This window comes from Bacillus sp. ISL-41 (assembly GCF_018613235.1).
Classification (GTDB): domain Bacteria; phylum Bacillota; class Bacilli; order Bacillales; family Cytobacillaceae; genus Mesobacillus.
The window spans coordinates 115,344-169,224 of the sequence record NZ_JAGGQP010000019.1; the positions used below are offsets into that span (position 1 = coordinate 115,344).

Sequence of the window (53,881 nt, forward strand, 5' to 3'; positions counted from 1 at the left end):
GCTTGACCAATGGCGTTAGCAAACTTCTTTCTTTCAGGCTGAGGTGTTGGTTTTTTCATTTGCCAATATCCTCCCCACCCTGGTTACTGCTTCCTATTCGAAATAATTCAAGTCCTCTTAGTAAGGCATCACCCCCGAAACCAGCCATGATGGACATCAAAAAGACTCTTAGCAGTGAATCAGCTTCAGATGAGACCACTAGAAGTGCGGCGGCTAGTGATCCTGTGAGAATCTCTTCCAGGAAACCCAGGTAAATGAACTTTTTCGTCCTTCTAGGCATGATGACCTTGCCTCGTTTTCTTACATGAGCTGTCAGTCCAACAAATCCACCGATGACCATTGAGAAAAGAATGTTTTCTAACAAATTGATCACTCTCCTAAAGTCCAGATTTTTGTTGGGTCGACCATAGGTAACTCTAGGTGTAATACTATTATACAAGTAATAATAGTGGAAAAGCATGTGTAAATTTATCGAATTTTCAGTAAATTTAAATGGTAAAAACTATGTGTAACTTTTTGGAAGAATTTAAAATTCAGGACCTTTATAAAAAGTTACAGGCCTATAGTCATAAAGATTAAATGTTAATGGATGAATCCAAAAGCGGAAAATCAATTTGAAGGGAGCTCATAAATGTTTGTTTTAAATGTGGAAGGCGCTGTATTCAGAGAGGGAAAGTGGTTAATCATTGAAAGGAGCACTCAGGAGGAACACGCAGGAGGGCTGTTATCGCTTGTTGGAGGAACGGTAGAAAACGAAGGATTCTCAACAGGTTTGCTTGAGCGAACTCTGAAACGGGAGCTTTTTGAGGAAGTGGGCATTACAATAAAAGATGAAGTTAAGTATGTTCGGAATTCTTCTTTTGTGCTCCCGGATGGAAGGGAAGTGCTTGATCTGGTGTTCTATTGTGAGATTGCCGCTGGCGAACCATACCCAAAAAGCAAGAATGAAGTTGAAGCAGTTTACTGGATGACTGCAGCAGAAATTTTAGCTCACCCAAAGGCTCCTATTTGGCTAAGGGAAAGCATTGAAGAGGCCGAAAATCAAAATAATGAAATTCAACTCAAATGACGCCGCCTTTACAAGGTGGTTTTATTGTTGCACCTCAAAAAAGGGATATGTGTAAGTTTAGCGAATAAGTAAGTGTATTTTTAACTTTTAAATATGGGGTTGTATAATGAACGCTGAAGAAGAGTTATTGGCACAAGTATTTTCGAAGCTATGCACAAATAATCGCTTTATTTTAGGTATAGATGGTCTTAGCAGGGCAGGAAAAACAACTTACGTGAAGAGAATCGCTTCAATACTTACGGAAAAAGAAATTGAATGTACAGTCATTCACTTGGACGACCATATTGTAGGGCGGTCAAAAAGGTACAATACCGGCCGAGAGGAGTGGCAGGAATATTATTACTTACAGTGGGATGTAGAGTCACTAGTGAAAACCTTATTTATAAACTTGATTCACTCAGATGAAATTGAACTCCCATATTATGAAAATGAAACGGACCAACATGTTAATAGAACGCTGAATCTGGCTTTAAAAAGAGTAATAATTTTAGAAGGGATTTTCCTCCAGAGAGAGGAATGGAAACCATTTATTGATTATACCGTTTTTATAGACTGTCCACGAGACGTAAGGTTTGCGAGGGAAAGCAGTCAAACTCAATTGAACATTGAAAAATTCAGAAACAGATACTGGAAAGCAGAGGACTACTACATGGAAAAGCTTCGCCCCGTAGAAGAAGCTGACCTAGTTATCCCTTTTACTCAATTAATGAAGTATTAACAAAGAACTGGAGGTGAAGGGAAATGAATTGGAAAAAGCTATTAGGTTTTGGCAAAAGTAAGGAAAACGACATCAATATAGAAAAGTGCGGAATCTCAGAAAAGGCAATGACAATTGTCAAAAGAAATATGGATGGTAAATTGCATCCTTTTTACAAAGGAGATTTGTATACTGAGAAGCGTGTTGAAATAGTAGGGATTTGCGTAGAAGCCATACAGGCAGAAGCGGAACAACTGGTTTTAAAACTTAGGGAGGAGCTTAAGGCGATAAACTATTTGGCCTTTATATGCGAATCAGAACGTGAAAAAATCGCCATTATCCCTGGTTCAGATCAGTTTGAGATCCTGCGGCTCCAGCAGACGAATGGGGATAATTATGATATAAGCAACGATCGGGTTATATCTAAACTGAAGGAATGGCATAGAAGCTATCCATTCACGATAATTGGAGCGGATTACGATTGGGTGGAAGCGAAAATTGAAGTCTTACCTAAAGGCAAAGAGCTAAATGCGTTTGCCAGAGAAATCGCTCAATTCTGTCCTGACATCGTGGACCAGGGAACAGGAAGCATCAAGGGCTTGATTCAAGAGATCAATGAATCAAAAAAATTGTACTTTTGGTGGGACTGATATGCTAAAAAAAGTGCTGCGACATAGATTGGTATTGATATCCATTTTTATTGGCTGGACAGGGGTGACAGTTACTCCTTTCTTTGATTCTGTCATTGTAACCCCTGATTATGATCTGACAAAGCATAGACTTGGGCAACCGCTGCCGATTATTGAACAGAACACCTGGTTGACACCATTGGAGGATGCTTTTCCATTTGAATTGGGATTAGTGAGTCCGCAGGAGAATCCTACGAAGATATTAGCAGGGAACTATTTATTCCTTGTAGTGGCAGCTGTGTGTGCTGTTTATGTGGCTCTTTTTAGTATTGTGTCTTTATGTAAGAGAGTTCGGTGATGTTTGATGTTTAATGATCTCTCTAATAAATTCAGAAGATTTGCGATTCATGAATGCAGGGAATCAAGCCCGTTATATGAGTTTCTTTCTTTAAAGATTGCTGAAGACGGTGAGATGCTTGAACTTGCATCTTCGGCAAAGAAGGGGCAGCCTGTGCCCAATTTGTTCTTTGGAGCGGTACACTATTTAATATTGAGAGGTTATAACCATAGGCTCTCTGGTTTTTATCACAGCATAACAAATCATCCAGGAAAGGCAGAAGATGCATACCCTGCTTTCGTGGACTTTTGCCAGACATATTTTAATGAGATTGTTGGTTTGTTGAAAAATAAGATCGTCCAGACCAACGAAGTCAGACGGTGTTCGTATCTTTATCCAGTATTCAGTCATATATATCAAATGACTAAAAAACCAATGGCATTAATCGAAATCGGAACCAGTGCGGGTTTGCAACTATGCGTGGACCAATACAGTTATTCTTATGGAACTGGAGAGATATATGGGAACCCGAATTCTCAAGTTCATCTTTCCTCTGTAATTAAAGGGGAAAACACGCTGTTGCAACAAATGAATAAGCCCCAAGTGGCAACAAGGATCGGAGTCGACCTACATATAAATGATGTAAGAAATACAGATGATTACTTATGGCTAAAGGCATTGATCTGGCCAGAACACAGTGAAAGACTGGAGCTGTTTGAAAAAGCAGCAAGATATGTGAGCAATCAAACATTAAGTTTAGTAGAAGGGGATGGAGTTGAAATACTCAGATCCCTGGAAACCGAAATTTCAGAGGAACAAGTGATTTGTGTATTCCATACTCATGTAGCTAATCAAATGCCAGTCGAGACAAAGGTGAAGCTTCTGGAGCAAATAAAAGAAATTGGACAACGAAGGGCAATTTTTCATATATACAATAATATTTACGATGCAAAGCTCCATCTGGATTATTATCTCGATGGAAAAGAAAGCTTGAACACAATTGGGGAAACAGAAGGTCATGGCCGGTGGTTCAGCCTGGAGTTTTAACAATTTGGGCGGCGGTGATAAAAGACATCGGGAGCCTATGGCTGCTGGACTAATAACTATGATCAGGAGTGGGGATATGATTAGCGATGATAAGAGATTGCTAGCTGAAAGATGGTTCGGAGAATATTTTACTCAGGGGAATCTTGGAGTGATTGAGGAACTGACCACCGAGGACTTTGTTTACCACTCGCGAAACGGTGAAAACTCACGTGATTTGATGGTTAATTTCATGAAATGGTACCGGTCGGTTTTTCATGATGATGAATGGGTCCTGGAGGATTTGATTGAACAGGGCAATAAACTGGTGGTGCGTTATACCGGATGGATGACATACCATGGTGGCTGGTTTGATATTCCTTCAAAAAATCAGCGTGTTAAAGAGACAGGTATTATGATCTTCAGATTTGAAGGATGTAAAGTAAAAGAAATGTGGTGTGAAAATAGTGATGCAGCTATTCTCTATGATTTGGGTGCACTGAAGAAAAATACTCATGAAGTATTTTAGGAGGATGAGGCATGGCAGGAACAATATTTTGGCTGTTAGTCATAGCGTTTGGCTTCCTATTAGTTGGAGGCCTGATAACTAAATCCTGGAAGCTTCTCCTTATGAGCGGGCTTGCTGTTACTCTTCCATCCCTTTATTTTGGAGGAGCGGAGAATTGGTTCAGTATTCTAGCCCTTGTCCCATTGATCCCCTTTGGATTGAGTTACTTTATGGCGAGAAAGCGAAAGGTTAGCAGATAAAAAGGATTGTATTCAGAAAACTGGCAGCAAGTTGCTTTCCCGTGTAAATGCATGGGTTGAAGAAGAGAATTTCGAGTTCATCATTGTGTGGCCCATCGATACTAGCATCGAGTTTTATGGCAGAAACGGCTACACGCATTGTACAGAACCTATGGAACGGCAATTTTAAAGACGATTATTCAACGTGAATATTTAGATTGAATTTTCGCAATAGTTGAAACCTTCTTTCCTTATAAACGTATTACTGTATATATTGGGAAAAGGAGGAAAAAGTGATGCTGAATTTACGTTCCAATTATGAGGATTCTTCCAAAATAATCCTAGTGACAGCAATTATTCTAATCATCAGCAGTTTATTCATGCCTCTCGTTTTTGTTTATTATATCCAAGATTATTTATACCTGTCAGCCGATAAATGGTTTTATGATACACCTTCATCTGCTTATGTCATTTTCATGATTGGCATGCTTTGGATTGCAATAACCCTATTAGTTCATTTATTCCTTAAGTGGAAGTTCGATTGGAAAGGTGTCAAATGGTTTACACTTTTCATTATGTTAGGCAGCATACCATTCTTCATGTTCGGCGTGTCGAACTATTATTATCTTGATAACCAGGGAATACATTTTAATCATCATAAAACCTACAAAACGATTAATTCTTATTATTGGGAAGATTTGGAGGAAGCGAAAGAAATTTTCGTGAAAAGCAATGGGGTGACCGTGGTGGACCATTTAAACCTGGTAACAAAAGAGGGTGATGTTATCGAATTGCCTTACAGCAGTAAGGTGAAAAACAACAGGTTCAAAATCATGGAAAAACTGCAGGAATACAATGTTCCCCTGACCAATAATATGGGAGATTTATATGAATGATTCTAAATTGAAAAGAAAATATGGTGACCGGGCAGATTGGAACCGTGTCGTTCAAAGGGAATTTATCCAGGATTTCTTCGATGAAATGGATTTTAAGGGCTATGTCACTCTTTTAAAGGTTATCGAAATTACGGAACCATTAGACGTCCAGTATGGGGATAAAACGGTACGTATAGTTGACGAGGGTTATACTTGGCTGCAGCATTTTCCTGAGGGGGCGAGTCATTCACTTACCACTATGTTTAATTCTGAGGGAGAGATTGTCCAGTGGTATATCGATATATGTTATCGAATGGGCATTGAAAATAGCCGTCCATGGATAGATGATCTTTTTTTGGATATCATTATCCTTCCTTCCGGAGATGTGTTTCACAAAGATGCTGATGAGCTAGAGTTGGCCTTATCCTCTGGTTCTATTGATGAAGATCTATATAAAATTGCAACCTCTGAGGCTATCTCCATAAAAAAACGAATCGAAGCAGATGAATTTGATTTGCTTTATTTATCTAAGGTGCATAAAGAATTTTTGGAACGGAAGTTGAGCAGTTAGTGAAATGGCGAGGAGCGAATTTGTGTTGGACCATATTGAAATTCATGATATGAAACAAAGTTTTTTAGATTTTTATGAAAAAGCAGCTGGGGCTGAGGTGAATCCAGAAGAAAGATGGAAGCTATGGCAGGAGTATTATGGATTTGCGGCTGTTCCTCCGGGTACGGAAGGAGAGAAGTTAGCAAGACAGCTCCTGGATAATTGTTGGGAACAGTATGAACAGCATATTGATGATATCATTTCGTGGAATCCGGATCAGGCTGCAATAAAGGATAAGTTAGGGGAAGTAAAACAAGTTTTAGGATTTAACGATGATATCACCTTATTGCTGTTGTTCTTTGTTGGCAATTTTGAAGGGAATGCCTTCATTGCTCCTACAGAGGAAGGGAACATTGCTTTATGTTTCCCTATTGAGACTCAGTCATATAGAGATTCCGAGATACTACTTTTACATGAATTAGCACATGTCGTTCACTCCCATAAAGCTGATCACAGTGCAGGTTGGGAGCGTTCTATTGCTTCGGTAATCATCCAGGAAGGGATAGCGATGCACACAAGCAAGGTTCTTGCACCGGGAAGGAAGCTTGTTGAGTATATTGGAAATGACGATCAATGGTTAACATTATGCAATGAGAAAGAGTTAGAGATTTTATCTGGTGCCATTCCTTTTCTGGAGAAGAGCGATTCCGAATCTGTTTTTCGATTTACAGTTGGCGAGGGGATCTGCGGATTCCAAAACGAGGCCTATTTTATAGGCTGGAAGCTGGTAGAGCATCTTTTGGAAAACGGAATGTCATTGAGTGATTTAGCAGGCTTCCACGAGCGAGAGTTACCAGGATTTGTTGCAACTCACCTTAATCAATATATAGAAAGTAAATGGTCGGATTATGTATGTCAAGATATATAGATATCGCGTAAAGCCGGGCAGGGAGCAAGAATACCTCGAAATACAGAACGAAGCAGAGCGGGTATATTCGCATTTCATACAGAAGAAGACCTTGTTTTTGCAAAGCAGCCAAGATAGGGAAGTTTGGCAGGAAATACATATCTATCAGGATGAGAAAAGCTATACTGACACTGTCTCTTTAGTAGACCAACAGCCTCGAATCCAGGTTTTGTACAACCGGTTCCTTGAAGTGATCACCTCAATTGAGGAAATGTCTGAAGAAAACTATCAGCTGATTGACTTGCAGGAAAAAACTTTGAATGCGAGAAGGTCTGGAGATTAAGATGAAACATACTATTAGATTATTTATTTTAATTTTGCTCATTACAGGCTGCAGTACTAATTTTGAACCAGAGCTCACAAGGATAGACGTGCAAAAAATTAATGAAGATGGTCTGAAAGACGGTGAAGAAAGAATCATTGCCCCAAGGGAGAAACTGCAAACTATAGAACAGGTATTTGAACGTATCAAGTGGTCACCAAAGACGGAAGCAGAAATGGCAAGGAAAGAGGATGTAATTGCCATCTTCTTCATCCAGGAAGAGAAGAATATGCCAGAAAGATTATATCATTATCGAATATGGTTTGAAGGTGAAACGGCCACTATTATCAGCGACAAAGAAAATGAGGGTTATGGACGGTTAACAGATAAAGAACAGGTGGAGGTTCTTGAATCTGAATTTTTGGCTGAGGGGTAGGGTTTTAGAATTGTACCAGATAGATGGGGGTTCATTCAAATATTCAAAAAGCAACAATCAATCCGAAATCAGAAATAAAAAGTGAGGGAGCAGTTCAACCCTCACTTTCTTATGCTTTCAACTAACTTACAGCATGAAAGGCAGGCGGATACTCTATTTTCCCCTGTAATCCCGTTAATGAGTCTTTCTTTAGCTCAAGAGCCATAAATACTTCGTCAGGCACAGGGAAAGGGGGAAGTATTCCAAATTGGCTTGTCGGCGAAAAGCCAAAACGAGGGTAAAAATTCGGGTGCCCAAGGACAAATACATGTTCATATCCTAAATCCTTGCATGCTTTAATCCCTTCATTGACCAAATCAGAACCGATTCCGCTATTTTGGTAATTTGGTTTCACCGCCATAGGTGCAAGACTTAAAGTAGGAACAGTTCCTTGGGCTGTAACAAGGTGAATGACACTGAAAAGGATATGTCCGATTATTTCACCTTCAGCCTTAACCGCTACGAGGCTCAAAGTAGAGATGAAATTTTCCGACTGCCTTATAAGTTCAACCAAAGAAGCTTCATTTTCTCCATTGTTAAAAGCCAAAACATTTAATTTCCTTATACCTGTAACATCACCGGTGTTTTCTGGGCGAATGATATAATTAGCGTTTTTCATATTCCTTATACTCCTTCCATACGAGGTTGGATGTCATGGATTCTGAATTCGTAAATTCCCTATAATAACGGCTTTCATTTTCACCAGAAATAGAGTCAATTTCTTTTAATAATGGAATGAGAAATTTCAGGTCTTTGTTTATTTGCTCTACATTCTGTTTATAGTCGCTGCCGTTCTTTATATTAATGGCCAATTCGCGGTACTGATTTCCAAGGGAATCTAGCACGTCTCCAATCACTGATATTTTACCGTTCATCATATAGTATTGTCTGCTTAATATAGTTATTTCTCCAATGTGGGCCGCTAAAGTGAATTCACCTTCTTGTTCTTGCATAATTTTGGTCCACATGTTCGGGTCGCCATCACTTTCCAAGAGGAAAATAGAGCCCCGTACTGTGCGTTGAAAGTCATGCCCCAATTGACTCTCAAAATCTGCGATTCTGTTGTACTGGTAAATTGTAATGAAAATAAGTAAAGCAATGACGGCAAAATTCAGGTAGATAATTCGTCTTGCTTTCATGTAAACGCCCCTTAACATGATTTAGGATTATTTTAGCAATTAATTCCTAATAATGGAATTGGTATTTTTGCCTATATTTTATATTTCAATTTCTTTCACTAAATGACTGGTTATCTGTTATGATAAAAGTTGGCTTTTTTGCCGGAATCAATATTTTTGAGGAGAAGCTGAATGAAAAATAACCTTCCATTTACCATTACCAAGAATGATACGTTCTTTGATTTATTAGGAGATTATATTGGTGATGTCTTTTATGATATATTGCCTGAAAAGGGCTATGAACTACGTGATGAACAGATTTATATGGCCTTCCAGGTGGAGCAGGCGTTTAAGAATAAAGGAATTGTTTTTGCAGAAGCGGGCGTCGGTACCGGCAAGACATTCGTCTATCTTATTTATGCCATTCTATACGCAAGATATATGGGAAAGCCAGCCATTGTTTCCTGCTCGGATGAAACGTTGATCGAGCAACTCGTGAAAGAGGGCGGCGATATCGAAAAGCTTGAAAAGGCGCTAGGATTGAAGGTTGATGTCCGTCTCGCAAAAGCTAGAGAACAGTATGTGTGCGTGAAGAAGCTTGACGACCTTTCAAACACGTCGAATGAAAAAGAAATTCTGGACGTCCATGACCAGCTGCCAGATTTCATCTTTGATGAAGGGATCTCAATGAATTCATTCACTCGTTATGGAGACAGAAAGGAATATCCATGGGTCACGAATGAAAAATGGGCTTCAATGGCCTGGGATCCACTTCAGCAATGTTCAACATGCAGCTGGCGCCATCGCTGCGGCCAAACATTGAACCGTGATTACTATCGTCATGCCGGCGATTTGATCATTTGTTCTCATGATTTTTATATGGAGCATGTTTGGACGAAGGAATCCCGTAAACGGGAAGGGCAGATGCCATTGCTTCCAGACGCAAGTACGGTGATTTTTGACGAGGGCCACTTACTTGAGTTCGCGGCGCAAAAGGGATTAACATACCGGTTCAACTCTCAAACTTTGACCACTGTCCTGACAGGATATATGCACCAGGACGTCCGGGAAGAATCTCTTTATTTAATCGAGGATATTCTGGAGCTCCATGATGCATGGTTTGACCTTTTGGTTGAAAATTCCTCGGCAATAGAAGGGTCTAATCGAAAAGAAGTACCGATGCTATCAAGTATCAGGAAAACTGCGGAAACTCTGGAGAAAAAGGTTACCGATTTAATGGACCAGCTGGTTTTTGATGCCGAAATGTTCCTGATTGACGAGTACCATTTAAAAATCATGGAAGAATATCTCGAGTTTTTCGCCTATGGTCTATCGATTTTCCTTAAGAACGACGAAGGGATATTCTGGCTAGAAGAGAATGAAGTACAAACATCGCTGGTCATCATGCCTCGACTCGTTGAGGATATTTTGAAAAAAGAAGTATTTTCACAAAACATCCCATTTGTATTTTCTTCTGCTACATTGTCCCAAGGGGGAGACTTCAGCTATATAGCGAAAAGCCTGGGCATCGAAAAATATTCCTCCTTTACTGTTGAATCTCCATTTGATTATGAAGAGAAAATGGAACTGGTAGCACACAGTGAGGATGCTGAAATAAAGAAATGGGACAAAATGGGAGGAGACCTTAGGTCCAGCAATGGCAGCTCGCTTGTTCTGTTCTCGTCCGCGCAAGAGATGGAACGATTCCGAGCATGGACTGAAAATCAAGAATGGAGTTTCCCTATCTTGTTTGAGGGAGACCGTGAAATCAGTGAAACCGTTAAGGGATTCCAGAATGACACCGCAACCGTTCTATGTTCATACAGCTTATGGGAAGGACTGGATGTCCCGGGAGAGTCATTGATTCAAGTCATCATTTCGTCATTGCCATTCCCGCCTCATGACCCAGTCTTCCAGGCGAAAAGAAAGCATGCAGATAATCCAGCTGCAGAGGTTGATATACCATATATGCTGCTCCGCCTAAGACAGGGAATGGGCCGCTTGATCAGAATTAACCAGGATAGCGGAACAGTGCATGTATGGCTTACCACAAATCAAAAAGCAGCTTACCTTGAAGAAATAAAAGGTGTACTGCCTGTTCAAAATATTCAATGGAAATAGAAAAATCCCGAAAGGACACTCCTTTCGGGATTTTTCAGTTAGATGTTAGCCTCTGCAGCCACACTTTCTATGGCGGCGGTCACGATCGTCATCCCGATCATCCTGAGCGCCTGCTACTAAGTCCTCGATTATACACCGGCGCACAGCACGGCAGAGATCATCAAAATCAACAGTTGCCCTGACTTTGTCTCTGTCCCGGTTAGGGAAAAACACGCCAGCTACATCATTTTCATTACGATTGTATCCCATTAGAAACTCAACTCCTTTCCATCATGAAAGATACTTACACAATATCTTATGTGGAGAGGGACAAGTTGTCAGGGTCACTACCTATTTTTCTTATAAATGTGCTAGTCTCATACAGATTCAGTTGAAAAGTTTAGTAGATAGAAAAAAGCAAGCGGGGTCCGCTTGCTTTTTTTAATGCATATGGCGGTATACACCGATGACTTTACCAAGAATGGATACATTTCGAAGGATAATAGGATCCATCGTAGGGTTTTCCGGCTGCAGCCTGAAATAATCCTTTTCCTTGAAGAAGCGCTTTACTGTTGCTTCATCATCCTCTGTCATCGCTACAACAATGTCTCCGTTATTAGCTGTTTTTTGCTGCTTGACAATAACGTAGTCGCCATCAAGAATGCCTGCTTCGATCATACTGTCCCCCATGATTTCGAGCATGAAAACCTGCTCATCATGTGGAACGAGGCGGTCAGGAAGAGGAAAGTACTCTTCTACATTTTCGATTGCGGTAATTGGCATACCAGCAGTTACTTTACCGACAACAGGTACATTGACCACTTTATATTTAGGGATGCGGCTATCTTCTTCTATTTCGAGAATTTCAATTGCACGCGGCTTTGTAGGATCGCGTCGAATCAAGCCTTTGCTTTCAAGTCTTGCAAGGTGTCCATGGACAGTGGAGCTTGATGCAAGGCCAACCGCTTCACCGATTTCGCGTACGGATGGCGGATACCCTTTTTTCTTGACTTCGCCTTTTATGAATTCAAATATATCTTGTTGCCGCTTAGATAACTTTGTCATATTCACGCACCTCGTATATTTTCTTGTCCTAATTATACCATGTCTTTTCCACAGATACAAACATAAGTTCGAATTTTTAGGTTGACACAAAACAAATGTTCGATTTATAATAAACTTAATTAACCGAACATACATTCGTCAAGGGGTGCCGTAAATGAAAAAGCTTTGGGAAAACTATTCATATGCAATGATCCTGTTTGCTGTCAGCTTAATTTTTTCAATCGTCGCAAAAGCACAATTAAATAACGAGGATGCATACATAACTGTTACTATAGAAGAAGGGCAATCATTATGGGAGATTGCTGAATCATTTGCCAGTGAACATAATCTTTCTGAAAATGAATTTGTAAGCTGGGTAGAAAAAGAAAACGGAATTATAGGTGAAACAATCGTTCCGGGCGATGAGCTGGTAATCCCTGTGGAGGCTGAGCAGTTTGAACCAACACAGATTGCGGATGCGGAAAGATAGGATGAAATAAGGTGACAATATGAAAGCAATAATCTATTGCCGCGTAAGTACAACAAAGGAAACACAGGAAACTTCGCTGGCCAGGCAGGAAGAAGAGCTGCTGCGGCTGGCAGGCAATTATGGTTTTGAAGTAGCTAGTATTATTAAGGAACAAGCTAGTGGTTATGATTTAGAGAGAGAAGGGATCCTGGAACTGCTGGAACTGATCAAGGATAAGAAGATTGGTGCCCTGTTGATTCAGGATGAGACGAGACTTGGAAGAGGAAATGCCAAAGTCGCGATTCTTCATTGCATTCTGAAAGAAAATGTTAAGTTATATAGTGTCTCCCACAGTGGGGAGCTCCAGTTATCCGAATCAGATTCGATGGTGCTCCAAATTGTCAGTATGGTGGAAGAGTATCAGAGAAAAATCCACAATATTAAGATTAAGCGCGGGATGAAACGAGCAGTTGAGCATGGATACAAACCGCAGCGCAACCTGAAAAATCAGGGTGAAAACTCCGGCCGGGAACGAAAAGAGATGCCGGTCGAGGAAATTGTAAGACTGCGCAATAACGGGCTTACCTTTGCTGAGATCGCAGCAACACTTAGGGGCTTTGGATATGACGTATCCAAAGCAACGGTAAACCGAAGATATCTTGAGTACATAGAGACAGAGGAATAAGGAAGCTCTATTCTTGTAAAATCGAAAAAATTTTAGTAAGATGACATTTGACGTAATTTTTTACAAAGGAGCTTTACAATGCTATCAAGTGATAAAATTGCTAGAATCAATGAACTGGCAAGGAAAGCAAAATCTTCAAAGTTGACAGAAGAAGAAGCCAAGGAACAAACAAAGCTTCGTGCGGAATATCTACAGTCTTTCCGATCTTCTATGCTTAATACACTTAAAGGTGTTACCATTGTGGATCCAGAAGGAAATGATGTTACCCCTGATAAGCTCAAAGAAGAAAAAGCGAAGAATAAGCTTCATTAAATATATGGAAAAATGGAATACATCCAGCATGTATTCCATTTTTATTTTGTTGTAAATTCTTTGACACCGATAAAAACAGTATTACGAGGTACTTCCGGCTGTTCAAACTATTCGGAATTCCTAAATAATGTACTCTGCTGCAATTTCTGTCTCATCAGCTTAAGCAGTGAATTTACATAACAATAGCTAGTTTGTGTCAAAATAGATAACAATACGGCCATTTCTGTCTCATTCAGGCATAATTTGTTGTATAATAATTTCTCTCGCTATAATATTAAGGATGTAGCTAGTACCTATAGAAAGGATGTATTTAATGTTTAAAGAAATTGATATGCTTTCAATTGATTCCATCCGTACCTTATCAATTGATGCAATTGAAAAAGCAAATTCCGGCCACCCAGGCATGCCGATGGGGGCTGCTCCGATGGCTTACACATTGTGGACTCGTTATATGAACATCAATCCAAAGAATCCAGAATGGTTTAACCGCGATCGTTTTGTATTGTCTGCAGGACATGGTTCAATGTTGTTATACAGCTTGCTCCATCTTGCAGGTTATGATTTAACCATGGATGATATTAAACAATTCCGCCAGTGGGGCAGCAAGACTCCTGGACACCCTGAGTTCGGCCATACTGCCGGTGTAGATGCAACAACTGGTCCGCTTGGCCAGGGGATTGCTATGGCAGTCGGCATGGCAATGGCAGAACGTCATCTTGCTGCAGTCTACAATAAAGATAACTTTAATATCGTTGATCACTATACATACAGCATTTGCGGTGACGGCGATCTTATGGAGGGTGTATCTGCTGAAGCAGCATCACTTGCTGCTCATCTAAAGCTAGGCAGAATGATCGTTCTTTATGATTCAAATGATATTTCTTTGGATGGCGATCTTGATAAGTCATTCTCAGAAAGTGTTGAAGGACGATTCAAGGCGTATGGCTGGCAATACATTCGCGTAGAAGATGGCAATAACCTTGAAGAGATCGCAAAAGCAATTGAAGAAGCAAAGACGGATGAAGACCGTCCGACAATGATTGAAGTCAAAACGGTTATCGGGTATGGTTCACCTAACCTTTCAGGTAAATCGGATGTTCACGGTGCTCCGCTTGGGGCTGATGAATTGAAGCTTACGAAGGAAGCTTATAAGTGGACTTTCGAAGAAGACTTCCATGTGCCAAGTGAAGTGTATGATCACTTCAAACAGCAAATCGCTGAAAAAGGTGAACAAACGGAACAGGCTTGGAATGAGCTTTTTGCAAAATATAAGAGTGAATATCCCGAACTAGGAGCTCAGCTTGAAGAAGCCATGAAGGGTGAGTTAGTTGAAGGATGGGATAAAGACATTCCTGTATACGAGGAAGGAAAGAGTCTTGCGAGCCGGGCTTCCTCTGGAGAAGCACTTAACGGTATCGCAAAAAACCTTCCTTACTTGGTCGGTGGATCCGCTGACCTTGCTGGATCAAACAAAACAATGATCAAGGGATCAGGTGACTTCTTCCCGAATTCATTCGAAGGCCGCAACATTTGGTTTGGTGTTCGTGAGTTCGCCATGGGTTCTGCTATGAACGGTATGGCTCTACACGGCGGACTTAAGATATTTGGCGGAACATTCTTTGTGTTCTCCGACTACTTGAAGCCGGCAATCAGACTTGCTGCTTTAATGGGCTTGCCTGTGACTTACGTCTTCACTCATGACAGTATCGCTGTAGGAGAAGATGGACCGACTCACGAACCAGTTGAGCAGCTTGCTGGGCTCCGTGCTATGCCGAACTTGTCAGTGATCCGTCCTGCAGATGGCAATGAGACTGCCGCTGCGTGGAAGCTATCAATTGAATCTACCAAGACGCCTACGGCACTTGTGTTGACACGCCAAAACCTGCCGACAATCAAAGATACTGACAAGAACGCATATGAAGGCGTATCAAATGGCGCTTATGTCATTTCCCCAGCTGGTAAGGAAACTGCTGATGCATTGATTCTTGCAGCCGGTTCAGAAGTTGGCCTAGGTGTTAAGGCACAGGAAGCTTTGGCTTCTGAAGGCATTGATGTGGCTGTTGTCAGCATGCCATCATGGGACCGCTTCGAACAGCAGTCCAAGGAATACAAGGAGAGTGTCATTCCAAAGTCTGTCAAGAAGCGTCTTGGAATTGAGATGGGCTCTTCACTAGGATGGCACCGTTATGTTGGTGACGAAGGTGAAGTTCTTGCAATCGATACTTTCGGTGCATCAGCTCCAGGTGAAAAGATCTTGGAAGAGTACGGATTCTCCGTGAACAATGTAGTTGCACGCGTAAAAGCATTGCTCGAGCAAAATTAAATAATTGGTATTGAAAAGAGTACGGAACCAATAATGGTTTCGTACTCTTTTTGTTTGGAATAAATAATGGGAATTCATGTTAAAATCAATTAGCAATTATCTGAACTTAGATTACCAGTGATTTTTATTTAAATATTTTTTCCGTCTTCATGCAACCAGAAAGTGGTTGAGTTCGCCTAAAGAATAGAAGTAAACAAGGAGGTGCTGCTTTTGGAACAGATAGAATTGATGCTGCGAATCCAGAATGGAGATGAGTCAGCATTCGCTAAATTACTGAATCCATTGATTGAAAAGGCATATAAAACGAGCTATAGTATTGTCCGTTCAAAGGAAGAGGCAGAAGAAGTCGTCCAAAACGCAATGCTTGAAGCATATCGGAATATCATGGCCGGTAAGGAAATTGTCTATTTTAATACCTGGTTTTACAAGTTGGTTTCACACCGATCCATTGATAACGTTAGAAAGAAATCAAGGTTGATGGAAACTGTAATCGAAATCGATACGTTAAAAGATTCCCGGGAAGTAGTCGATGAAGTGCTCCAGGATGAAATGCATCTGGAAATCAACCAAGGGATACAGTCTATCAAGAACGGAGATTATCGGAATGTTTTGCTCTTGTACTATTATCAAGATTTCTCCATACAAGAGGTCTCAGAAATGCTTGGCATGAAAACTTCAACAGTCAAATCCCATCTCCATAGAGCCAGAAAAGCATTAAAGGCAAGGTTAATGGAAAATCAAATCATAGGGGTGAGCACACAATGAGTACGGAAGACAAGTTGATCAAAAGTGAGTTAGAGGAAGAAATGAAAAAGATTGAGGTGCCATCTTCACTTTATGATTTTGCCAAAAACATTAAGACGGAAGAAAGACAAAGGAAATCAACTGGAAAAATTAGCAGAAAGAGAACTTTCCAGGTCGCCGCAGCAGCTGTGATTGCTCTTGGGGTAACGGCTGGTTCGGCATTCTATAATCCTGCTGTAGCAGAAATGGCTTCTAAAATTCCTTACCTGGGACAGGTTTTCCAGACGAAATCTGTTAATACCATGCTTCGGGATGCGCTGGAGAAAGAAGGGTATGAAAACTTCTCCCTAGGGATGACTCCGGGTGAAGTGACCAGTTTTGAAATCAGGATTAAAGGTTCTGAAAAGGATGCTGACCGAGAGAGAAAGAAAATAACAGCTATAACAGATAAGGTTCTAAAAAGTAAAGGATACGATGCGTATAAAATTAAAGTTAGCTCTTATATTCCTCAAGTTACACCAATTACAAAGGAGGAAGAGGAATTAACCAAGCTTGGTGAAAACCTAGAAGCTGCTCTAAAGCAAGCCGGTTTTGACATTCTATATGTAAATCCATTCAATAGCCAGATTGAAGTTGCTATACCAAAAACAGAAACAAGTGTAGCAGAAATTAATAAAGCAACAATCCAGGCAGCCAAAAATAATGGTTACGAAAGAGAAGTCACCATAGAAATTGTCGATATAGAAAAAAATAACCGCGAAGACATTTGGCTTCGTTATATGAGAAGCATATATGAAGGAATGGCTCTGAAAAAAGAGTATCATGTAACCGGTTATGGGTATTCATACAAAAATAATAAAATGAAAATGATCATAAAAACTAATTTGAAGCCATCTGATAAGGAAGCAGAAGAAACGGTTAACAAAATTCGGGAGGAAATCGGTAAGTTTGTTGAAAGTGAAAAACAGAATTCAAATGTAAAAGAGGATGAATACGAGATAATAATCCGCGATAAAAGTGGAAATGACTTACCATATTAACAGAGTGTTAAAAAAGCGGATCTTCCGCTTTTTTATTTTTATAAGGTATAAAATTGAACTCAATAACAAATAATGTTAAAATAGAATCGAACTGATGTTCTTAAATGTTTGAAAGAGGTGCTGGAATGATTACTGGAATTGTCCCTTATCTTGTGACAAATGGAAATGGTCAGGAAGCAGTGAAGTTTTACCAGGAGGCACTGGGAGCCGAAGTAGTCAGTCTGCAAACGTTTGGAGATATGCCTGCAAATCCAGAATATCCGCTGCCTGAAGAAGCAAAAAATCGAGTATTGAACGCCCAGATGAACATTGGAGATGCGAAATTGATGCTATCTGATACATTTCCTGGACACCCATTTCAGTTTGGATCTCAAGTCACAATCGCATTAATGGTGGATAATCCTTCTGAAGCAAAGACAATTTTCGAGAAGCTTCTAGCAGGCGGAAAGGTTACAATGCCACTTCAGGAGACCTTCTGGAGCCCAGCTTACGGCCAGGTAACTGATCAGTTTGGAGTCGAGTGGCAAGTATCAACAGAATTGAAGAAATAAATCCTGAGCTGGACTGTTAAGGCAGTCTGGCTTATTTTTGTAATATAGAGATTGAATTGATGAACGGTGTGGAATCAATGATAATATTAACTTCGCTTAATAGGAGGTAAGGAAATGACAGGAAAGTTTGAAGGGAAGACGGTCATCATAACCGGTGGGTCAAATGGGATTGGTAAAGGAATTGCCGAAGCATATGCAATTGAAAAGGCAAATGTATGTATTGCGGATATAGATGAAACAAAGGCGAAAGAATTAATTTCCAGGCTAAAAGAGTTGGGGGGACAAGCTGCCTTTTACAAAACAGATGTCAGAAAAGAAGAGGACCTTGTCAGCCTGGTGGATCGTGTTTTAAATGATTTCGGGCAGATTGATATATTAATCAATAATGCCGGGGTATCAAGGTTCAAGCCTTTATTTAAGCTTACGACAGAGGAATGGGAAGATGTCGTATTCACGAATCTCAGAAGTGTATTCATTGGATCCCGTGAAGCTGCCCAAAGGATGAACGAAGGTGGACGAATTATCAATATTGCATCAACAAGGGCAACCATGTCTGAACCGAATTCCGAAGCTTATGCTTCCTCTAAAGGAGGAATTGTTGCATTGACACATGCCCTTGCCGCTTCGCTTCAAGAGAAAGGAATCACAGTCAACTCTATAAGTCCTGGCTGGATTCAGACAGAGGATTATGATGGATTACGTGAAAAAGACCATCTTCAGCATTGGTCCAATCGTGTCGGGAGGCCGGAGGATATAGCTAAAGCATGCCTCTATTTAGCTGACCCGGAGAACGATTTTATTAATGGCCAGGACCTTGTTATTGATGGAGGAATGACACGTAAAATGATCTATGAAGAGTAAAATAAATGAGAGGGAGTTGCTAAAATAATAGCGGCTCCCTTTCAAATTTGAATGTTTTTTTATAAAATAAGGGGAACGAGTATAGTATTTGGGAGAGAAATCATGATGAAATACAGTAAAAAGAAACCCAAAAAGAAAAAGCAAGTGCAGAGAAACTTCAATTTGGCCATCTTATTGTTTGTAAGCTTCGTTGGTTTTTTTCTGCTTGATAGATTCCTGGATTTATATAATGATAATTTCAAAAAAATGAATGTAGGTGTGAATAGTTCAATCGGTGAAGTAGCCAAATATACTCCGATGATTGAGGAAGAATTGAAAAAAGTAGGATTGGACGATCACACTGTCACAGTCGCAGCTTTAATGATGCAGGAGAGCAGAGGGAAAGGCGGCGACCCAATGCAAGCTTCTGAATCAATGGGTTTGGCTCCTAATGCCATACAGGATCCGCAACAAAGCATTCAGCAAGGTGTAAAGTACTATCAAAGTGTCGTGAATCATGGCAATAAAATGCAGGTGGATTTCCCGACTATCATCCAATCATACAATATGGGAATCGGCTATATTGATTTTGTAGCCAAAAACGGCGGGAAGCATAGCGAGGAGCTGGCAAAAAAGTTTTCCATGATCCAGGTAGAGAAGAATCCGCAAACCTATGATTGCGGCGGGGACAAGGACAATTTTCGCTATCCTTATTGCTATGGCGATTTCACTTATAGCACGAAGGTGGCGAAACATATGGAATCCATTACGGTGAGCATTCCAGCAAACTTAAGCGAGGCAAGTACGAAGCGTTCTTTTTAAATTCAGTGATATGACAACCAGAAAAACATCCAAATATTCGGGTGTTTTTTTTGTTAAAGAAAATTTTCTGAATAAAGCAGGAAAAAAGAATGAACACGGTAAATATATTAGTAACAAATACCTATACTAATAATCAGGAGGTGTGTATATATGTTTGAATATGGAAAGGACATTCCACTGGACGGCGCGGTTGTAAATCAAGCAGCAGAACAAGGAGCGGCCGAGGTTCAGGATATCACGGAAGGGGCTGTTTTCAGCTTCGACCATCGCAAGGACATTCCATTGGACGGTGTAAAATAGACCAGTAAAAAAAGCCTGAAAACAGGCTTTTTTTACTGGTTCAAAATTGTTTAGCAAGCTCGTTTGCGCGCTGAATTGCTTGTTGTTTGATGTCCTGAGCTTTATCAGGCGTAGCTGCCATACCTTCAACCGCCAAGGTTTCAACATCAGTCACACCCATGAAGGCAAGAACTGCACGTAGGTAACGGTCCCCAAATTCCAAATCTTTTGCAGGACCCTCTGAGTACACTCCGCCTCGTGCCTGGATATGAAGGGCTTTTTTACCACCTAGCAAACCAACAGGTCCTTCTGCAGTATACTTAAATGTTTTACCGGCTATTGCTATATTGTCAATGTAAGCTTTCATTTTTGGAGGGAAACTGAAATTCCATAGTGGAGTCGCAAAGATGTACTTATCCCCTGCGATGAATTGGTCTGTCAGTTGATTAATCGAGCTGACTTTTTGTTTTTCATCATCGCTAAGCTGTTCGAAAGCCGAACCTTGCTGTAATTTGCCCCAGCCGCTGAAAACATCTGTATCAATAAATGGTATGTCCATTTTATAAAGGTCCAATCTGATGACCTCATCTTCAGGATTGTTTTCACGATAGGCTTTAATGAACTCCTCACCAACCGATAAACTGAACGATTCCTCAACCGGCTTTGGATTTGCTGTAATGTAAAGTACTGTTGCCATGCATAGTCATCCTTTCTCTTTCTGATTAACATTGATATATTCCCCTCATTCGAAGCGAGTATTCCATTTTTAATTAAAAAACTGTAAAACCTCGTAATTCGTGACAACGGAACAGGTGAAAATTATAATAAAAAGTGAGAAAGTTTTGAATTCGACATAATTAGTGGATTTTTTCGGCATCTTTAGACAAACGCTGAATGAACGTTTTCTTATAATATAGACAAAAGCTTGTCTGCAGAGGAGGGGATCATGTGAGATCCTACCAGCTATATCTAATAGAAGATGAATTTGCCTCCCATTATTTCGGAAGAGAACGGATGTTTTATCAATTGTTTTTGGAATATAGTCAAGCAAACGATGCCCTGAAATCTATCATTGCCAAGCAAGTTAAATTCGTTACGAAATCCATTCCTGTGCTTCGCATTCATCAACTCCTTCATCAACAGCTTTCGAAGGCTAAAGGATTTCATGTTGAGAACGGCATATACATTTATGAAAACAACTCAAATAACAGTTCAGCCACACTTACAGTCCATGAGAGGTGGCTAGAGTTAGATTCCCATGGGCAAGTAGATGCGGAGACTGTCTTTTTTGAAATACTCCGGAAATGTGAATCATCTTTCCTTGCCATCGACCTTGAATCAAATAAGTATGGTTGGCTGAAGCCGATTAAAGAACGAAAATATGTATAGTGAAGGCAGATGCAACAATTGGTGATTCCATTCAGAGCTGATGAATGCAAAAAGTTTTGAAATTGAATTGATTTAATAGAGAAAAAAACCTGCAGATATTGTATAATAGCTGTTGGTTTAGTACACTGTATGTTAGACAACATGAAGGAGGAAGTTTTATGTGGGATCTAATTCTAGTTGGTATACTGGCATTAGTTGTCGGTGTAGCGCTAGGATTTTTCATTGCTCGTAAATACATGGAGAGCTACTTAAAGAAAAATCCGCCAATCAACGAACAAATGCTTAAAATGATGATGATGCAGATGGGTATGAAACCATCCCAGAAGAAAATCAATCAAATGATGTCAGCAATGAACAAGCAGACAGGAAAATAAAAAAGGACAAGCACTCATTCATTCTAATGATGGGTGCTTTTCTTTTTGTAGTATTCAATTAAGGACATTTTAGTGTTGAAGAGATCAAAATGTCTAAGAAAAGGGATTTAATAGACATTTTGAAGCGTGAGAGGGACCGCAATGTCTAAGAAGAGGTCTTTATTAGACATTTTGAAGCGTAAGAGGAGTCGATATGTCTAAGAAAAGGGATTTAATAGACATTTTGTAGTGAGAGAGGGATCGAAATGTCTAAGAAGATGGATTTAATAGACATTTTAAAGTATTGAAGAAATCGAAATGTCCAAGAAGAGGGTTTATAAACACTTTGAAGCATAGGAATAATCAAAAAGGCTTAGATAGAACATAATGTGATGTTTCAAACTCATCTGCTACTAATAAAATGTCTGCAAAAAAACAACGCCTGAAAGTGGCGTTATTTTTGTTTGTCTGATTTGTCCTCGGCTTTATTTTTAGCACCTTGCTGAAATATTGAATCGAAAAATTCGTCTGCTGTTTCCATTACACCGCCGTGAAGCTGACCGTCCGACCCGACTTTGTTTTTATCACCTTTAACTGGATTATGGATTCTTACCATTGTAAGCTCACCTCCTATTATTAGGCTTTGTCATCCTGGTCCAAAATAACCGGCTTGAAGCATTTGTTAAACTATGGCAGGACATCTATCGGCCAATACAGAATATGAATCCTAAGTAATTTAAAAAGGGGATCATTTTATGTACCAATATTTCAAAGGACTTGTTATACGTGAAGGCACGGAAGGAATATCAGCGGAAAAGGTCGAGAAGCTTTTTGAAGATGCGGGCTGGGCCCGTAACACCCAAGATTGGCAAAAGGAAAAGTTTTCGCTGATATTCAAAAATTCAACCTGGGCATTTACGGTGTGGGATCAAAATGAAATGGTCGGAATGGTCAGGGTCATCTCTGATCAGATTATGGCAGCGAATATTATGGACCTGGCAGTTTTATCAGGATATCGTGGAAAAGGGATTGGCCAGAAGCTCGTGCAGCTTTGCGTCCAAAAGCTCCCACATGGAGACTGGTTTGCACATACTTCTGCCAACAATTTTAGCTTCTATGAAAAATGCGGTTTCGAGGTCAAGGATCTTTCGCAAAATGGTACATGCGCGTATTATGGGTATATTCAGGCCCGGAAAGATGGACATAGATAGGAGTGCTGTAATAGAATCAACATGGATTTGAGACAGCCATCAAGCAGCGGCTGCGATAAGGTATGAAAACTTCATAAAAAAGCTGCAGATTATGAAGAAGTATGGGGGCAGTATAACGATGGCTGGGCAACTGCTGAAGATGACAAGGGTAATGTTTTGATCCCGTTTTACCCTAATGAAAAGTTCGCAGAAACATTTACTAAATATGAATGGGAAGGCTTTATAGCAAAAAAATGAATTGGATTACTGCCTCGAGAACTGGCTTCCAGGGATAAAGTCAGACGGGGTAAAGCCTTCCATTTTCCCAACCGACACAGATTCCGCAGTAATGGCTGTGGACACATTGCTCAAAGACCTGGAAGCAGAGCTGGAGAATTATTGATTTAATAATCCAAATATAAACCATATCCAAAGTATACCCAATGTGGTATAATCGGGACATCTTGATTTAAGGAAGAGAGAGCTGAAAAAATGTCACGTCAATCTGAAAGTGCAGCGGCTGCGGAAAATCAACCCGACTGGCTGCAAGATTATGTAGAATCACCTGAAAAACAAAAAGCTTTATATAAAAGAACATTACTGATAGTTGTTCTGTCCCAGATTTTTGGCGGAGCTGGTCTTGCAGCCGGGATAACGGTAGGGGCATTGTTGGCAAAAGAAATGCTTGGCACTGATAGTGTGGCTGGTCTGCCGATAGCGCTCTTTACTTTAGGTTCTGCAGGAGCAGCTCTCATTATCGGGCGCCTTTCACAGCGTTATGGCAGGCGTGCGGGCCTGGCTTCAGGATTTTTAACTGGCGGAATTGGCGCGATTGGTGTAATCATTGCTGCAGTAACGAATAATATCTTTCTGTTATTTGCGTCACTTTTGATTTATGGTGCCGGCAGTGCGACAAATTTACAGGCGCGTTATGCAGGGACAGACCTGGCCAGTTCAAAACAACGTGCAACAGCGGTCAGTATTGCAATGGTCTCCACAACGTTTGGAGCTGTAGCTGGTCCTAACCTTGTTGAGGTAATGGGAGAGTTTGCAACATCTGTAGGTGTTCCGGCGTTGTCGGGACCATTTATTCTCGCAGCGGCAGCCTATATCGTTGCTGGATTGATACTATTGTTTTTCCTTCGTCCCGATCCGTTTGTGGTAGCAAGGGCCATAGCTTTGGCGGAACAAAAAGCTAAAACCAGTTCCCCTGATTATGTCGAGGAAGAACTTGTTACCGATAAACGAGGAATCGGAGTGGCGGCTCTAATCATGGTCCTCACCCAAATGGTGATGGTAGCGATTATGACGATGACTCCTGTGCATATGGGCAGCCATGGACATGGTTTAAGCGCGGTTGGTATGGTAATTGGTTTCCACATTGGTGCAATGTATCTGCCTTCTTTATTGACTGGTGTACTTGTTGATAAAATCGGGCGTGCAACGATGGCGGTCGCTTCCGGAGTTACACTGCTGGCTTCCGGGATTATGGCTGCTGTTGCTCCGGGTGAATCTATGTTTTGGATCACATTAGCACTCATTCTCCTCGGTCTAGGCTGGAACTTTGGCCTGATCAGCGGAACAGCTCTACTTGTCGATGCCACAAATCCGACAAATCGCGCAAAAATGCAAGGAACAGTTGATGTAATGGTCGCGTTGTCGGGAGCCTCAGGCGGAATGCTATCAGGCATGGTTGTGGCTAATTCAAGCTTTGCCTTCCTTTCGCTTGCAGGTGGAGTACTTTCCTTAGTGTTAATACCATTTGTAATATGGACAAATAAAAAGTAATTATTTTTTCTTTTGGGTCTGGATGTTTCCAGGCTTTTTTTATTTGGACATTTAAAGGTTTTTCCAGTTTCTTTATCGAAATGTTCTTGATGAAAAATTTAAGAAAGAGATGAACAAGATGAGAAAATTAGTGCTTTTGAGTGATCTTAGAAATATAAATCCAGCTTTAATTAGCAAAATCAAAAATGTAACTGGCGGCCAGGCTCTTAGGCTTGCTTATATCCCTTCACGAACAGATAAAAAAAGATGGTATTTTGAAAAAGCCCAGCCAGAGTTTTCGGAATTGGGTATTACTGACTTCTTTTATTTTGACGTAGACGAAGACTTCGAATCATCACAGCTGGAGGAGTTTACAAGCTGTGACGCCATTTTTCTGTCAGGGGGAAATACCTATCAATTATTGAAAAACCTGAAGGAACGCAACATTGTAAAATATATCAAAAAAATGGTGAACGAGGGGAAACCTTTAATCGGTGTTAGTGCGGGCAGCATCATCATGTCCCAATCCATCAAGATTGCCGCATTCCATGATGAAAATGAAGTCCAGTTAAAAGATTTAAGCGGGTTAGGAGTGGTGGATTTTGAGTTTATGCCCCATTGGAACAGAGAAAGAGATCAGCTGGATAAGCTTTTAAAATATTCCCTGTTTCAGGAAGAAAGCATTTTTACCTGTCATGATGGCGAAGGAATAGTTATTGAGGGTGATGAAATTGAGTTTTATGGAGATATAAAGGAGATAAGAAAAGGTGCGTTGCTATAAATTCAGAAAGGGGTATGCCATTCAATCCTCTAAAGGACAAACAGAAGGCGGAACCGGGTAAAAGTGTCCGATAGAAGAGCTCTATCGGACAAACAGAAGGCGGAACGCAAGAAAAGTGTCCGATAGAAGGGCTCTAACGGACAAACGGAAGACGGAACGCAAGAAAAGTGTCCGATAGAAGGGCTCTATCGGACAAACGGAAGGCGAAACGCAAGAAAAGTGACCGAAAGAATAGCTCTATCGGTCAAACGGAAGGCAGAACACAAGAAAAGTGTCCGAAAGGAGTCTATTCTATAAGAGCCCTTTTAACTTCGAAACGACATCCTTTGGGCTGAATGGCTTCAAGATGTATTCGCTGGCCCCTAATTCTGATCCTCGTTTAAGGTCACTAGCTTCCCCTTTAGCAGAAAGCATGATGACGGGTGTGTCTTTGGTTTTCCTGATTTCCTCTAATACTGAAAAACCATCCCTTCCAGGCATTAAAATGTCCAGTATAATGACATCAAATGAATGCTGTAAAGCTTTCTCCAAAGCTTCTTCCCCATTGTCTGCAACTTCAACGACAAACGCTTCTCTTTCTAAATACATCTTTAATAAATGGCTAATTCTTTGTTCATCCTCAGCAACTAGCACTCTCTTTCCCATGTCTTCCCCCTGAAAAATCTTTGTTTATTGTAAGTATACACTATTGCTAAGTTGTTTTCTTCACTGGTGAGGGAAATTAATCACGGTAAAAAAATTGATTTTGCAAAATGAACGTGATAATATGTGACCTATAATAATTTAATTCATACTATACATATAGGAATTATAAAAATTAAATCGGAGTGAATGAAAATGGGTCGGGAATTTATCCCCTTATTTGATGATTGGGCCGAATTTTACGAGGACACCGTGTCCGGATATGATCTTGAATACAAAGAGGTATTTGAAAATTATGATAAAATATTACAAACAGTTGCCTTAAGGTCTAATGGTACCGTATTGGAGTTTGGAGTAGGAACAGGGAATCTTACTGAAAAGCTGATTTCATTGGGAAGAGTTGTATATGGAGTAGAGCCATCTAAAGCGATGAGAGCGAAGACAAAAGCTCGATTCACGGATCTGCATTTATACGATGGGGACTTCATTAACTTCCCTGAACTTCCTGGAAAAGTAGATTCGATCGTAAGCACGTATGCTTTTCATCATTTAACCGATGAAGAAAAGGCTACAGCCCTCAAATTGTACAGCAAACTCTTGGGTGATCAAGGGAAGATTGTGTTTGCTGATACTGCTTTTGTAAGTGAAGAACACCGGGAAGAACGACATCGAATCGTAAAAGAGCAGGGGTATGAAAATTTGCTTGCTGATCTAAAGAGAGAATACTACACAACTCTCGAAATGTTGGAGAAGCTTTTTAAGAAAAACGGATTTCAGGTTTCTTTTGAAAAATTGAACTCTTATGTTTGGCTGATGGAAGCTGTTAAAGTAAGTAAAAATTAATATGGTATTGGAGAGTTGCAGCAATGAGAGTTGGAATAATCGGAGCAATGGATGAAGAGGTTGATTTACTGCGCAGCAAGCTAGAGGAAAGGGAAGATACAATTCTAGCAGGAAGTGAATTTTATCAAGGCAAGATTGATAGTTTAGAAGTTGTGCTGCTGAAATCTGGCATCGGAAAAGTGAACGCGGCATTGGGAACGACATTGTTGATTGACAAATTCGAGCCGGATGCCATTATCAATACTGGATCTGCAGGCGGCTTCCACAAGGATCTCAATGTCGGAGATGTGGTCATTTCTACTGAAGTGAGACACCATGACGTTGATGTTACGATTTTTGGCTATGAATATGGTCAGGTCCCGAGAATGCCAGCATATTTTGCTCCCGATGAAAAACTTGTAAACGTAGCAGTAAAGAGTGCTGAACAAATTGATGGTATCCAGGTTGTTAATGGCTTGATCGCATCTGGCGATTCCTTTATGAATGATCCTGAGAGGGTTGAATTCATCAGGACCAAGCTGCCCGATTTGTATGCAGCCGAAATGGAGGCAGCAGCAATCGCACAGGTAGCATATCAATTTGAAAAACCATTTGTCATTATCAGGTCGCTCTCCGATATTGCCGGCAAAGAGTCGAACATTTCATTTGACCAATTCTTGGAAACAGCAGCGAAAAATTCCGCAGGACTGATTTTACTAATGTTAGAGGAGTTGAAGAAGTAATGGTAAAGAAAATGAATGTTGAGAGCTTTAATTTAGATCACACGAAGGTGGCCGCACCATATATCCGTTTGGCAGGAACAACACAGGGTGCCAGTGGCGATGTAATTCATAAGTATGATATCCGCTTTTGCCAGCCAAACAAGGAGCATATGGAAATGCCAGGCCTTCATTCTCTTGAACACTTAATGGCAGAAAACATTCGCAATCATCATGCGAGTGTCGTAGATATTAGTCCAATGGGCTGTCAGACTGGGTTTTATCTGTCAGTGATCAACCATGATGACTACGACAATATTCTAGAAGTATTAGAAGAAACTCTTAAAGATGTGCTTGAAGCGGATGAGGTTCCTGCATGCAATGAAATCCAGTGCGGATGGGCGGCAAGCCACAGCCTTGAGGGAGCAAAAGAAATTGCAGCAAAAATGCTGGAAAAGAAAGATGAATGGCGCCAGGTATTTGCTGAATAAGGAGAGTTAAATGCAATGACGGTTTACCGCAGTATCCATGAATTAATAGGACATACACCAATGGTTGAACTTACCCAATTCCATTTGACTAACGATGTCCGCTTATACGCAAAGCTGGAATACTTAAACCCAGGAGGCAGCATCAAAGACCGGCTGGGAGTAGAGTTGCTAGACGAGGCATTCCTTACAGGCAAGTTGGGAAAAGGCGGCACTCTGATTGAGCCAACTGCCGGAAACACGGGGATCGGGCTGGCGTTGGCAGCAATCAACAAAGGCATTGAGGTTATCTTTGTAGTGCCTGAAAAATTCAGCATTGAAAAACAAACGGTGATGAGGGCTCTCGGTGCAAACATCATCCATACACCTACATCGGATGGGATGGAAGGAGCAATACGCAAAACGGAACAATTGCTTGAAGAAATCCCTAATTCCTACTCACCATCTCAATTTTCCAATCCGTCAAATCCAGATACTTATTATAAAACGCTGGGACCTGAGATTTGGCAAGACTTAGATGGCAGAATTGATATTTTCATAGCTGGTGCCGGTACTGGCGGAACATTCATGGGTACTGCGAAGTTTTTAAAAGAGAAAAATCCAATGATAAAGACCGTTATTGTTGAACCCGAAGGATCGATTCTAAATGGAGGAGAGTCTGGTCCCCATAAAACAGAAGGAATCGGAATGGAATTCCTTCCGCCATATATGGACACTGCTTTATTTGATGAGATCTATACCATCTCCGATAAAGATGCATTTGACAACGTGAAGGAACTCGCGGCTAGAGAGGGAATACTTGCTGCAAGCTCATCTGGCGCAGTTCTTCACGCAGCTTTACAAGAAGCGCGAAAAGCCCCTCCTGGCACCAACATCGTTACCGTCTTTCCGGACGGCAGTGAGCGTTACTTAAGCAAAAAAATTTATGAGGGGGGAATTTAAATGAAACGCAAAACAAAAATGATACACGGTGGTATTCCCGGAGATAAAACTACGGGGGCTGTTTCATTTCCAATTTACCAGGTAAGTACTTACAAGCAAGATGAGGTTGGAGTTCATAAAGGCTACGAATATTCACGGACAGGGAACCCAACAAGATTTGCTTTAGAGGAATTGATCAAGGATTTGGAAGAAGGGAAAAGAGGATTTGCCTTTGGTTCCGGAATGGCGGCAATCACTGCCGTGATGATGCTCTTTAACTCAGGAGATCACATCATTTTGACCGATGATGTTTATGGCGGGACATACAGGGTGATGAACAAGGTCCTAAACCGGATTGGGATTGAATCAACATTTGTCGACACAACAGACCTTGAAGCGTTAAAGGCTTCGATTCAGCCAAATACTAAGGCCCTCTATATCGAGACACCAACAAATCCGCTTTTAAAAGTAACGGACATTAAAGCCTGTGCAGAACTGGCAAAAGAACATGGATTGATGACCATCGTCGATAACACTTTCAGTACTCCTTACTGGCAGACACCGTTGACTCTAGGTGCTGATATGGTCCTTCATTCTGCAACTAAATATCTAGGCGGCCACAGTGATGTAGTGGCAGGATTGGTCGTCGTGAATGATGACAAGCTTGCAGATGATCTTCATTTTGTCCAAAACTCAACCGGAGGGATTCTTGGGCCGCAGGATTCCTGGCTGCTTGTACGTGGGATTAAAACTCTGGGTCTTCGGATGGAAGCGCACGAGGCGAACACTAAGAAGATCGTCGAGTTTTTATCAGAACATAAGGGTGTGGAGAAAATTTATTATCCCGGTCTGAAAACTCATCCACAGCATGCCATTGCAAAGGAACAGGCAGGAGGATTTGGAGGCATGGTCAGCTTTGACGTAGGAAGCGCTGAAAAAGCGGCTGAGGTGTTAGGAAAGGTAAAATATTTCACACTTGCTGAGAGTCTTGGCGCGGTGGAAAGCTTAATATCTGTTCCAGCCAAAATGACCCATGCATCTATCCCTGCAGAGCGAAGAGCAGAATTAGGCATTACCGACGGGTTAATCCGCATTTCTGTCGGAATTGAAGATGCAGAGGACTTAATAGAGGATTTGAAGCAGGCTTTACAATAGAAATCCTGTGCAAATTGGCGCCCGAAAATCCGGGATTTGCGAAAAATAGGTCACCAATAGAATAATAGAATGAAAACAGGCACCGGATTGACCGGTGCCTTAATTTTGTTACCAATTACGTTATCAATATTAAGAAGCCTTCTGCTCAGTAAAAGAAGCTTGCCTGGCTGCTTTTTCCCCTTTAAAAACATTGAATACCAGATTCAATATGATGGCGGTTAAGCTGCCGGCGACGATCCCGTTGTCTGTCAGGATTCGAATACTTGACGGCATTTGTGCGAATAGTTCAGGCACGGCTGTCACACCAAGACCCATTCCGACTGAGCATGCAATGATCAATAGATTCTCCTGTGATGAGAACTCTACTGCGCTAAGCATTTTGATTCCATAGGCGACAACCATGCCGAACATGGCTACCATTGCTCCTCCTAAGACAGGGGTAGGAATAATCGTAGTCAGGGCACCAATTTTCGGTACAAGCCCGAGCAATACAAGGAAAGCACCCGCTGTGTATATGACATTCTTTGTTTTGACTCCTGAGAGCTGAAGAAGTCCAACGTTTTGTGAATAAGTGGTATAAGGAAAAGCATTAAAGAATGCTCCGAGGATAATCGCAAGACCCTCGGCACGGTAGCCATTTGCAAGATCTTTTTCTTCCAGCTTTTCTTCACAAATATCACTTAAAGCAAAGTATACTCCTGTTGATTCCACAAGACTGACCATCGCCACAAGTATCATTGTTAGGATCGCTGATACTTCAAATGTCGGCAAACCAAAATAAAATGGTGCTGGCATATGAAACCAGGAAGCCTCTCCAACAGCAGCGAAATTATCCATTCCCATAAAATAGGCAACGGTAGTTCCCGCAGCTAATCCTAATAAAATAGCAATGGCACGAACAAATCCTTTAAAGAAACGGAATAGCACAATAATGAACAGCAATGTGCCAAATGCCAATCCGATGTTTGTAAGAGAACCATAATCAGGGCTGCCCTGTCCGCCTGCCATGTTGTTCATCGCAACAGGAATTAAAGTGATACCGATGATTGTAACGACAGATCCAGTCACAACCGGAGGGAAAAACCTGACAAGCTTTCCAAAGAACTTTGAAATCACGACGACAAATATACCTGAAATGAGAATGGATCCATAGATTGCTGAAATACCATATTGTCCGCCAATCGCAATCATTGGTCCTACGGCAGTGAAGGTACATCCTAGTACGACAGGAAGGCCGATTCCGAAGAATTTATTGCGCCACACCTGCAGGAGGGTAGCGATACCGCACATGAAAATATCAATCGATACTAGATAAGTCAACTGTTCACCTGTTAAACCGAGGGCTCCTCCCACAATCAGAGGAACAATTACCGCTCCTGCATACATCGCCAGTACATGCTGGATTCCTAATGAAGCTATTTTAAAAGGATTCTGTCTCATCGTGTCAATTCCGCCTTTCCTTCCTCATTATGTTCAAATTTGACGATACCTTTTTCAAGTGAACGAATAGTAGCCAGAGATTCCACCCGATAGCCCTTGTCTCGCAAAAGGGAGCCGCCATCCTGGAATCCTTTTTCAATCACAATGGCGATGCCGGCAATTGATGCGTCAGCCTTACTGGCAATTTCCGCAAGTCCTAGTGCCGCTTGTCCATTGGCAAGGAAATCGTCAATGATCAACACTCTATCGTTATTTGATAGATACTGTTTTGAAACAGATATTTCGTTTGATTCTTTCTTGGTAAAAGAATAGACAGATGCTGTAATCAAGTCATCTAAGAGAGTCAAAGACTTTCTTTTCCTTGCAAAAACAACTGGTACATTCAGCTGAAGACCTGCCATAACAGCAGGAGCAATTCCAGATGATTCAATCGTCAATACTTTGGTTATCCCGCTATCTGCAAACCGCTGGGCAAATTCCTTCCCGATTTCCAACATCAGCTGCGGATCAATCTGGTGATTAAGGAATGAATCAACCTTGAGTACTGAAGATGACAGGACAGTCCCTTCATTTTTAATCTTTTTAACAAGCAGTTCCATTATATTCCTCCTCTTAAGATGAGGGCCCAAAAATACAAAAAAGCCCATAGCCTTGCATTCACATCATAAAATGAGTGAAGCAATGGCCTTGGGCTTACAATAAGCTGCAGGCAAACAGAGGTTGAGTAGAGCCCTCTGCATTGCTCACTCATAGTCGGATCATTTACGGTAATCCGGTAGAAACTTGCAGGCCATATCCCCGCGATTATATGAGTGAATGTATGATTTTAAAATCATTATATCACTATTTTAATTTGTTTCAACAGAAAAACGATGAAAATACGAACAAACCGAAAAGACTTGAGTTATAACATTCGTTTTATATGTTTATTTCGTAATGGGAAGAGATAAAATAAAAAATCTTCCCCATTTTACAAATATTTGATAAACTATTTAAGCATTTGAGGGGTTTGGGGGATATACATATGAGCGTATTCAAGGATTTATTATGGTATTTCAAGTCAGAGAAAAAGGCTTATCTTACAGGGGTTTCTCTACTGTTATTTGTAGCACTGCTCCAGCTTGTCCCGCCGCGAGTCATTGGAATAATCGTAGATGAGATCACCAATGGAACACTGACGGCTGGGAAACTAGGGAAATGGATTTTAGTTTTAGCCGCTTCAGGGCTGGCGATGTATTCACTTAGGTATTACTGGCGGATAATGATTTTTGGTTCAGCGGTAAAGCTGTCGCGATTATTAAGGAATCGGCTTTATGCCCATTTTACGAGCATGTCGCAGTCTTTTTACCAGAAAAGAAGGACAGGGGACCTGATGGCTCATGCCACAAATGACCTTTCGGCGATCCAGCAGACTGCCGGGGCCGGTGTCCTGACCTTTGTTGACTCTGTCTCAACCGGCGGCTTTGTTATCATCGCGATGGCAGCGACAATCAGCTGGAAGCTGACATTGATCGCTTTGATTCCAATGCCATTCATGGCTTTGCTGACAAGCTGGTACGGGACGATGCTTCATAAAAGGTTCCATAAAGCCCAGGAAGCTTTTTCGGATTTAAACGATAAGACACAGGAAAGCATTACGGGAATTAAGGTCATCAAAACATTTGGCCAGGAAAAAGAAGACATCGAGGATTTCCGCAAACAGTCTGAGGATGTTGTGAAAAAGAACATTTCCGTCGCAAAGGTTGATGCTTTATTCGACCCGACGATTTCCATCATTGTCGGCATCTCATTCTTCTTATCGATTGCGTTTGGAGCCAGGTATGTATTGAACGGTGAACTGACAATTGGACAGCTAGTGGCTTTCACTTCCTATCTAGGCTTGCTGGTGTGGCCGATGCTTGCGTTCGGCTGGTTTTTCAATATTGTGGAACGAGGAAGGGCGTCATATGACCGTGTTTCCGCCTTGCTTGATGAAAAAATCGACATTCAGGACAAACCAGATGCCCTGGATATTGTTCCGAATGGTGACATTAAATATGATATTGAGTCATTTACCTATCCTGGTGACCAGGAAGCTTTATTGAAGGATATCAAATTTGATTTAGGGAAAGGGCAGACCCTGGGAATCGTCGGAAAAACCGGTGCCGGAAAAACGAGTTTATTGAAGCTGTTAATTCGTGAATTTGACCTTTCAGAAGGCAGCATCAGCATTGGCGGAAGAAGTATCCGTGACTATAAGATGGATCGATTGAGACAGGCGATCGGATACGTACCGCAGGATCATTTCCTTTTCTCCGCGACTGTCATGGAGAACATTGCATTCGCAAATCCTTCGGTTGATAAGGAAGTTATCTATAGTTCAGCCAGAGTGGCGAACATCCATGATGACATTCTCGAATTTACAGTTGGCTACCAAACAGTTGTCGGGGAGCGGGGGGTTTCACTCTCAGGCGGGCAGAAGCAGAGAATCTCGATTGCCCGCGCATTGGTGATGAATCCTGAAATCCTGATCCTGGATGACTCCCTGTCGGCGGTCGATGCGAAGACCGAGGAACAGATTTTATCAGCATTGAAAGAAAATCGAAAAGATAAGACAACAATTATCACTGCACACCGATTGAGCGCCATCCACCATGCTGATCTGATCGTTGTCCTCGAGGATGGCCGGATTGCTGAACGCGGCACTCACGACCAGCTGATGGAGCATGACGGCTGGTACAAGGATATGTATTTAAGGCAGCAGCTTGAAGAGCTTGTCGAGCAGGGAGGGTGACCAATGGAAAAAACGCCTGTATTAAACGCGAAAGAGCAGCGTTCCGTGCTGTTCCGGCTTCTTGCCTATGGAAAGCCGCACTTAAAAATGATTTTTGTCGCATTCGGATTCCTTCTGCTCGCAACGGTTGGTGACGTGCTTGGTCCGATTTTGGTAAAAATCTTCATCGATGATTACTTGAGGGAAGGCTACATGCCTTTCGAGCCATTGTTGATGCTCGGTGCTGCTTATATTGGCATTCAGATTCTCAATGTGCTTGTCTCTTATTTTCAGCTTCTAAAGTTTCAGGAGATAGCGTTGAAAATCATCCAGCAAATGAGGATTGATGTATTTACTAAGGTCCAGCAGCTAGGGCTGAAATATTTCGATAAAACGCCAGCCGGCTCGCTTGTGTCAAGGGTTACCAATGATACTGAGGCGATCAAGGATATGTTCGTCAGCGTCATTGCGACTTTTATCCAAAGCGGCTTCTTGCTGTTCGGGATTTTTGTCGCGATGTTTATCCTGAATGTGAAGCTGGCATTGTTCACGATGCTGATTTTACCATTCATCGTGTTCATCATGAGCTTGTATCGTAAACTGAGCTCAAGGTTTTACCAGGACATGCGTGAACGGCTGAGCCAGCTGAATGCGAAGCTCAGTGAATCACTGCAGGGAATGTCGATTATCCAGATGTTCCGACAGGAAGAAAGGTTGAAAAGAGAATTCGGTGAGATTAATGACAAGCATTTTGACGCGGGGATGAGAAACATCAAGGCAGACGGGCTCCTGCTGCGACCGGCGGTTGACCTTGTCTATATTTTAGCGTTAATTATCGTACTCAGCTTTTTTGGAATTACTTCATTTGATAGTCCGATTGAGATAGGGGTACTGTATGCATTCATCAATTATCTGGATCGCTTTTTCGAGCCGGTGAACAATATGATGATGCGACTTTCCATGTACCAGCAGGCAATAGTCGCTGCATCACGTGTCTTCAAGCTGCTTGATGAAGATGAGCTTGCTCCGGGCCAGACTGGGACAGAAGCTGATAAAATCAATAAAGGAAAAATAGAATTCAAGGATGTCAGTTTTTCATATGATGGCAAAAGGGATGTATTGAAAAATATCAGTTTTACCGTAAATCCTGGGGAAACCCTTGCCTTTGTCGGGCATACCGGTAGCGGGAAAAGCTCAATCATCAATCTGCTGATGCGCTTTTATGAATTCGAGCGCGGAAATATTTTAATTGATGATCATTCGATTAAGAACTATCCGGTAAAAGAACTGCGTCATAAAATGGGGCTGGTGCTTCAGGATCCGTTTTTGTTCTACGGAACAATCGGGGATAATATAAGGCTGCACAACAGCGAATTGACTGAAGAAGATATAAAGAGGGCGGCTGAATTTGTCCAGGCGGATTCCTTCATTGAAAAACTGGAGGATGGATATGCCCAAAAAGTGACGGAGCGAGGTTCAACATTTTCTAGCGGACAAAGGCAATTGATCGCCTTTGCGAGAACGATTGCGGCAAATCCAAAAATCCTTGTTCTCGATGAAGCGACTGCAAATATTGATACTGAAACAGAAGAGGCCATCCAGACGGCACTCGCCAAGATGCGGAAAGGAAGGACGACGATAGCCATTGCCCACAGGCTGTCGACCATCCAGGATGCAGACCAGATCATCGTCCTCCATCATGGAGAAATAGTGGAACGAGGCACACATCAGGAACTTCTTGCCCAACAGGGGCTTTACCACAAGATGTATCTCCTGCAGAACGGTTCAGTCGAACGATTGGAAGATGTTGTTGGATAAATAATTATATTATGTAAAATGGCGATTACTAAATGGTAATCGTCATTATTTTTACATGCTATCGATTAAAATAAGAACTACCTTATGAGTTATCTGGTAATGTTACTTCGTGTTGTGTTGACTGGCAAGTTTAGAACACAACGCTCAATTTAATCATATCAGGGGAGATATGAAACTTTCCACCTTGAAAATCGTACTATTATTGATCATCCATTTAATCTAATTGAGGAAGAGGGAAAGAGATGGGATTGAAAAGTATGATAAAGAAGGAAATTAAAAAACAAGTGAAGAAGCAAATAACAAAGAAAGCTGGAAAGAATGCAGGAAAAATAATCGGAAAAGTAATGAAAAAGTTTTAGGATTGTCTGGGAAAAACATACAGTCGGGCATAAGAGACTGCGCAGAATTTTCTATAGTGGATCCAGAAGGGCGATGCATTATTTGGCGATCCACAGTGTAGCCATTTTTAAGAAATGTATTGCACGAAGGAGCATCCAATTTAATGAATAGGCCAGAACCAGCTTTAATAGACAAAAATAAAACAGCTATAACGCTTACTGCGTTTTAGCTGTTTTTTAGTGGGCTGCTATCTTTTTTATATAAACACGGTTATATTCATTTAATAGTTCATCCAGTTCCTGGCTATATGTGATAGCTATGGTAGAATTCAATCCGTTCTGTGAAGCGATTTGGATCAGCTCTTCTCGTTTCTTTTCAATGAGGGTGATCAGTTGCTCTTTAGACAATGTGAAAATCCTTTCTTGTTTTATCTCTCGGCGGTATATGAAAAAGCTTATGTAAAATCGTTATAAATATAGTAATTATTACAAGTGCTATATTAGTATATAGCATATACTGCCAAATTTCAAAAGAAACATTTGTAAAATATTTTCCTGTAAAAAATATACACCATAGTTTATTACCCAGCTTTTAAAAAGGTAAACACCTTTTCTATAGAAATTAATAAATTGTTCACAGTTAAACTATAATTGTAGTATATGGGTTTGTTAGAATGGGACTAACGAATATGGACTGGAGATGGAATAATGTCAGATATTAATATTTTCATTGCTATGGGAGCGGGGTTCCTTAGCTTTATTTCTCCATGCTGCTTGCCGCTTTATCCCGCATTTTTATCTTATATAACAGGAATGTCCGTGGGTGAATTGAAAAGCGAAAATGCGATGCTGCAAAAGCGCAGTCTGCTCCATACCTTATTTTTCCTATTGGGCTTTTCGGTGATTTTCATTGCAATTGGGTTCGGAACTTCTTTCGTAGGCCAATTTTTCATGCAGTACCAGGATCTCATCCGTCAGCTTGGGGCAATCTTTATCGTTGCCTTCGGGTTAATGGTTATCGGCTTTTTTAAGCCTGAATTTTTGATGAAAGACAGGAAAATAGAGTTCAAGAACCGTCCATCAGGTTATTTTGGATCCTCATTGATCGGTATGGCATTTGCAGCCGGCTGGACTCCATGTACTGGCCCAATCCTTGCCTCAGTCATTCTGCTTGCGAGCTCAAACCCAGGGTCAGGAATGCTATATATGATCGCTTACACACTTGGATTTGCGATTCCATTTTTCATTCTTTCTTTCTTTATCGGAAAAATGCAGTGGATCCGTAAGCATAATGTGAAAATTGTTAAAATCGGCGGCTATATCATGATATTAGTTGGAATCATGTTGTTCTTCGACTGGATGACGAAGCTGATTTCGATTCTTTCCATGTTTTTTGGTGATTTTACAGGTTTTTAAAATGTGACAATTAGATGCCTTTAAGCTTTGTAAAACTTTTCTGTAAGATTGACGAAATTCTATTAAACTGTTAAAAATATTGGATTATTCAGGTGCTTAATGGCCATAATTAAGGTTATTTCATAAGGAACTTTTTCCAGCTGAGAATTTTGTCGGTGTCTTTACATTGAAAATAATGGTTAAATATAGTTATATAGTAATTAAGGAGAAATTTAACAGATTAATATATTTGTTGTGATTGTCGGGGAGGATACAGCAATGGCCAGAATTTTGATAGTTGACGACGCAAAATTTATGAGGATCACCTTAACCAATATTCTGAAGAAAGCGAATCACGAAATAGTAGGGGAAGCTGAAAATGGACGTGAAGCAGTCATGCTGTATCGTGAGCTAATGCCCGACCTTGTGACAATGGATATTACAATGCCTGAAATGAGCGGACTGGATGCCGTAAAAGAAATCAAACGAGAATTCAAGGATGCAAAGATCATCATGTGCTCTGCCATGGGTCAGCAGAAAATGGTAGTGGATGCCATCGAGGCAGGCGCGAAGGATTTCATCGTAAAACCCTTCGATGATTCACAGGTAGTCGACTCCGTATCAAGAGTATTAAGATAAAAAACAGCCATTTAAGACTATCTTAAATGGCTTATTTTCATTATAATAATGTGGAAATCTATAATAAGGGATGAAATAAAGAATGAATTATGTTTTGGCGTCAACAGTTGGAGCAGTTGGCATGGCCATCTTTGTGACTTTCATGAGAATGAAGGCCGCCAAAAAACCAGCATCTGCCAAGAAAATTATTTTACCGCCAATCTTCATGAGCACCGGTGCGCTCATGTTCATCTTCCCAATGTTCCGGGTGGATTTTTTACAGATCATTGAGGCACTTACAGTGGGAATGTTATTTTCAATCCTTCTTATAAAGACCTCTAAATTTGAAGTAAGGGGCCGGGAAATCTTTTTAAAGAGATCTAAGGCGTTTGCCTTCATTTTGATCGGTCTATTGATCGTACGTGTAATTGCTAAGCTTGTGCTAAGCAGCTCATTCGATGTAGGAGAACTGGGCGGCATGTTCTGGATTCTCGCTTTTGGAATGATTGTTCCATGGAGAGTTGCGATGTATTTGCAGTTTAATAAGCTTCACAATGAAGTGAATAGTAATAAGAATATGAATTAATCAGAAAACCTTTGCCAATAAGCAAAGGTTTTTTGTTATTTCGCTCAGAGTTGGAAATTTTGGATATAAATGTATTTTATACAATGGTATGATTGAATTAATTGAATTATTAAAAAGTACGCAAGTGTCACGTGAAAAGATAAAAATTAGATTCCTTTTGGAGTTGTCTTGAAGGAGGAGATATGGTGTTAAAAATCCAGGCTGTTTTTATAGATCGTGATGGAACCCTTGGGGGAAGTGACAAAGTGATTTACCCGGGGGACTTTAAGTTATTCCCGGGTGTCAAGGAATCAATTAAGCTATTAAAAGACAATCACATTTTAGTTTATTCTTTTACGAACCAGCCAGGGATCGCGAATGGAGAAGCTGCTTTCGATCAATTTGAAGATGAGTTGAAATGGTTTGGATTGGATAAGGCATACATTTGTCCGCATCGCCATGATGAAGACTGCACTTGCAGAAAGCCATCTCCCGGCATGCTACAAAGGGCTGCGTTTGAAAATGACCTGGAATTAAATCGTTGTGCTGTGATAGGAGATAGATGGACAGACATGCTGGCTGCTGACGAAGCTGGCTGCATCAAGATATTGGTCAAAACAGGCAGCGGTCAGGAAGCCTATGATAAATACATAAACAAACAGTATTTTGGACGATGGGGAGAAATCCAGCCGGATTTTATTGCCAGTGATTTGAATGAAGCTATAAACTGGCTTATGGCGAAGGAAGGGGTAAAGAAGTGACGCTCATTATAGCCATCCTTTTATTTGGATTTATGATCGATTTTACAAAGGTCAGGAAGCAAAATGAGAAAATGATTGAACAGAACGACCAAATTATTTCTCTGCTTGAGGAAATGGCGAAAAGAGGAGAAGAAAGGTAAGAAGGATAAGGGATATCAGAAAAAAATGGGTATATAGCAGTCTGGATTTTGAGGAAGTGCGCAATATTCCCGAATAATTGGAGGAGCATTCATGTTAAATAAGCAGGGTTTTGATTTGTGGGCAGATGGCTATGACAAAACGGTGGAAGTAAGTGAGGAAAATGGAGTATATCCATTTGCGGGTTATCGAGCCATTTTGAATACGATTTTTAATGAAATAATGGAAAAGAAAAATGCGAGAGTCCTGGATATCGGTTTTGGTACAGGGGTTTTGACATCTAAGCTGTATGAAAATGGTCATTATATTGATGGAATTGATTTTTCAGAAAGGATGATTGCCCTGGCACAACCCAAAATGCCGAAGGCCAACCTGATCGAATGGAATATTGCCAACGGCTTGCCGGAAGAAATAAAAGGCAAACAGTATGAATACATTGTAAGCACCTACGCCTTACATCATTTAACCGACGAAGAGAAGGGTTCTTTTATTAAAAAATTAATGTTATTGCTTACTGAGGGCGGCAAAATTCTGATTGGGGACATTGCCTTTGAAACGAGGCAGCAGCTCGAAGATTGTAAAAATGACAGCAAGGAATTCTGGGATGATGATGAATTCTACTTTGTTTTTGAGGATTTCTGTTCTTTGTTGGGTGATTGCTGCAAAATGCAATTCGTGTCTATGTCTCATTGTGGGGGCGTGATGGAGATTGCGAAGAAATGATTGGGTTAGCACCGCTATGTTAAGGCAGTGCTAATTTAATTTTATTTAAATGGAGGCGGATTCTAGAGTGAAACTAAGAATAATCTCTTTTTCTTTGGCAGTCATTCTTATGGCAGCTGGATTAACAGCATTCCCAACAGCCAGCCACGCTTGCAAATGTGTAGGAGAGCCCAGCGTGGAAAAAGAATTGGAAAGTTCCAAAGCAGTGTTCAGCGGAAAGATCATAGATATTAAAAACGAAAATAATAATAGGAAAATTTTATTTGAGGTTCAAGATGCTTGGAAGGGTGTGTCACAAACAGAAATCATTTTGAAAGACGAATGGTCCAGCTGTTCTATCGATTTTTACAAGGGAGAATCTTACTTGGTGTATGCCTATGATTTCCAGGGTGAATTGACTACCAATATATGTGACCGAACAAAGGAACTAAGCAGTGCAGAGGATGATTTAGCCGCACTTGGAACCGGGGCAATGCCAACCGAAGAAGTGGATCTACAAAAACAATTGCATAGTCCCGTTGTCCGCTACATCTATATCTGGCTTCCGTTGGTTGGCTTTTTAATAGTGTCTGCAATAATTTTTAGAAAGCGGTCTGGAAATTGATAGGATGACGGACAGAAATTGCGGAATTGAAAGAAAAAATGGCCGTCATGGAGGTGATGATGGACAGTAATTGCTGAATCGAAAGGAAAAGTGTCCGTCATGGAGGTGATGATGGACAGTAATTGTTGAATCGAAAGAAAAAGTGTCCGTCATTGACGTGATGACGGACAGAAAATGCTGGATTGAAAGAAAAAAAGTTGTCCGTCATATTAGATTTTAAAAAAGGTAATATATAAAAAATTGTTCAGAAGCGGTTCTTTTAGAAACGTTTTTTATTTTTGGGAAAAAGAAGGACATTCCTTCACTCTGTCGAATTCTGTTCAACTAGTAATTTTTTACTTACCGGGGCAATATGGGGTACATAGAGGATTTTCGGAATGATTATGGTAACAGCATTTGATCTTGGCGGGGTTGAAGTGTCCGTATCATTGAGACAAAAAGGCTTTAGGAAATCTAGATTGGCAAAAGAATTAGATGCATTTTTAAATATGAGGAGGACGAACAATGGATGCGACGTTTTACATGGAAAAGGCTGTTTTTAATTATCGGGTAGCAGCGATTATGATCGTGGACAACCACGTGCTGATCCATAGGCAGGCAAAAGACGAGCACTGGGCATTGCCAGGAGGAAGGGTCGAGCTCCAGGAGGATTCACAGACAAGTGTGGTGAGAGAAGTAAAAGAGGAGTTAGGGATAGATGTAAAGGTGGAAAGGCTTCTTTGGTTCACAGAGAACTTCTTTGACTATAACAATAAAAATTATCATGAAATCGGGCTGTATTATGAAGTTTCTCCTTTGAATGGCAGCTTCAACTTCCATAAGGAAGAGTTCTTTGGAGAAGAGGGCGAGCGGTTGGTCTATCAGTGGGTGCCAATCAGCAGACTTGAAGAATTTAAACTATACCCAGAGTTCATCAGAACATCTATGTGTAAATTGCCTGAGGCTCCGCAGCATCTGATTGTTCATAAGTATAGTATTTGAGGACAGAGAAATGTCATTTGAAGCATGTTTTAGAATGCATTCTCTAATGTCAGACTTCAATAGGCCATGGTATATAGCTGGCGGGTGGGCAGTAGATCTTTATCTTGGCTATGTTTCCAGAGAACATGGAGATATCGAGATACTGGTATATAGAGAAGACCAAACCTTTTTAAAAGAGTATTTTAAAAAATGGCATATGGATAAAGTCGTTGACCGTGAACTAAAACCCTGGGGAGGGGAATTCTTAGATTTGCCAGTACATGAGTTACATGCCAGCAATAAACAATCCGGTGACAAGTTTGAAATTCTTTTAAATGAAACGGAAGGATTAGATTGGGTGTATCGAAGGGATTTGAGAGTGAAGATGCCGCTTATGGAGGCAGGGAGTTTAACGGCAAGAGGCCTTCCTTATTTAAATCCATTAATAGTCCTTCTGTATAAATCAAAGTACATACGTCCAAAAGATCAGCAGGACTTCTTAATTATTTACAACAAGCTTTCCAGAAAACAGAAGGATTGGTTATCTAATGCCTTGGTTTTACAAGACCCAGAACACATGTGGCTGGAAAAATTGAAGAAATAATAGGGGGTTGAAAAGTGGAATTTTACAGCTTTAATAAAGACGATGGAATGAAAATAACAAAATTTGATTCAGACTTTGTGATGTCCCGGATTGTCAGAACGACTAATGCTGCTCATATTGGTGTAATATACCTTGGAGAAAACGGAATTATCGGGTACCACCAGGCGACAATGCCTCAGCTTCTATTGGTGATCAGCGGCGAAGGACTTGTAAGAGGAGAATCCGAAGAATACTGTAAAATTGAGCCTGGTACTGCGGTATTTTGGAAAAAAGGTGAATGGCATGAAACGAAGACGGAAGGTGGATTAAATGCAATCGTCATTGAAAGTGAAGAGTTAAATCCATCAGCTTATATGCCTTTCACCCATCGTGCTGTTGAATAATCCTGAGGAGTTGATTCGATGAAATTAGGTTTGAAAAGGGACGAAGTTAAGCTGGATACATATACGCCAGAGTGGAGCAACGAATTTGACAGGGTGAAAAATGCAATCATCAAAAATACTAAAATAGCAGAACAACAAATTGAGCACATAGGGAGCACCTCGATCATAGGGATGGATGCTAAACCGATTATTGATATCCTGGTCGGTGTTGATGATATATCAAATTTAGATGAGGGAATAATTAATGGTTTCAAAAACATCGGATTTTTAAGGCTAAAGGTCCAACGTCCAAGTGAAATTGTTTTTGCCAGGTTTACAGATGAAACATATATGGTGAAAACACATTTCATCCATTTAGTAGAGTATCGAAAGGAATTGTGGAAAAACCTTATATTTTTTAGAGATTATTTGAATTTAAATGAGAATGCCAAGTTGGAATATTTACAGGTCAAGAAAGCTTACCTCGAAAAGTCGTCTACTGGTATTAATGAATACACCGACCATAAAGAAGATTTTGTTAAAAAGATCTTCAGCTTAAGGCTAAAGGAGTTTAGCTGCTAATGCTTACATATAGATCCAATACATTTATTCCAGAGCTGGTCTCAACCATGAAAAAATTAGCGGAGAACCAATCGTTCGATGGTTCATGTACGGATGCAGCTGGAAGATTGCTGGTGGTACTTTCCGGACAAGTAAAACAGGGGAAGATTCTCGAAATTGGAACAGGATTTGGCGTGGGAAGTGCGTGGATTCTGTCCGCTATTCAACCTGATGTACAATTTGTTTCAGTAGATTTAGAGGAACATAAGGTTAAGTTAGTTCGAAATAATCTTAAGCACCCGCAAGCAACGTTCATATGTGGAGACTGGAAAGAACTCATTAAGTCCGGACCTTTCCAGTTCGTTTTTGCAGATGCTGCTGCCGCTAAAAGCATTGAAGGAGAACTTTTAATTGATATTTTGGAGGTGGGCGGATTGTTATTTATGGACGATTTCACTCCAGAAGAACATTGGCCTGAACAGTGGCGCGGCAAGAGAGACCCGGTCAGGGAGTTCTGGTTGAATCATGAAAACCTATCAGCAACCGAAATTTATCTATCGCCCACATCCTCTGCTATTTTAGCTGTAAAAAATAACATGAATAGGTGATTGATCGTGAAAAAAGGAGTCATCAGGCCACTGGCTATTTGTTTATTTAAAAAAGGCGAGTCGATTCTGGCAGCAGAAGGTTATGATTCAGTGAATAAGGATTACTACTACCGGCCGATTGGCGGTGGAATTGAATACGGTGAAAAAAGCGTGGACGCACTTGAAAGAGAAGTGCAAGAAGAAATTTCTGCTGAGATTAAGAATATAAACTACCTCGGAACAATTGAAAATATTTTTACCTTTAACGGTGAATTAGGCCATGAGGTTGTAATCGTTTATGAGGCGGAGTTTAAGGATGAAGCCTTCTATAATTTGGATACTTTTACAGGGAAGGAAGATGACGGAACTATTTTTTCGTTAAAGTGGATTCCAATAAGTGAGTTTGGAACTGGCAAGTTGAGATTGGTTCCTGATGGATTGCTTGGTTTAATTCTCTAAGGAGTGGAAAGGGTGGTAAAAGTGGATTTGAAAGACTGGTTTTACGCCCATTTAAGCGAAATGATTATCATATTTGGTATAAGCAGTTTGATAATCGGTCGCCATCTCAATACAAGTATGACGATGGACGTCCATCGAATCTAGATGCTTACACGGAAGAGTGGTTCACCCAATGGGTAAGCAATTTTGACCAGTCAGCGAAGGAAGATAAAATGTATAATCTTGGAGTTTTTAGAAAAGAAGATGGTGTGAATGTTGGAAAAATAGAACTGTTGACCATTATGAGAATGGATTATCAATGGGCAATGATGGGTTACTCGATCCATAATCAATTCTGGAAAAAAGGTTATGGGATCGAAAGTGTCCTTGCTGCGACGGAATTATTTTTCAATAGAATGGACTTTCATAGAATTGAACTGCATATTCACGAAGACAACCTTCCATCGATTAAATTGGCCGAAAAAGCAGGTTACATCTTTGAATGCATTAGGAAGGATTTTTCTCTTGAAGATGACCGCTGGACTGATTTTTGTATTTATTATCAAAACCGAAGCTAGGAAGGTGAAACGATTGAACAAGGTGAGTCAGCTGAGCCCGATGGACCTTTACCAGCATAGAGATGAATTAGATTCTTTTCTCTTTAAAAATCTAAGTCCATTAGTAAATGAAAAAACGCGGATGAAAGAGTGGAAACAGATTGCCGAACGGTTTCAGTTGTTTAAATTTCAACAGCTTTCCGAAGAGGAAGCTAGGGCTTATTCCTGGGATACCAAAAGGGTACATGAAATCATTAATGAAACAATAAACAACGCTCGTAATCATCTTTCTTTTGATGAGGTAACAGTGACTGTTTTTCCAGCGTTACCATTCCCATGGCACAAGAACCTTCCTCAATCAATGTGGACAAATGGATTTACCAACGGTCCAAACAACATCCAGATTGCGATCCCTCCTGAACCAGACGAAGACTTTCTTAGCTATATGATTGCCCACGAACTCCATCATGCCACACCATGTAATCCTATCTATGACCTTACTCTCGATTCTTTTTCCCTGGCCGAATGGTTTAAGATGGAAGGGGGCGCGGAATTTTTCAGCTTAAGCCTTTACCCCGATAAGCGGTGGTGGAAGGATGAGTTTACCTCAGAAGTGGAGTTGAACTATTGGAGGAAAGCGAATAGCGTATATGATTCTACCGATGGTAAGACCAAAAACCTTTTTGCTTTTGGCAATCCGAAGCAGGGAATTCCATATATGGCTGGCTATGCATTCGCATATCATCTTTTCCTGGCTTTTGCGGAGGTTTATCCTGATAAAACGTTTGAAGATTTACTACTCTTAAAACCTGAATCGTTCCTTGAAAACTATCAGAAAATTGGATGGGGGAAAATGTAGTTAATGAGAGGGCAGCCAGACTTTGTCGGTAGCTGCCCTCATTATTCTCAAGTTCGAAGGAGTTCTTCCTTCCAAAGCCGTTCACAAGCGACTAATTTAAAGTCGTCATTAATTAAGAGCTTATAAATATCTGGTTTGGTGGTTTGTTTCCAGAACTCGAAGTCATATTTTTTGTGAAAATAGTTCATGGTGCAGACCATAATATTACCGTGAATTCCTATAGCTATTTTCTGGCCTTTATACTTCTTCACTAATTCTCTTAACCCATCAATTCCTCGTTGCTGCACTTCAAGATTGGTTTCTCCTCCAGGAAATTTGTATGCAGGGTTTGAGAAGACTTTTTGCATGGCTTCCTCTGGATTTTCAAAATGATGATTTCTGGCAGCTAAATCCCGTTCTCTAAATCGGGAATCTAATTCAATTTCCAGATTCAGCAGATTTGCCAGTCCTTCGACCGTTTGTCTTGCTCTGACATATGAACTTGAAATGATTTGATTGATATTTTCCTGGAAAAGAATTTGAGTGATTTTCTCTGCATCTCTCCACCCTTTTTCGGAAAGCTCCCGTGTCTCCTCATTCTCCAGGGAGAAGACCGAATGAGCGTGTCTAACGAAATATACTTCTGTAATCATCTTTTAAACCTCTAACACTTTCGAATTCATAGCTTCTAATACTTTAGCAACGTGAAGATCATCCTTCACCGATTCAAGTGAATGCCATTTCACTTCTTTTAATGTTTGTTTGTCGCCAAGTTCAGGGTCGTGGCCCAGTGAGGCTTCTTTGTCGTTTAATGGGCGAACTAAAAAACACCTTTCCTCCCCACCGCTGGATCGACCAGTAAAAAGATAGTCAACAACTTCCGCATCCAAATTCACTTCTTCTTTCACTTCCCGAATGACTGCTTCTTCGTATGTTTCGCCTGCTTCAAGTCCTCCGCCAGGTAGTGTCCAGAAAGAACCGTCCGGATAGACATGTTTTGTCATAAGTATATAATTGTTTTTAATGAGGGCAGCAAATGCTCTCGGTCTAGTCAATAAATTATACACCTCACTAGTAATAATATAGGAATTTTACTATATTTTAACATATCGAAAGGATCTATTGGACAATTAGGATGTGGAGCTCGTTTAAAATGTCCGATAGAAGGGCTCTATCGGCCAAACGGAAGGGAGAAACCGAGAAAAGTGTCCGATAGAAGGGCTCTAGCGGCAAAATAGATGGTATAAACCTCAAAAAAATCCCACAGAAGGAGGCAGGGCAATGGTCAATTCAATTAACCATCCAGATACAGCGATTATCGGTGCTGGTATCGGGGGACTATCCGCGGCTATAGCCTTGCAGCAGTTTGGCCTAAAGGTGAAGGTTCTTGAGAGAACTTCGGTACTAAAGGAGATGGGTGCAGGTATTGTATTGTCTGCCAACGCAATAAAGGTATTGGAAAAACTCGGGATAGCGGATCAGGTGCGCCAGGCTGGCTCGCCAGTGAAAAAGGCGGAAATTAGGACTCCTGATGGACAACTTATTTTAGAAATGCCGGTTCACATGCAGGCAGAACAATATGGAACGTACAGCTATTTACTATACCGACCTGAATTACAAAGAATTTTATATGAAAAGTTAGATCCTGATACAGTAGTGCTTGGAAAAAAGTTTTTACAACTGGAACAGGACCCTGAAAAAGTCACAAGCTTTTTTGAGGATGGCGAAACACTAAATTCAAGCCTTCTCATTGGAGCGGATGGGGTACATTCTCGAGTAAGGCACTATATTATGGAAGAATCCAAACTGCGATATTCAGGCTTCACTGCAGTCAGAGGAATTTCCAGCTATGAAGATGCCCGTTTTCCAGTCGAATTGGGTGGAGGATTCGAAGCGTGGGGCAACGGAAAGAGATTTGGTTTTTCTCATTTAGGAAAGGGTCGTGTGTTTTGGTTTGCTGCGATCAACACGCCTCAAGGGACACTCGTTAAGGGGGAAAATAAAAGATCTCTCGCTTTACAGCAATTCAAAGGTTGGTGGGGACCAATTAAAGATGTCATTGATTCTACAAAAGAGGAGAACATCATTGTTCATGAAATTTGTGATCGCAAGCCGCTAAAAAAATGGCATAAAGGAAGAGTGACTCTGTTGGGAGATGCAGCTCATCCCATGCTGCCGAACCTGGGGCAAGGTGGAGCCCAGGCGATGGAGGATGCGTTAATTCTCGCACGCTATCTCAAGCAATATCCTAATGAAGTAGAGAAAGCATTAAGTCTATATGAGCAGGCGAGAATACCGCGCGTCACAAAAATTATTAAGGGTTCAAGAACGATGGCAAGAATGATGCAACTCGAAAACCCGGCGGCGATGATGGTCAGAAATCAATTTTTAAGGCATGTGCCAGCTGAACTTAAAATTAACAGACTGGATTGGATACTTGGATACAAAGCTTAAAATAGCTGCTTTCGAGCAGTTTTTTTATGCATATTAATAATAATTATTAATAATAGTCACGTTAATAAGTCTATTTTTCGTATAAATAAGTATTTGGTGATGGATTTTATTCTCAATTAAAATTTATTTTCTCAATTATACTTGATTTCCAAGTCTTGATTAGTGTATTATTAGATTATAATAATTCTAATCTAGAGGATGATGTTTATGGGCGCTTCTAAGGAGCAGTATGTAAATCATAATAAAAACAAAAAGTTATTCATTTGGGCAGCGGGACTAACGGTTTCCTTTGCTTTAATTGAAATTGTTTATGGATTCATATCAGGGTCGCTTATGATCATCGGAGACGGCGTCCATATGAGCTCTGATGCAATATCGCTGATTCTCTCCCTTGTTGCCGCAATTATGGCCACTAAGGCTGCTACAAAAAAGAGGACCTTTGGCTACAAGCGTTTTGAACCGATTGCTGCTTTTATCAACGGGCTTACGCTAATCCTGATTCCGCTTTACATCATGTATGAGGCCGTCAATCGAATGATCAGGCCTGTGGAAATCATTCCGGAACAAATGATTACGGTTGGAATCATTGGACTATTGATTAATGCCCTTGTTGGCTATATATTGTCAAAGGGCGATGCGAACCTGAATATGAGAAGCGCGATTTTACATGTATTTGCTGACATGATCACCAGTCTCAGTGCGGTAATTGTTGCTCTCGCGATTATGTTCTTTGACCTGGTCTGGCTGGACCCGGTTGGCAGTATCGTTACTTCGTTCATTATTATTCGTGGAGGAATCTCGATTACGAAAGAATCCTTTAACATCTTGATGGAAGGAACGCCTGAGGGCTATTCAGTCGATGAGATTAAGAAGTCCATCCAAAGGATGAACGGGGAGCTTAAAGTTCAGGACGTTAAAGTATGGTGTGTAAATGAAGCGGAAGTTTATACAATGATTCGCGTAAATACTACTGGCGGCATGGTTAAGAACATGCAGAAAATGATTAAAGATCTGGTATCTGGATCGACGAAAATACCAGCTGAAAATATATTTGTCGATGTAAATTGAATCGTGCATTTAGCGCGGTTCTTTTTTATTTCGCGCATATGGTAAAAATCAAACCCTCGTCGTAACCAGTTGAAAAAGTACGCCTATTTCTAAAAGAAGGAAAATACTGTGTTAATGTAGAAAACTTTTATGAAAAGTGGGGGATATCCAATGGAAACGAAACATGTCCGCACATCAGGTGCTTATATCATGTATAAAGGGTTATTTCCTTTTCAGGTGGGACCAACACGAAAAGGAGACAAGCTTGGCGTGGTCAGGCTTGGCGGTCATCGGGAAAAAGGAGAAAGTGCCCAGGAGACAGCAATACGCGAAGTTTTCGAAGAATCTACCATGAAAATCAAGCTTGTAACCTCTCCAATCACTTTTTTCAAGAAAGAATGGAATGACACAGCTATTAAAATACAATCATCAGAGAATGTTGCTCCAATCCTGATAAAAGGCTCAGATTTACCTGCTTCAACAGCAATGTATCTGGCCTATTCTAACACGCCTCCAGTACCGTCTTCCGAAACTACTGGTCTTCTGCTGTTATCACGAGAGGACATCTCACTTATATGTAAGCAGAAAATCACGCTGGAAAAGTTTATCGAACAGGGAGGCAAGGCTATGTTTAGTCAGAAGATAAATTTGGGTCTGCCCCTCGAACCTTTTCCCCAGCTGCTCTTTTTAGCTGAATTATTTGAGAAAGAAGCTAGCATAATGGACCAGGTTATTTCAGTACTTGAAACTGGCATGGAAAGGTGAGATTGCACGGTGAAAGTTAAAGCAGGAGGATGTTTGAATGATTTTTGAAATGACATACCAGGTCCGGGTTTCTGATTTCAATGAAGGGTTAAAGTGGTATAAATCTCTATTGAAAAAAGAACCTGATTTTACACCGCATGATGGCTTTGCCGAGTGGGAATTGATACCGGGTTGCTGGCTGCAGGTAGCAGAGGGAACGCCAGCAGTTGGCAGCGGCCCGCTGCGTTTAGGTGTTAAGTCGATTGAAGACGAAAGATCCAGGTTGATCAATGAAATAAAAATCGAATCATTTGAAATTTTTTCGAGAGAAGAAGTCCCAGTAAAATGGGCAACATTTTCCGACCCGTGGGGAAATCGCATCGGATTTTTTGAGTACATAGAAGAAAAAGAAATGAATGAGAGAAAAAATGTCATCATAGGAAAAAATGGTTGAAATGCTCCCAACAAAATATATTGAAATTGGCATCGGAAATACCTGGCTTGTCAGAACGGAAGTAGAAATGGAGAACGGGGATGAATATGAAGAAAAAGGAATTAAGGGCCCTGTGTATTTTCATTCAGCTTATATAAGAATCTGGTTCTGGAAGTCAGTGATCATTATCGATTCCAAGGAAGGCAAAAAAACAATGACGAAGAACGATAAGAAATTCAAATTTATTTTCGGAATCGTGAGCAAGCAGTAAGGGTTGTCCTATTAGAAGAGGACGTAATCTTCAGATTTTGGATATCTGAAGATTAGTACCGCACATTCATCTGTAATATCCCCTGGAATTTCTCCTTCCAGTGTTATAAAGGAGATCGGATGTTAAAAAAACACCTACAGGCGGAATAGCTGCTGTGTTGATTGGCGGACCGGTCAACACTGTATCAGTGGTAGCAATCCAGCTGCCCGATTCACCGGCTTGCAGAGATGGAGGCTTCATCAGAAACTTGCCGCTTAACACCAAATGGCGGACATTGATTCCTGCATCATCATAAATCGTCAACTGGCCAGCAAATGAAGCATAAGGTGATTCGAATTGGATTGCTTTTTCATTTTCATCCCAGGTTCCCTGGAGTGGGATGGGTTTCCCCCGAAAATTAGCAGTTCCAGTCAAGGTGTTCCCTGAGAGGGAATTGATCGTGATTGTCCCTCTGACGATCGGTTTCCCGGCAATCTCCGCGTCTATCCCCCAGAGTGAAGGAACTGGCAAACTTTGCGCCGCATTCTGTCTATTGTGCAACTTGATCTCTCCTTAGTTTATAAGTAAAGGGTTTTAGCCTATTAAAAAGTATATGCAGCAATCATTTAAATGGGGAATGGGCAAGCATGGTTAGGAGGATGAGTACGTGAAAATAGATTATGAGGTATATAGCTGCATTCCTGAAAAGGGGATATTAGAAGGTATTTTAGATTTGCACAGAGTTATATTCGATACAACTGAAGGCTTTATAGAAAAAATGCACAAAAAGCCTCATCTTCTGTTCATTGTTGCTTTTGAAGGCTCCAAAGTGATTGGTTACAAAATAGGGTATGAACTGACCAATGAAAAGTTTTACAGCTGGCTTGGGGGAGTACACCCGGACTATCGCCATTAAGGTGTGGCTTCCAAGTTAATGAATATTCAACATTGCTATTTGGAAGTGGAAGGCTACAAAGCGGTTCAAACAAAGACAATGAATAAATGGCGCAGTATGTTAATTTTAAACATCAAAAGCGGTTTTGACATTATAGAGACATATATAGACCGGCACGGTAAGCTGAAGATTGTATTGGAAAAGAAATTAACTAAAGAGGAGAAAAGATGAACGATCACATCAATTATAAACTATGGACTGTATGTATGATTCAAAATGGAAACAAAGTTTTACTGATCGACCGCCAGCATGATCATTTCAAAGGGTATATTCCTCCAGGCGGTAAAGTCGAATTTCCGGAAAGTATCATGGAAAGCGCTGTTCGAGAGGTAAAGGAGGAAACAGGTCTAGAGGTGTGGAATTTGAAATACAAAGGGTTATATGAATATGTGAATCCTGCAGCAATGGACCGTTTTATGATTTTTAATTATATAACCAGTGATTTTAACGGTGAACTGCTGGAGAACGGGCCGGAAGGAAGAGCAGTTTGGGTTGATATTGAAGAGGCTTATAATCTCCCTATGCAGGAATCCATCAGAAGAAGGTTTCCATTGTTTTTTCAGGAGGGGACATTCGAGATCCAGGTTACATGGAGTCATGAAGAGAACAGAGAGGGCAATGTTGCAATAAGAAGTACATAAATTACTGGTTGTTCACTTTAGGAGAGTACTATATGTCAATTGTAGAAAAAGAAATCGTTTCTTTGGTCTTTTACAAGCCAGAATATAAATTGTTGCTGTCGAATTACAGTTTGTCTGAGGAGCAGCAAAGGTATACAGCACTTCCGGTGGATGCACTGCAAAAATGCGAGTCTGAGCCAGACAGACACCCAATTGTCATATTGTATGGCAGTCAGCCTGCAGGATTCTTTGTCCTCCATGGATGGGAGGGTGTTAAAGACTTTAGTGAAAATAAAGAAGCAATATTATTACGTGCATACTCAATAAATGCAGAGTATCAGGGAAAAGGAATTGGATCAAAGTCTATTAAGCTATTGAGTCCCTTTGTAAAAAAACATTTTCCAAAAGTAAATGAGGTCATATTGGCTGTAAATCATGCAAATGTAGTTGCACAAAATGTTTATAAGAAAGGCGGCTTCGTGGACAAGGGCATTACTGCAATGGGAAGAGAGGGGGAAATGTTTTTATATCATCTCGAGCTTTAAATTGATTTGAGGATGGTGACATTTTAGAAAAAGGGGGGAATTAGTTATGCCAGAAGTAAAGCGGTTACCAGAAATGAAGTTAGTGGGGTTCCGTGTGTTGTGTCCAGGTGACCAGTATATTGTCGAGATTCCGAAAGCTTCAAAGGTGTTGAGTGAACGTACGGGTGAAATTGCCAATGTGGTGAACCCTGGTTTTCAGTATGGAGCTTTTGTTGTCGAACATAGTTCAAATGAGGAAGATGGGTATTGGGTATGTGTTGAAGTATCAGAAATTGAAGGGATTCCTGAAGGCATGGTTGGCCTATCCATTCCTGGTCAAATGTACGCCGTTTTAAGACACAAAGGAGCTAACAGTGAAATCAGGCAGGCGTATACCGAGCTTCATCACTGGATTGAAGCAAATGGCTACCGGAGATTACCGGAAAAATGGCATCTGGAAGCATTCACTAAATGGTCTGATCCTGCCAATATAGATGTGGAACTCATGGATACCGTTTCCTTTGAAGTGTAAAAAATGGAAGTATTTGAAACCTAGTATCGACCTCAACCGTAAATAAACAATATAGATGAATACAGGGGGAAGATTATC

The 53,881-nt window shown here is 40.8% G+C and carries 73 protein-coding genes, 1 pseudogene and 1 riboswitch; of the genes and pseudogenes, 60 read left to right on the plus strand and 14 right to left on the minus strand.

The annotated features are described in order from the left end of the window. Nucleotides 1–55: 55 nt before the first annotated feature. A complete protein-coding gene (locus tag J7I80_RS09220; RefSeq protein ID WP_214737781.1) occupies nucleotides 56–364 on the minus strand; it encodes a DUF4257 domain-containing protein in 309 nt (102 codons plus the stop codon). A 267-nt stretch (nucleotides 365–631) separates the two neighbouring features. On the opposite strand from J7I80_RS09220, the gene J7I80_RS09225 reads away from it, so the two are divergent. The 12 genes from J7I80_RS09225 to J7I80_RS09280 all read left to right on the plus strand — a co-directional run bounded on the left by J7I80_RS09225 (nucleotide 632) and on the right by J7I80_RS09280 (nucleotide 7,592). After that, entirely contained in the window at nucleotides 632–1,069 is a 438-nt protein-coding gene (locus tag J7I80_RS09225) for an NUDIX hydrolase (protein WP_214737783.1), read from the plus strand. Between the two features lie 106 nt (nucleotides 1,070–1,175). Continuing rightward, a complete protein-coding gene (locus tag J7I80_RS09230; protein WP_214737785.1) occupies nucleotides 1,176–1,787 on the plus strand; it encodes a kinase in 612 nt (203 codons plus the stop codon). 23 nt (nucleotides 1,788–1,810) lie between these two features. Further along, a complete protein-coding gene (locus J7I80_RS09235) occupies nucleotides 1,811–2,416 on the plus strand; it encodes a DUF4253 domain-containing protein (RefSeq protein ID WP_214737787.1) in 606 nt (201 codons plus the stop codon). Nucleotide 2,417: 1 nt separating this feature from the next. Further along, nucleotides 2,418–2,753 carry a hypothetical protein gene (locus tag J7I80_RS09240; protein ID WP_214737788.1) on the plus strand — a complete coding sequence of 112 codons (336 nt, stop codon included), beginning with the start codon at nucleotides 2,418–2,420 and terminating at the stop codon, nucleotides 2,751–2,753. 6 nt (nucleotides 2,754–2,759) lie between these two features. Continuing rightward, nucleotides 2,760–3,779, plus strand: coding sequence for a DUF2332 domain-containing protein (locus J7I80_RS09245; RefSeq protein ID WP_214737789.1), 1,020 nt, complete (start codon nucleotides 2,760–2,762; stop codon nucleotides 3,777–3,779). A gap of 76 nt (nucleotides 3,780–3,855) precedes the next feature. Beyond that, entirely contained in the window at nucleotides 3,856–4,284 is a 429-nt protein-coding gene (locus J7I80_RS09250) for an ester cyclase (protein ID WP_214737790.1), read from the plus strand. An 11-nt stretch (nucleotides 4,285–4,295) separates the two neighbouring features. Then, nucleotides 4,296–4,523, plus strand: coding sequence for a hypothetical protein (locus tag J7I80_RS09255; protein WP_214737791.1), 228 nt, complete (start codon nucleotides 4,296–4,298; stop codon nucleotides 4,521–4,523). Nucleotides 4,524–4,798: 275 nt separating this feature from the next. After that, the gene (locus J7I80_RS09260; protein ID WP_214737792.1) at nucleotides 4,799–5,398 is read left to right on the plus strand and encodes a hypothetical protein; all 600 of its coding nucleotides are present in this window, start codon (nucleotides 4,799–4,801) and stop codon (nucleotides 5,396–5,398) included. Next, complete coding sequence (locus J7I80_RS09265) at nucleotides 5,391–5,948, plus strand: ribonuclease FAU-1 family protein (RefSeq protein ID WP_214737793.1); 558 nt, start codon at nucleotides 5,391–5,393, stop codon at nucleotides 5,946–5,948. Before J7I80_RS09260 ends, J7I80_RS09265 begins: the two co-directional genes overlap by 8 nt. 4 nt (nucleotides 5,949–5,952) lie before the next feature. Further along, entirely contained in the window at nucleotides 5,953–6,855 is a 903-nt protein-coding gene (locus J7I80_RS09270; RefSeq protein WP_214737794.1) for a hypothetical protein, read from the plus strand. Between the two features lie 97 nt (nucleotides 6,856–6,952). Next, nucleotides 6,953–7,177 carry a hypothetical protein gene (locus tag J7I80_RS09275; RefSeq protein ID WP_214737795.1) on the plus strand — a complete coding sequence of 75 codons (225 nt, stop codon included), beginning with the start codon at nucleotides 6,953–6,955 and terminating at the stop codon, nucleotides 7,175–7,177. Nucleotide 7,178: 1 nt separating this feature from the next. Further along, a complete protein-coding gene (locus tag J7I80_RS09280; RefSeq protein ID WP_214737796.1) occupies nucleotides 7,179–7,592 on the plus strand; it encodes a hypothetical protein in 414 nt (137 codons plus the stop codon). A gap of 121 nt (nucleotides 7,593–7,713) precedes the next feature. Here the strand turns inward: J7I80_RS09280 and J7I80_RS09285 are convergent, their stop codons facing one another. Beyond that, nucleotides 7,714–8,250: a GNAT family N-acetyltransferase gene (locus J7I80_RS09285; RefSeq protein WP_214737797.1), complete on the minus strand. Its 537-nt coding sequence runs from the start codon at nucleotides 8,248–8,250 to the stop codon at nucleotides 7,714–7,716. Then, the gene (locus tag J7I80_RS09290; RefSeq protein ID WP_214737798.1) at nucleotides 8,237–8,770 is read right to left on the minus strand and encodes a hypothetical protein; all 534 of its coding nucleotides are present in this window, start codon (nucleotides 8,768–8,770) and stop codon (nucleotides 8,237–8,239) included. The genes J7I80_RS09285 and J7I80_RS09290 overlap by 14 nt, the downstream gene beginning before the upstream one ends. 171 nt (nucleotides 8,771–8,941) lie before the next feature. On the opposite strand from J7I80_RS09290, the gene J7I80_RS09295 reads away from it, so the two are divergent. After that, complete coding sequence (locus J7I80_RS09295) at nucleotides 8,942–10,870, plus strand: ATP-dependent DNA helicase (protein ID WP_214737799.1); 1,929 nt, start codon at nucleotides 8,942–8,944, stop codon at nucleotides 10,868–10,870. 45 nt (nucleotides 10,871–10,915) lie between these two features. On the opposite strand, the gene J7I80_RS09300 is transcribed toward J7I80_RS09295, so the two are convergent. Then, nucleotides 10,916–11,119 carry a hypothetical protein gene (locus tag J7I80_RS09300; protein WP_214737801.1) on the minus strand — a complete coding sequence of 68 codons (204 nt, stop codon included), beginning with the start codon at nucleotides 11,117–11,119 and terminating at the stop codon, nucleotides 10,916–10,918. A 171-nt stretch (nucleotides 11,120–11,290) separates the two neighbouring features. Then, on the minus strand, nucleotides 11,291–11,914 hold the full coding sequence (gene lexA, locus J7I80_RS09305) for a transcriptional repressor LexA (RefSeq protein ID WP_023614724.1): 624 nt from the start codon (nucleotides 11,912–11,914) through the stop codon (nucleotides 11,291–11,293). Between the two features lie 154 nt (nucleotides 11,915–12,068). Here lexA and yneA point away from each other — a divergent pair, with 154 nt between their 5' ends. From yneA to J7I80_RS09355, 10 genes are all read left to right on the plus strand, one after another. After that, nucleotides 12,069–12,383: a cell division suppressor protein YneA gene (yneA, locus tag J7I80_RS09310; RefSeq protein ID WP_214737803.1), complete on the plus strand. Its 315-nt coding sequence runs from the start codon at nucleotides 12,069–12,071 to the stop codon at nucleotides 12,381–12,383. Nucleotides 12,384–12,402: 19 nt separating this feature from the next. Next, nucleotides 12,403–13,047 carry a YneB family resolvase-like protein gene (locus J7I80_RS09315; RefSeq protein ID WP_214737805.1) on the plus strand — a complete coding sequence of 215 codons (645 nt, stop codon included), beginning with the start codon at nucleotides 12,403–12,405 and terminating at the stop codon, nucleotides 13,045–13,047. 78 nt (nucleotides 13,048–13,125) lie between these two features. Next, the gene (locus tag J7I80_RS09320; RefSeq protein ID WP_214737807.1) at nucleotides 13,126–13,359 is read left to right on the plus strand and encodes a DUF896 domain-containing protein; all 234 of its coding nucleotides are present in this window, start codon (nucleotides 13,126–13,128) and stop codon (nucleotides 13,357–13,359) included. 313 nt (nucleotides 13,360–13,672) lie between these two features. Next, the gene (gene tkt, locus J7I80_RS09325; RefSeq protein ID WP_214737809.1) at nucleotides 13,673–15,682 is read left to right on the plus strand and encodes a transketolase; all 2,010 of its coding nucleotides are present in this window, start codon (nucleotides 13,673–13,675) and stop codon (nucleotides 15,680–15,682) included. 210 nt (nucleotides 15,683–15,892) lie between these two features. Continuing rightward, nucleotides 15,893–16,447, plus strand: coding sequence for an RNA polymerase sigma factor (locus tag J7I80_RS09330; protein WP_214737811.1), 555 nt, complete (start codon nucleotides 15,893–15,895; stop codon nucleotides 16,445–16,447). Further along, nucleotides 16,444–17,466 (plus strand): DUF4179 domain-containing protein, encoded by a 1,023-nt coding sequence (locus J7I80_RS09335; protein WP_214737813.1) that lies wholly within the window; start codon nucleotides 16,444–16,446, stop codon nucleotides 17,464–17,466. Before J7I80_RS09330 ends, J7I80_RS09335 begins: the two co-directional genes overlap by 4 nt. A gap of 125 nt (nucleotides 17,467–17,591) precedes the next feature. Next, on the plus strand, nucleotides 17,592–18,017 hold the full coding sequence (locus J7I80_RS09340) for a VOC family protein (protein ID WP_214737815.1): 426 nt from the start codon (nucleotides 17,592–17,594) through the stop codon (nucleotides 18,015–18,017). Between the two features lie 114 nt (nucleotides 18,018–18,131). Continuing rightward, a complete protein-coding gene (locus tag J7I80_RS09345; RefSeq protein ID WP_214737817.1) occupies nucleotides 18,132–18,878 on the plus strand; it encodes an SDR family NAD(P)-dependent oxidoreductase in 747 nt (248 codons plus the stop codon). A gap of 102 nt (nucleotides 18,879–18,980) precedes the next feature. Next, the gene (locus tag J7I80_RS09350) at nucleotides 18,981–19,679 is read left to right on the plus strand and encodes a lysozyme family protein (RefSeq protein WP_251027678.1); all 699 of its coding nucleotides are present in this window, start codon (nucleotides 18,981–18,983) and stop codon (nucleotides 19,677–19,679) included. 150 nt (nucleotides 19,680–19,829) lie between these two features. Then, nucleotides 19,830–19,979, plus strand: a complete 150-nt coding sequence (locus J7I80_RS09355; protein WP_214737819.1) for a hypothetical protein — start codon at nucleotides 19,830–19,832, stop codon at nucleotides 19,977–19,979. A 40-nt stretch (nucleotides 19,980–20,019) separates the two neighbouring features. Here the strand turns inward: J7I80_RS09355 and J7I80_RS09360 are convergent, their stop codons facing one another. Beyond that, the gene (locus J7I80_RS09360; protein WP_214737821.1) at nucleotides 20,020–20,655 is read right to left on the minus strand and encodes an FMN-dependent NADH-azoreductase; all 636 of its coding nucleotides are present in this window, start codon (nucleotides 20,653–20,655) and stop codon (nucleotides 20,020–20,022) included. 251 nt (nucleotides 20,656–20,906) lie between these two features. On the opposite strand from J7I80_RS09360, the gene sirA reads away from it, so the two are divergent. Continuing rightward, nucleotides 20,907–21,347 (plus strand): sporulation inhibitor of replication protein SirA, encoded by a 441-nt coding sequence (gene sirA / locus J7I80_RS09365; protein ID WP_214737823.1) that lies wholly within the window; start codon nucleotides 20,907–20,909, stop codon nucleotides 21,345–21,347. 158 nt (nucleotides 21,348–21,505) lie between these two features. Beyond that, nucleotides 21,506–21,721, plus strand: a complete 216-nt coding sequence (locus J7I80_RS09370) for a YneF family protein (RefSeq protein WP_041966564.1) — start codon at nucleotides 21,506–21,508, stop codon at nucleotides 21,719–21,721. A 433-nt stretch (nucleotides 21,722–22,154) separates the two neighbouring features. Here the strand turns inward: J7I80_RS09370 and J7I80_RS09375 are convergent, their stop codons facing one another. Further along, nucleotides 22,155–22,316, minus strand: a complete 162-nt coding sequence (locus J7I80_RS09375) for a hypothetical protein (protein ID WP_214737825.1) — start codon at nucleotides 22,314–22,316, stop codon at nucleotides 22,155–22,157. A gap of 139 nt (nucleotides 22,317–22,455) precedes the next feature. On the opposite strand from J7I80_RS09375, the gene J7I80_RS09380 reads away from it, so the two are divergent. The 4 genes and pseudogenes from J7I80_RS09380 (at nucleotide 22,456) to J7I80_RS09395 (ending at nucleotide 25,438) form a co-directional block, all read left to right on the plus strand. Further along, nucleotides 22,456–22,911 carry a GNAT family N-acetyltransferase gene (locus tag J7I80_RS09380; RefSeq protein ID WP_214737827.1) on the plus strand — a complete coding sequence of 152 codons (456 nt, stop codon included), beginning with the start codon at nucleotides 22,456–22,458 and terminating at the stop codon, nucleotides 22,909–22,911. Between the two features lie 132 nt (nucleotides 22,912–23,043). Beyond that, nucleotides 23,044–23,148: pseudogene (locus J7I80_RS23645) on the plus strand (hypothetical protein); the annotation flags it as partial. 234 nt (nucleotides 23,149–23,382) lie between these two features. After that, on the plus strand, nucleotides 23,383–24,678 hold the full coding sequence (locus J7I80_RS09390) for an MFS transporter (RefSeq protein WP_214737829.1): 1,296 nt from the start codon (nucleotides 23,383–23,385) through the stop codon (nucleotides 24,676–24,678). 118 nt (nucleotides 24,679–24,796) lie between these two features. Beyond that, entirely contained in the window at nucleotides 24,797–25,438 is a 642-nt protein-coding gene (locus tag J7I80_RS09395) for a Type 1 glutamine amidotransferase-like domain-containing protein (RefSeq protein WP_214737831.1), read from the plus strand. A gap of 291 nt (nucleotides 25,439–25,729) precedes the next feature. Here J7I80_RS09395 and J7I80_RS09400 read toward each other — a convergent pair whose 3' ends face one another. After that, nucleotides 25,730–26,083, minus strand: coding sequence for a response regulator transcription factor (locus J7I80_RS09400; protein WP_214737833.1), 354 nt, complete (start codon nucleotides 26,081–26,083; stop codon nucleotides 25,730–25,732). A gap of 192 nt (nucleotides 26,084–26,275) precedes the next feature. On the opposite strand from J7I80_RS09400, the gene J7I80_RS09405 reads away from it, so the two are divergent. Genes J7I80_RS09405 through J7I80_RS09425 form a run of 5 tightly spaced genes read left to right on the plus strand, consistent with a single transcriptional unit; the run spans nucleotide 26,276 to nucleotide 30,185 of the window. Continuing rightward, a complete protein-coding gene (locus J7I80_RS09405) occupies nucleotides 26,276–26,923 on the plus strand; it encodes a class I SAM-dependent DNA methyltransferase (protein WP_214737835.1) in 648 nt (215 codons plus the stop codon). 23 nt (nucleotides 26,924–26,946) lie between these two features. After that, on the plus strand, nucleotides 26,947–27,645 hold the full coding sequence (gene mtnN / locus J7I80_RS09410; protein WP_214737837.1) for a 5'-methylthioadenosine/S-adenosylhomocysteine nucleosidase: 699 nt from the start codon (nucleotides 26,947–26,949) through the stop codon (nucleotides 27,643–27,645). Further along, on the plus strand, nucleotides 27,645–28,112 hold the full coding sequence (locus tag J7I80_RS09415; RefSeq protein WP_214737839.1) for an S-ribosylhomocysteine lyase: 468 nt from the start codon (nucleotides 27,645–27,647) through the stop codon (nucleotides 28,110–28,112). Before mtnN ends, J7I80_RS09415 begins: the two co-directional genes overlap by 1 nt. A gap of 15 nt (nucleotides 28,113–28,127) precedes the next feature. Then, nucleotides 28,128–29,051, plus strand: coding sequence for a PLP-dependent cysteine synthase family protein (locus J7I80_RS09420; protein WP_214737841.1), 924 nt, complete (start codon nucleotides 28,128–28,130; stop codon nucleotides 29,049–29,051). Beyond that, on the plus strand, nucleotides 29,052–30,185 hold the full coding sequence (locus J7I80_RS09425; protein WP_214737843.1) for a bifunctional cystathionine gamma-lyase/homocysteine desulfhydrase: 1,134 nt from the start codon (nucleotides 29,052–29,054) through the stop codon (nucleotides 30,183–30,185). It begins immediately after the preceding gene. 129 nt (nucleotides 30,186–30,314) lie between these two features. Here the strand turns inward: J7I80_RS09425 and J7I80_RS09430 are convergent, their stop codons facing one another. Next, nucleotides 30,315–31,625, minus strand: coding sequence for a nucleobase:cation symporter-2 family protein (locus J7I80_RS09430; RefSeq protein ID WP_214737846.1), 1,311 nt, complete (start codon nucleotides 31,623–31,625; stop codon nucleotides 30,315–30,317). Beyond that, on the minus strand, nucleotides 31,622–32,224 hold the full coding sequence (locus J7I80_RS09435) for a xanthine phosphoribosyltransferase (RefSeq protein ID WP_214737848.1): 603 nt from the start codon (nucleotides 32,222–32,224) through the stop codon (nucleotides 31,622–31,624). Before J7I80_RS09435 ends, J7I80_RS09430 begins: the two co-directional genes overlap by 4 nt. A gap of 131 nt (nucleotides 32,225–32,355) precedes the next feature. After that, a riboswitch (purine riboswitch) is annotated at nucleotides 32,356–32,457 on the minus strand. Nucleotides 32,458–32,649: 192 nt separating this feature from the next. Here J7I80_RS09435 and J7I80_RS09440 point away from each other — a divergent pair. Next, complete coding sequence (locus J7I80_RS09440) at nucleotides 32,650–34,398, plus strand: ABC transporter ATP-binding protein (RefSeq protein WP_214737850.1); 1,749 nt, start codon at nucleotides 32,650–32,652, stop codon at nucleotides 34,396–34,398. Nucleotides 34,399–34,401: 3 nt separating this feature from the next. Next, nucleotides 34,402–36,195: an ABC transporter ATP-binding protein gene (locus tag J7I80_RS09445; protein WP_214737852.1), complete on the plus strand. Its 1,794-nt coding sequence runs from the start codon at nucleotides 34,402–34,404 to the stop codon at nucleotides 36,193–36,195. Nucleotides 36,196–36,770: 575 nt separating this feature from the next. Here the strand turns inward: J7I80_RS09445 and J7I80_RS09450 are convergent. Next, a complete protein-coding gene (locus J7I80_RS09450; RefSeq protein WP_192471306.1) occupies nucleotides 36,771–36,941 on the minus strand; it encodes an aspartyl-phosphate phosphatase Spo0E family protein in 171 nt (56 codons plus the stop codon). Nucleotides 36,942–37,241: 300 nt separating this feature from the next. Here J7I80_RS09450 and J7I80_RS09455 point away from each other — a divergent pair, with 300 nt between their 5' ends. The 15 genes from J7I80_RS09455 to J7I80_RS09525 all read left to right on the plus strand — a co-directional run bounded on the left by J7I80_RS09455 (nucleotide 37,242) and on the right by J7I80_RS09525 (nucleotide 46,265). After that, entirely contained in the window at nucleotides 37,242–37,949 is a 708-nt protein-coding gene (locus J7I80_RS09455) for a cytochrome c biogenesis CcdA family protein (RefSeq protein WP_214737854.1), read from the plus strand. 258 nt (nucleotides 37,950–38,207) lie between these two features. After that, nucleotides 38,208–38,567, plus strand: coding sequence for a response regulator (locus J7I80_RS09460; RefSeq protein ID WP_214737857.1), 360 nt, complete (start codon nucleotides 38,208–38,210; stop codon nucleotides 38,565–38,567). A gap of 82 nt (nucleotides 38,568–38,649) precedes the next feature. Continuing rightward, the gene (locus J7I80_RS09465) at nucleotides 38,650–39,132 is read left to right on the plus strand and encodes a CcdC family protein (RefSeq protein ID WP_214737859.1); all 483 of its coding nucleotides are present in this window, start codon (nucleotides 38,650–38,652) and stop codon (nucleotides 39,130–39,132) included. Nucleotides 39,133–39,314: 182 nt separating this feature from the next. Then, on the plus strand, nucleotides 39,315–39,872 hold the full coding sequence (locus tag J7I80_RS09470; protein ID WP_251027679.1) for an HAD-IIIA family hydrolase: 558 nt from the start codon (nucleotides 39,315–39,317) through the stop codon (nucleotides 39,870–39,872). Then, on the plus strand, nucleotides 39,869–40,012 hold the full coding sequence (locus tag J7I80_RS09475) for a hypothetical protein (protein ID WP_214737863.1): 144 nt from the start codon (nucleotides 39,869–39,871) through the stop codon (nucleotides 40,010–40,012). The genes J7I80_RS09470 and J7I80_RS09475 overlap by 4 nt, the downstream gene beginning before the upstream one ends. Nucleotides 40,013–40,103: 91 nt before the next feature. Continuing rightward, nucleotides 40,104–40,733, plus strand: coding sequence for a class I SAM-dependent methyltransferase (locus J7I80_RS09480; protein WP_214737865.1), 630 nt, complete (start codon nucleotides 40,104–40,106; stop codon nucleotides 40,731–40,733). Nucleotides 40,734–40,800: 67 nt separating this feature from the next. Beyond that, nucleotides 40,801–41,337 (plus strand): hypothetical protein, encoded by a 537-nt coding sequence (locus tag J7I80_RS09485; RefSeq protein ID WP_214737868.1) that lies wholly within the window; start codon nucleotides 40,801–40,803, stop codon nucleotides 41,335–41,337. A gap of 504 nt (nucleotides 41,338–41,841) precedes the next feature. Further along, a complete protein-coding gene (locus tag J7I80_RS09490; RefSeq protein ID WP_214737870.1) occupies nucleotides 41,842–42,318 on the plus strand; it encodes an NUDIX hydrolase in 477 nt (158 codons plus the stop codon). A gap of 10 nt (nucleotides 42,319–42,328) precedes the next feature. Beyond that, a complete protein-coding gene (locus J7I80_RS09495) occupies nucleotides 42,329–42,901 on the plus strand; it encodes a nucleotidyltransferase domain-containing protein (protein WP_214737872.1) in 573 nt (190 codons plus the stop codon). Nucleotides 42,902–42,915: 14 nt separating this feature from the next. Continuing rightward, a complete protein-coding gene (locus J7I80_RS09500) occupies nucleotides 42,916–43,284 on the plus strand; it encodes a cupin domain-containing protein (protein ID WP_214737874.1) in 369 nt (122 codons plus the stop codon). Nucleotides 43,285–43,302: 18 nt separating this feature from the next. Then, nucleotides 43,303–43,845 carry a GrpB family protein gene (locus J7I80_RS09505; RefSeq protein WP_214737876.1) on the plus strand — a complete coding sequence of 181 codons (543 nt, stop codon included), beginning with the start codon at nucleotides 43,303–43,305 and terminating at the stop codon, nucleotides 43,843–43,845. Next, nucleotides 43,845–44,432, plus strand: a complete 588-nt coding sequence (locus J7I80_RS09510) for an O-methyltransferase (RefSeq protein WP_214737878.1) — start codon at nucleotides 43,845–43,847, stop codon at nucleotides 44,430–44,432. The genes J7I80_RS09505 and J7I80_RS09510 overlap by 1 nt, the downstream gene beginning before the upstream one ends. A 6-nt stretch (nucleotides 44,433–44,438) precedes the next feature. Further along, complete coding sequence (locus J7I80_RS09515) at nucleotides 44,439–44,870, plus strand: NUDIX hydrolase (RefSeq protein ID WP_214737880.1); 432 nt, start codon at nucleotides 44,439–44,441, stop codon at nucleotides 44,868–44,870. Next, a complete protein-coding gene (locus J7I80_RS09520) occupies nucleotides 44,849–45,427 on the plus strand; it encodes a GNAT family N-acetyltransferase (RefSeq protein ID WP_214737988.1) in 579 nt (192 codons plus the stop codon). The genes J7I80_RS09515 and J7I80_RS09520 overlap by 22 nt, the downstream gene beginning before the upstream one ends. 22 nt (nucleotides 45,428–45,449) lie before the next feature. Continuing rightward, on the plus strand, nucleotides 45,450–46,265 hold the full coding sequence (locus J7I80_RS09525; protein WP_353050097.1) for a DUF2268 domain-containing putative Zn-dependent protease: 816 nt from the start codon (nucleotides 45,450–45,452) through the stop codon (nucleotides 46,263–46,265). Nucleotides 46,266–46,312: 47 nt separating this feature from the next. Here J7I80_RS09525 and J7I80_RS09530 read toward each other — a convergent pair whose 3' ends face one another. Both J7I80_RS09530 and J7I80_RS09535 read right to left on the minus strand, forming a co-directional pair. Further along, the gene (locus J7I80_RS09530; protein WP_251027680.1) at nucleotides 46,313–46,897 is read right to left on the minus strand and encodes a histidine phosphatase family protein; all 585 of its coding nucleotides are present in this window, start codon (nucleotides 46,895–46,897) and stop codon (nucleotides 46,313–46,315) included. Between the two features lie 3 nt (nucleotides 46,898–46,900). Then, a complete protein-coding gene (locus tag J7I80_RS09535; protein ID WP_214737884.1) occupies nucleotides 46,901–47,299 on the minus strand; it encodes an NUDIX domain-containing protein in 399 nt (132 codons plus the stop codon). A 226-nt stretch (nucleotides 47,300–47,525) separates the two neighbouring features. Here J7I80_RS09535 and J7I80_RS09540 point away from each other — a divergent pair, with 226 nt between their 5' ends. The 5 genes from J7I80_RS09540 (at nucleotide 47,526) to J7I80_RS09560 (ending at nucleotide 51,193) form a co-directional block, all read left to right on the plus strand. Continuing rightward, nucleotides 47,526–48,698 carry an FAD-dependent monooxygenase gene (locus J7I80_RS09540; RefSeq protein ID WP_214737886.1) on the plus strand — a complete coding sequence of 391 codons (1,173 nt, stop codon included), beginning with the start codon at nucleotides 47,526–47,528 and terminating at the stop codon, nucleotides 48,696–48,698. A 207-nt stretch (nucleotides 48,699–48,905) separates the two neighbouring features. Next, nucleotides 48,906–49,766 (plus strand): cation diffusion facilitator family transporter, encoded by an 861-nt coding sequence (locus J7I80_RS09545; protein ID WP_214737888.1) that lies wholly within the window; start codon nucleotides 48,906–48,908, stop codon nucleotides 49,764–49,766. A 150-nt stretch (nucleotides 49,767–49,916) separates the two neighbouring features. After that, entirely contained in the window at nucleotides 49,917–50,510 is a 594-nt protein-coding gene (locus tag J7I80_RS09550) for an NUDIX hydrolase (RefSeq protein WP_214737891.1), read from the plus strand. A gap of 37 nt (nucleotides 50,511–50,547) precedes the next feature. Then, on the plus strand, nucleotides 50,548–50,943 hold the full coding sequence (locus J7I80_RS09555; RefSeq protein WP_214737893.1) for a VOC family protein: 396 nt from the start codon (nucleotides 50,548–50,550) through the stop codon (nucleotides 50,941–50,943). Nucleotide 50,944: 1 nt separating this feature from the next. Beyond that, nucleotides 50,945–51,193 carry a DUF3977 family protein gene (locus J7I80_RS09560; protein WP_214737895.1) on the plus strand — a complete coding sequence of 83 codons (249 nt, stop codon included), beginning with the start codon at nucleotides 50,945–50,947 and terminating at the stop codon, nucleotides 51,191–51,193. A 66-nt stretch (nucleotides 51,194–51,259) separates the two neighbouring features. Here J7I80_RS09560 and J7I80_RS09565 read toward each other — a convergent pair whose 3' ends face one another. Further along, on the minus strand, nucleotides 51,260–51,733 hold the full coding sequence (locus tag J7I80_RS09565; RefSeq protein ID WP_214737897.1) for a hypothetical protein: 474 nt from the start codon (nucleotides 51,731–51,733) through the stop codon (nucleotides 51,260–51,262). A gap of 106 nt (nucleotides 51,734–51,839) precedes the next feature. Between J7I80_RS09565 and J7I80_RS23650 the strand changes: the two genes are divergently transcribed. From J7I80_RS23650 to J7I80_RS09585, 4 genes are all read left to right on the plus strand, one after another. Next, on the plus strand, nucleotides 51,840–52,088 hold the full coding sequence (locus J7I80_RS23650; RefSeq protein WP_353050095.1) for a hypothetical protein: 249 nt from the start codon (nucleotides 51,840–51,842) through the stop codon (nucleotides 52,086–52,088). Nucleotides 52,089–52,294: 206 nt separating this feature from the next. Further along, nucleotides 52,295–52,768, plus strand: coding sequence for an 8-oxo-dGTP diphosphatase (locus J7I80_RS09575; RefSeq protein ID WP_214737899.1), 474 nt, complete (start codon nucleotides 52,295–52,297; stop codon nucleotides 52,766–52,768). Between the two features lie 32 nt (nucleotides 52,769–52,800). Next, on the plus strand, nucleotides 52,801–53,292 hold the full coding sequence (locus J7I80_RS09580) for a GNAT family N-acetyltransferase (RefSeq protein ID WP_214737901.1): 492 nt from the start codon (nucleotides 52,801–52,803) through the stop codon (nucleotides 53,290–53,292). 46 nt (nucleotides 53,293–53,338) lie between these two features. Further along, entirely contained in the window at nucleotides 53,339–53,803 is a 465-nt protein-coding gene (locus tag J7I80_RS09585) for a GyrI-like domain-containing protein (RefSeq protein ID WP_214737903.1), read from the plus strand. Nucleotides 53,804–53,881: the final 78 nt, after the last annotated feature.

Coding starts and splice junctions, on each gene's coding strand:
- J7I80_RS09225 (WP_214737783.1), top strand. CDS start 632: ATGTTTGTTTTAAATGTGGAAGGCGCTGTATTCAGAGAGGGAAAGTGG.
- J7I80_RS09230 (WP_214737785.1), top strand. CDS start 1,176: ATGAACGCTGAAGAAGAGTTATTGGCACAAGTATTTTCGAAGCTATGC.
- J7I80_RS09235 (WP_214737787.1), top strand. CDS start 1,811: ATGAATTGGAAAAAGCTATTAGGTTTTGGCAAAAGTAAGGAAAACGAC.
- J7I80_RS09240 (WP_214737788.1), top strand. CDS start 2,418: ATGCTAAAAAAAGTGCTGCGACATAGATTGGTATTGATATCCATTTTT.
- J7I80_RS09245 (WP_214737789.1), top strand. CDS start 2,760: ATGTTTAATGATCTCTCTAATAAATTCAGAAGATTTGCGATTCATGAA.
- J7I80_RS09250 (WP_214737790.1), top strand. CDS start 3,856: ATGATTAGCGATGATAAGAGATTGCTAGCTGAAAGATGGTTCGGAGAA.
- J7I80_RS09255 (WP_214737791.1), top strand. CDS start 4,296: ATGGCAGGAACAATATTTTGGCTGTTAGTCATAGCGTTTGGCTTCCTA.
- J7I80_RS09260 (WP_214737792.1), top strand. CDS start 4,799: ATGCTGAATTTACGTTCCAATTATGAGGATTCTTCCAAAATAATCCTA.
- J7I80_RS09265 (WP_214737793.1), top strand. CDS start 5,391: ATGAATGATTCTAAATTGAAAAGAAAATATGGTGACCGGGCAGATTGG.
- J7I80_RS09270 (WP_214737794.1), top strand. CDS start 5,953: ATGGCGAGGAGCGAATTTGTGTTGGACCATATTGAAATTCATGATATG.
- J7I80_RS09280 (WP_214737796.1), top strand. CDS start 7,179: ATGAAACATACTATTAGATTATTTATTTTAATTTTGCTCATTACAGGC.
- J7I80_RS09285 (WP_214737797.1), bottom strand. CDS start 8,250: ATGAAAAACGCTAATTATATCATTCGCCCAGAAAACACCGGTGATGTT.
- J7I80_RS09290 (WP_214737798.1), bottom strand. CDS start 8,770: ATGAAAGCAAGACGAATTATCTACCTGAATTTTGCCGTCATTGCTTTA.
- J7I80_RS09295 (WP_214737799.1), top strand. CDS start 8,942: ATGAAAAATAACCTTCCATTTACCATTACCAAGAATGATACGTTCTTT.
- J7I80_RS09300 (WP_214737801.1), bottom strand. CDS start 11,119: ATGGGATACAATCGTAATGAAAATGATGTAGCTGGCGTGTTTTTCCCT.
- lexA (WP_023614724.1), bottom strand. CDS start 11,914: ATGACAAAGTTATCTAAGCGGCAACAAGATATATTTGAATTCATAAAA.
- yneA (WP_214737803.1), top strand. CDS start 12,069: ATGAAAAAGCTTTGGGAAAACTATTCATATGCAATGATCCTGTTTGCT.
- J7I80_RS09315 (WP_214737805.1), top strand. CDS start 12,403: ATGAAAGCAATAATCTATTGCCGCGTAAGTACAACAAAGGAAACACAG.
- J7I80_RS09320 (WP_214737807.1), top strand. CDS start 13,126: ATGCTATCAAGTGATAAAATTGCTAGAATCAATGAACTGGCAAGGAAA.
- tkt (WP_214737809.1), top strand. CDS start 13,673: ATGTTTAAAGAAATTGATATGCTTTCAATTGATTCCATCCGTACCTTA.
- J7I80_RS09335 (WP_214737813.1), top strand. CDS start 16,444: ATGAGTACGGAAGACAAGTTGATCAAAAGTGAGTTAGAGGAAGAAATG.
- J7I80_RS09340 (WP_214737815.1), top strand. CDS start 17,592: ATGATTACTGGAATTGTCCCTTATCTTGTGACAAATGGAAATGGTCAG.
- J7I80_RS09345 (WP_214737817.1), top strand. CDS start 18,132: ATGACAGGAAAGTTTGAAGGGAAGACGGTCATCATAACCGGTGGGTCA.
- J7I80_RS09350 (WP_251027678.1), top strand. CDS start 18,981: ATGATGAAATACAGTAAAAAGAAACCCAAAAAGAAAAAGCAAGTGCAG.
- J7I80_RS09355 (WP_214737819.1), top strand. CDS start 19,830: ATGTTTGAATATGGAAAGGACATTCCACTGGACGGCGCGGTTGTAAAT.
- J7I80_RS09360 (WP_214737821.1), bottom strand. CDS start 20,655: ATGGCAACAGTACTTTACATTACAGCAAATCCAAAGCCGGTTGAGGAA.
- J7I80_RS09370 (WP_041966564.1), top strand. CDS start 21,506: ATGTGGGATCTAATTCTAGTTGGTATACTGGCATTAGTTGTCGGTGTA.
- J7I80_RS09375 (WP_214737825.1), bottom strand. CDS start 22,316: ATGGTAAGAATCCATAATCCAGTTAAAGGTGATAAAAACAAAGTCGGG.
- J7I80_RS09380 (WP_214737827.1), top strand. CDS start 22,456: ATGTACCAATATTTCAAAGGACTTGTTATACGTGAAGGCACGGAAGGA.
- J7I80_RS09390 (WP_214737829.1), top strand. CDS start 23,383: ATGTCACGTCAATCTGAAAGTGCAGCGGCTGCGGAAAATCAACCCGAC.
- J7I80_RS09395 (WP_214737831.1), top strand. CDS start 24,797: ATGAGAAAATTAGTGCTTTTGAGTGATCTTAGAAATATAAATCCAGCT.
- J7I80_RS09400 (WP_214737833.1), bottom strand. CDS start 26,083: ATGGGAAAGAGAGTGCTAGTTGCTGAGGATGAACAAAGAATTAGCCAT.
- J7I80_RS09405 (WP_214737835.1), top strand. CDS start 26,276: ATGGGTCGGGAATTTATCCCCTTATTTGATGATTGGGCCGAATTTTAC.
- mtnN (WP_214737837.1), top strand. CDS start 26,947: ATGAGAGTTGGAATAATCGGAGCAATGGATGAAGAGGTTGATTTACTG.
- J7I80_RS09415 (WP_214737839.1), top strand. CDS start 27,645: ATGGTAAAGAAAATGAATGTTGAGAGCTTTAATTTAGATCACACGAAG.
- J7I80_RS09420 (WP_214737841.1), top strand. CDS start 28,128: ATGACGGTTTACCGCAGTATCCATGAATTAATAGGACATACACCAATG.
- J7I80_RS09425 (WP_214737843.1), top strand. CDS start 29,052: ATGAAACGCAAAACAAAAATGATACACGGTGGTATTCCCGGAGATAAA.
- J7I80_RS09430 (WP_214737846.1), bottom strand. CDS start 31,625: ATGAGACAGAATCCTTTTAAAATAGCTTCATTAGGAATCCAGCATGTA.
- J7I80_RS09435 (WP_214737848.1), bottom strand. CDS start 32,224: ATGGAACTGCTTGTTAAAAAGATTAAAAATGAAGGGACTGTCCTGTCA.
- J7I80_RS09440 (WP_214737850.1), top strand. CDS start 32,650: ATGAGCGTATTCAAGGATTTATTATGGTATTTCAAGTCAGAGAAAAAG.
- J7I80_RS09445 (WP_214737852.1), top strand. CDS start 34,402: ATGGAAAAAACGCCTGTATTAAACGCGAAAGAGCAGCGTTCCGTGCTG.
- J7I80_RS09455 (WP_214737854.1), top strand. CDS start 37,242: ATGTCAGATATTAATATTTTCATTGCTATGGGAGCGGGGTTCCTTAGC.
- J7I80_RS09460 (WP_214737857.1), top strand. CDS start 38,208: ATGGCCAGAATTTTGATAGTTGACGACGCAAAATTTATGAGGATCACC.
- J7I80_RS09465 (WP_214737859.1), top strand. CDS start 38,650: ATGAATTATGTTTTGGCGTCAACAGTTGGAGCAGTTGGCATGGCCATC.
- J7I80_RS09470 (WP_251027679.1), top strand. CDS start 39,315: ATGGTGTTAAAAATCCAGGCTGTTTTTATAGATCGTGATGGAACCCTT.
- J7I80_RS09480 (WP_214737865.1), top strand. CDS start 40,104: ATGTTAAATAAGCAGGGTTTTGATTTGTGGGCAGATGGCTATGACAAA.
- J7I80_RS09490 (WP_214737870.1), top strand. CDS start 41,842: ATGGATGCGACGTTTTACATGGAAAAGGCTGTTTTTAATTATCGGGTA.
- J7I80_RS09495 (WP_214737872.1), top strand. CDS start 42,329: ATGTCATTTGAAGCATGTTTTAGAATGCATTCTCTAATGTCAGACTTC.
- J7I80_RS09505 (WP_214737876.1), top strand. CDS start 43,303: ATGAAATTAGGTTTGAAAAGGGACGAAGTTAAGCTGGATACATATACG.
- J7I80_RS09510 (WP_214737878.1), top strand. CDS start 43,845: ATGCTTACATATAGATCCAATACATTTATTCCAGAGCTGGTCTCAACC.
- J7I80_RS09530 (WP_251027680.1), bottom strand. CDS start 46,897: ATGATTACAGAAGTATATTTCGTTAGACACGCTCATTCGGTCTTCTCC.
- J7I80_RS09540 (WP_214737886.1), top strand. CDS start 47,526: ATGGTCAATTCAATTAACCATCCAGATACAGCGATTATCGGTGCTGGT.
- J7I80_RS09545 (WP_214737888.1), top strand. CDS start 48,906: ATGGGCGCTTCTAAGGAGCAGTATGTAAATCATAATAAAAACAAAAAG.
- J7I80_RS09550 (WP_214737891.1), top strand. CDS start 49,917: ATGGAAACGAAACATGTCCGCACATCAGGTGCTTATATCATGTATAAA.
- J7I80_RS09555 (WP_214737893.1), top strand. CDS start 50,548: ATGATTTTTGAAATGACATACCAGGTCCGGGTTTCTGATTTCAATGAA.
- J7I80_RS09560 (WP_214737895.1), top strand. CDS start 50,945: ATGCTCCCAACAAAATATATTGAAATTGGCATCGGAAATACCTGGCTT.
- J7I80_RS09575 (WP_214737899.1), top strand. CDS start 52,295: ATGAACGATCACATCAATTATAAACTATGGACTGTATGTATGATTCAA.
- J7I80_RS09580 (WP_214737901.1), top strand. CDS start 52,801: ATGTCAATTGTAGAAAAAGAAATCGTTTCTTTGGTCTTTTACAAGCCA.
- J7I80_RS09585 (WP_214737903.1), top strand. CDS start 53,339: ATGCCAGAAGTAAAGCGGTTACCAGAAATGAAGTTAGTGGGGTTCCGT.